This is a genomic window from Kitasatospora sp. NPDC101157 (genome assembly GCF_044768255.1).
In the GTDB taxonomy this organism is placed as follows: domain Bacteria; phylum Actinomycetota; class Actinomycetes; order Streptomycetales; family Streptomycetaceae; genus Kitasatospora.
On the sequence record NZ_JBIWPL010000035.1, the window covers coordinates 1 to 55,478 of the forward strand.

Annotated in this window: 61 protein-coding genes (1 of these 61 running past the window's edge); 39 read left to right on the plus strand and 22 right to left on the minus strand. The window is 70.9% G+C overall.

The features are described from left to right. Positions 1 to 135 precede the first annotated feature (135 nt). From ACIRVF_RS38645 to ACIRVF_RS38700, 12 genes are all read right to left on the minus strand, one after another. Positions 136 to 1,011, minus strand: a complete 876-nt coding sequence (locus tag ACIRVF_RS38645) for an alpha/beta fold hydrolase (RefSeq protein ID WP_402829128.1) — start codon at positions 1,009 to 1,011, stop codon at positions 136 to 138. A gap of 91 nt (positions 1,012 to 1,102) precedes the next feature. Further along, on the minus strand, positions 1,103 to 2,275 hold the full coding sequence (locus ACIRVF_RS38650) for an MFS transporter (protein ID WP_402828988.1): 1,173 nt from the start codon (positions 2,273 to 2,275) through the stop codon (positions 1,103 to 1,105). 84 nt (positions 2,276 to 2,359) lie between these two features. After that, positions 2,360 to 3,691 carry a hypothetical protein gene (locus tag ACIRVF_RS38655; protein WP_402828990.1) on the minus strand — a complete coding sequence of 444 codons (1,332 nt, stop codon included), beginning with the start codon at positions 3,689 to 3,691 and terminating at the stop codon, positions 2,360 to 2,362. A gap of 39 nt (positions 3,692 to 3,730) precedes the next feature. Continuing rightward, positions 3,731 to 4,831 (minus strand): hypothetical protein, encoded by a 1,101-nt coding sequence (locus tag ACIRVF_RS38660; RefSeq protein WP_402828991.1) that lies wholly within the window; start codon positions 4,829 to 4,831, stop codon positions 3,731 to 3,733. After that, positions 4,828 to 6,000: a GNAT family N-acetyltransferase gene (locus ACIRVF_RS38665; RefSeq protein WP_402828992.1), complete on the minus strand. Its 1,173-nt coding sequence runs from the start codon at positions 5,998 to 6,000 to the stop codon at positions 4,828 to 4,830. The genes ACIRVF_RS38660 and ACIRVF_RS38665 overlap by 4 nt, the downstream gene beginning before the upstream one ends. A 74-nt stretch (positions 6,001 to 6,074) precedes the next feature. Next, complete coding sequence (locus tag ACIRVF_RS38670) at positions 6,075 to 7,445, minus strand: DUF6002 family protein (protein ID WP_402828993.1); 1,371 nt, start codon at positions 7,443 to 7,445, stop codon at positions 6,075 to 6,077. Next, positions 7,442 to 7,876, minus strand: coding sequence for an aspartate 1-decarboxylase (panD, locus tag ACIRVF_RS38675; RefSeq protein ID WP_402828994.1), 435 nt, complete (start codon positions 7,874 to 7,876; stop codon positions 7,442 to 7,444). Before panD ends, ACIRVF_RS38670 begins: the two co-directional genes overlap by 4 nt. A gap of 15 nt (positions 7,877 to 7,891) precedes the next feature. Further along, positions 7,892 to 8,638, minus strand: a complete 747-nt coding sequence (locus ACIRVF_RS38680) for a TauD/TfdA family dioxygenase (RefSeq protein WP_402828995.1) — start codon at positions 8,636 to 8,638, stop codon at positions 7,892 to 7,894. Between the two features lie 1,629 nt (positions 8,639 to 10,267). After that, complete coding sequence (locus ACIRVF_RS38685; protein WP_402828996.1) at positions 10,268 to 10,564, minus strand: hypothetical protein; 297 nt, start codon at positions 10,562 to 10,564, stop codon at positions 10,268 to 10,270. Next, on the minus strand, positions 10,561 to 10,971 hold the full coding sequence (locus ACIRVF_RS38690) for a hypothetical protein (RefSeq protein ID WP_402828997.1): 411 nt from the start codon (positions 10,969 to 10,971) through the stop codon (positions 10,561 to 10,563). Before ACIRVF_RS38690 ends, ACIRVF_RS38685 begins: the two co-directional genes overlap by 4 nt. A gap of 554 nt (positions 10,972 to 11,525) precedes the next feature. Beyond that, a complete protein-coding gene (locus ACIRVF_RS38695; RefSeq protein ID WP_402828998.1) occupies positions 11,526 to 13,148 on the minus strand; it encodes a hypothetical protein in 1,623 nt (540 codons plus the stop codon). Positions 13,149 to 13,433: 285 nt separating this feature from the next. After that, entirely contained in the window at positions 13,434 to 14,111 is a 678-nt protein-coding gene (locus ACIRVF_RS38700) for a hypothetical protein (protein WP_402828999.1), read from the minus strand. 243 nt (positions 14,112 to 14,354) lie between these two features. Between ACIRVF_RS38700 and ACIRVF_RS38705 the strand changes: the two genes are divergently transcribed. After that, positions 14,355 to 15,998, plus strand: coding sequence for a hypothetical protein (locus tag ACIRVF_RS38705; RefSeq protein WP_402829129.1), 1,644 nt, complete (start codon positions 14,355 to 14,357; stop codon positions 15,996 to 15,998). Between the two features lie 394 nt (positions 15,999 to 16,392). Here the strand turns inward: ACIRVF_RS38705 and ACIRVF_RS38710 are convergent, their stop codons facing one another. The 7 genes from ACIRVF_RS38710 to ACIRVF_RS38740 all read right to left on the minus strand — a co-directional run bounded on the left by ACIRVF_RS38710 (position 16,393) and on the right by ACIRVF_RS38740 (position 24,871). Beyond that, on the minus strand, positions 16,393 to 16,953 hold the full coding sequence (locus ACIRVF_RS38710) for a Uma2 family endonuclease (protein ID WP_402829001.1): 561 nt from the start codon (positions 16,951 to 16,953) through the stop codon (positions 16,393 to 16,395). Positions 16,954 to 17,205: 252 nt separating this feature from the next. Further along, complete coding sequence (locus tag ACIRVF_RS38715; protein ID WP_402829003.1) at positions 17,206 to 18,639, minus strand: hypothetical protein; 1,434 nt, start codon at positions 18,637 to 18,639, stop codon at positions 17,206 to 17,208. Between the two features lie 384 nt (positions 18,640 to 19,023). After that, entirely contained in the window at positions 19,024 to 19,851 is an 828-nt protein-coding gene (locus ACIRVF_RS38720; protein ID WP_402829005.1) for a DciA family protein, read from the minus strand. Next, positions 19,851 to 21,101, minus strand: coding sequence for a hypothetical protein (locus ACIRVF_RS38725; RefSeq protein WP_402829007.1), 1,251 nt, complete (start codon positions 21,099 to 21,101; stop codon positions 19,851 to 19,853). Before ACIRVF_RS38725 ends, ACIRVF_RS38720 begins: the two co-directional genes overlap by 1 nt. Positions 21,102 to 22,312: 1,211 nt before the next feature. Beyond that, a complete protein-coding gene (locus tag ACIRVF_RS38730) occupies positions 22,313 to 23,113 on the minus strand; it encodes a GIY-YIG nuclease family protein (RefSeq protein WP_402829009.1) in 801 nt (266 codons plus the stop codon). A gap of 217 nt (positions 23,114 to 23,330) precedes the next feature. After that, positions 23,331 to 24,065, minus strand: coding sequence for a glycosyltransferase (locus ACIRVF_RS38735; protein ID WP_402829011.1), 735 nt, complete (start codon positions 24,063 to 24,065; stop codon positions 23,331 to 23,333). Then, complete coding sequence (locus tag ACIRVF_RS38740) at positions 24,062 to 24,871, minus strand: GntR family transcriptional regulator (RefSeq protein ID WP_402829013.1); 810 nt, start codon at positions 24,869 to 24,871, stop codon at positions 24,062 to 24,064. Before ACIRVF_RS38740 ends, ACIRVF_RS38735 begins: the two co-directional genes overlap by 4 nt. Positions 24,872 to 25,272: 401 nt before the next feature. On the opposite strand from ACIRVF_RS38740, the gene ACIRVF_RS38745 reads away from it, so the two are divergent. The 13 genes from ACIRVF_RS38745 to ACIRVF_RS38805 all read left to right on the plus strand — a co-directional run bounded on the left by ACIRVF_RS38745 (position 25,273) and on the right by ACIRVF_RS38805 (position 37,326). Beyond that, positions 25,273 to 26,130 (plus strand): hypothetical protein, encoded by an 858-nt coding sequence (locus ACIRVF_RS38745; protein WP_402829015.1) that lies wholly within the window; start codon positions 25,273 to 25,275, stop codon positions 26,128 to 26,130. 128 nt (positions 26,131 to 26,258) lie between these two features. After that, complete coding sequence (locus ACIRVF_RS38750; protein WP_402829017.1) at positions 26,259 to 26,684, plus strand: hypothetical protein; 426 nt, start codon at positions 26,259 to 26,261, stop codon at positions 26,682 to 26,684. A 339-nt stretch (positions 26,685 to 27,023) separates the two neighbouring features. Further along, positions 27,024 to 27,521, plus strand: coding sequence for an ATP-binding protein (locus ACIRVF_RS38755; RefSeq protein WP_402829019.1), 498 nt, complete (start codon positions 27,024 to 27,026; stop codon positions 27,519 to 27,521). Between the two features lie 89 nt (positions 27,522 to 27,610). Continuing rightward, positions 27,611 to 28,066, plus strand: coding sequence for a hypothetical protein (locus ACIRVF_RS38760; protein ID WP_402829020.1), 456 nt, complete (start codon positions 27,611 to 27,613; stop codon positions 28,064 to 28,066). 30 nt (positions 28,067 to 28,096) lie between these two features. Then, positions 28,097 to 28,369: a WhiB family transcriptional regulator gene (locus tag ACIRVF_RS38765; protein ID WP_402829131.1), complete on the plus strand. Its 273-nt coding sequence runs from the start codon at positions 28,097 to 28,099 to the stop codon at positions 28,367 to 28,369. A 102-nt stretch (positions 28,370 to 28,471) separates the two neighbouring features. After that, complete coding sequence (locus ACIRVF_RS38770; protein ID WP_402829022.1) at positions 28,472 to 29,062, plus strand: hypothetical protein; 591 nt, start codon at positions 28,472 to 28,474, stop codon at positions 29,060 to 29,062. Positions 29,063 to 29,097: 35 nt separating this feature from the next. After that, the gene (locus ACIRVF_RS38775) at positions 29,098 to 31,167 is read left to right on the plus strand and encodes a hypothetical protein (protein WP_402829024.1); all 2,070 of its coding nucleotides are present in this window, start codon (positions 29,098 to 29,100) and stop codon (positions 31,165 to 31,167) included. Positions 31,168 to 31,391: 224 nt separating this feature from the next. Beyond that, positions 31,392 to 31,907, plus strand: coding sequence for a hypothetical protein (locus ACIRVF_RS38780; RefSeq protein WP_402829026.1), 516 nt, complete (start codon positions 31,392 to 31,394; stop codon positions 31,905 to 31,907). Between the two features lies 1 nt (position 31,908). Further along, positions 31,909 to 32,091 (plus strand): hypothetical protein, encoded by a 183-nt coding sequence (locus ACIRVF_RS38785; RefSeq protein ID WP_402829028.1) that lies wholly within the window; start codon positions 31,909 to 31,911, stop codon positions 32,089 to 32,091. A 144-nt stretch (positions 32,092 to 32,235) separates the two neighbouring features. After that, positions 32,236 to 34,401, plus strand: a complete 2,166-nt coding sequence (locus ACIRVF_RS38790) for a hypothetical protein (protein WP_402829030.1) — start codon at positions 32,236 to 32,238, stop codon at positions 34,399 to 34,401. Between the two features lie 14 nt (positions 34,402 to 34,415). Continuing rightward, a complete protein-coding gene (locus tag ACIRVF_RS38795; protein ID WP_402829032.1) occupies positions 34,416 to 34,919 on the plus strand; it encodes a hypothetical protein in 504 nt (167 codons plus the stop codon). Positions 34,920 to 35,029: 110 nt separating this feature from the next. After that, positions 35,030 to 35,866, plus strand: coding sequence for a hypothetical protein (locus tag ACIRVF_RS38800; protein WP_402829034.1), 837 nt, complete (start codon positions 35,030 to 35,032; stop codon positions 35,864 to 35,866). Next, positions 35,863 to 37,326, plus strand: a complete 1,464-nt coding sequence (locus tag ACIRVF_RS38805; protein ID WP_402829036.1) for a transfer protein — start codon at positions 35,863 to 35,865, stop codon at positions 37,324 to 37,326. Before ACIRVF_RS38800 ends, ACIRVF_RS38805 begins: the two co-directional genes overlap by 4 nt. Positions 37,327 to 37,344: 18 nt before the next feature. Here ACIRVF_RS38805 and ACIRVF_RS38810 read toward each other — a convergent pair whose 3' ends face one another. Further along, on the minus strand, positions 37,345 to 37,572 hold the full coding sequence (locus tag ACIRVF_RS38810; protein ID WP_402829038.1) for a hypothetical protein: 228 nt from the start codon (positions 37,570 to 37,572) through the stop codon (positions 37,345 to 37,347). Positions 37,573 to 37,670: 98 nt separating this feature from the next. Here ACIRVF_RS38810 and ACIRVF_RS38815 point away from each other — a divergent pair, with 98 nt between their 5' ends. The 21 genes from ACIRVF_RS38815 (at position 37,671) to ACIRVF_RS38915 (ending at position 48,868) form a co-directional block, all read left to right on the plus strand. Continuing rightward, positions 37,671 to 37,865, plus strand: coding sequence for a hypothetical protein (locus tag ACIRVF_RS38815; RefSeq protein WP_402829040.1), 195 nt, complete (start codon positions 37,671 to 37,673; stop codon positions 37,863 to 37,865). 43 nt (positions 37,866 to 37,908) lie between these two features. Then, a complete protein-coding gene (locus ACIRVF_RS38820; RefSeq protein ID WP_402829041.1) occupies positions 37,909 to 38,277 on the plus strand; it encodes a hypothetical protein in 369 nt (122 codons plus the stop codon). A 117-nt stretch (positions 38,278 to 38,394) separates the two neighbouring features. Next, positions 38,395 to 39,045, plus strand: coding sequence for a hypothetical protein (locus ACIRVF_RS38825; RefSeq protein ID WP_402829043.1), 651 nt, complete (start codon positions 38,395 to 38,397; stop codon positions 39,043 to 39,045). A gap of 129 nt (positions 39,046 to 39,174) precedes the next feature. Then, entirely contained in the window at positions 39,175 to 39,564 is a 390-nt protein-coding gene (locus tag ACIRVF_RS38830; RefSeq protein ID WP_402829044.1) for a hypothetical protein, read from the plus strand. Between the two features lie 158 nt (positions 39,565 to 39,722). Beyond that, positions 39,723 to 40,484, plus strand: a complete 762-nt coding sequence (locus tag ACIRVF_RS38835) for a hypothetical protein (RefSeq protein ID WP_402829046.1) — start codon at positions 39,723 to 39,725, stop codon at positions 40,482 to 40,484. Between the two features lie 101 nt (positions 40,485 to 40,585). Then, the gene (locus ACIRVF_RS38840; protein ID WP_402829048.1) at positions 40,586 to 40,825 is read left to right on the plus strand and encodes a hypothetical protein; all 240 of its coding nucleotides are present in this window, start codon (positions 40,586 to 40,588) and stop codon (positions 40,823 to 40,825) included. A gap of 126 nt (positions 40,826 to 40,951) precedes the next feature. Beyond that, positions 40,952 to 41,308 (plus strand): hypothetical protein, encoded by a 357-nt coding sequence (locus ACIRVF_RS38845; protein ID WP_402829050.1) that lies wholly within the window; start codon positions 40,952 to 40,954, stop codon positions 41,306 to 41,308. A gap of 74 nt (positions 41,309 to 41,382) precedes the next feature. Further along, complete coding sequence (locus ACIRVF_RS38850) at positions 41,383 to 41,550, plus strand: hypothetical protein (RefSeq protein WP_402829052.1); 168 nt, start codon at positions 41,383 to 41,385, stop codon at positions 41,548 to 41,550. 19 nt (positions 41,551 to 41,569) lie between these two features. Beyond that, entirely contained in the window at positions 41,570 to 41,968 is a 399-nt protein-coding gene (locus tag ACIRVF_RS38855) for an RRQRL motif-containing zinc-binding protein (protein WP_402829053.1), read from the plus strand. A gap of 148 nt (positions 41,969 to 42,116) precedes the next feature. After that, a complete protein-coding gene (locus ACIRVF_RS38860; protein ID WP_402829055.1) occupies positions 42,117 to 42,530 on the plus strand; it encodes a hypothetical protein in 414 nt (137 codons plus the stop codon). Between the two features lie 121 nt (positions 42,531 to 42,651). Next, entirely contained in the window at positions 42,652 to 42,963 is a 312-nt protein-coding gene (locus ACIRVF_RS38865; protein ID WP_402829057.1) for a hypothetical protein, read from the plus strand. Positions 42,964 to 43,100: 137 nt separating this feature from the next. Then, on the plus strand, positions 43,101 to 43,817 hold the full coding sequence (locus ACIRVF_RS38870) for a hypothetical protein (RefSeq protein ID WP_402829059.1): 717 nt from the start codon (positions 43,101 to 43,103) through the stop codon (positions 43,815 to 43,817). Further along, positions 43,814 to 44,527 carry a hypothetical protein gene (locus ACIRVF_RS38875; protein ID WP_402829061.1) on the plus strand — a complete coding sequence of 238 codons (714 nt, stop codon included), beginning with the start codon at positions 43,814 to 43,816 and terminating at the stop codon, positions 44,525 to 44,527. Before ACIRVF_RS38870 ends, ACIRVF_RS38875 begins: the two co-directional genes overlap by 4 nt. Before the next feature lie 144 nt (positions 44,528 to 44,671). Continuing rightward, positions 44,672 to 44,953, plus strand: coding sequence for a hypothetical protein (locus ACIRVF_RS38880; protein ID WP_402829063.1), 282 nt, complete (start codon positions 44,672 to 44,674; stop codon positions 44,951 to 44,953). Continuing rightward, a complete protein-coding gene (locus ACIRVF_RS38885; RefSeq protein ID WP_402829064.1) occupies positions 44,950 to 45,180 on the plus strand; it encodes a hypothetical protein in 231 nt (76 codons plus the stop codon). Before ACIRVF_RS38880 ends, ACIRVF_RS38885 begins: the two co-directional genes overlap by 4 nt. Beyond that, positions 45,177 to 45,578, plus strand: a complete 402-nt coding sequence (locus tag ACIRVF_RS38890; RefSeq protein ID WP_402829066.1) for a hypothetical protein — start codon at positions 45,177 to 45,179, stop codon at positions 45,576 to 45,578. Before ACIRVF_RS38885 ends, ACIRVF_RS38890 begins: the two co-directional genes overlap by 4 nt. 3 nt (positions 45,579 to 45,581) lie before the next feature. Next, positions 45,582 to 46,463, plus strand: a complete 882-nt coding sequence (locus ACIRVF_RS38895) for a hypothetical protein (protein WP_402829068.1) — start codon at positions 45,582 to 45,584, stop codon at positions 46,461 to 46,463. Continuing rightward, entirely contained in the window at positions 46,460 to 46,996 is a 537-nt protein-coding gene (locus ACIRVF_RS38900; RefSeq protein ID WP_402829070.1) for a hypothetical protein, read from the plus strand. Before ACIRVF_RS38895 ends, ACIRVF_RS38900 begins: the two co-directional genes overlap by 4 nt. A gap of 144 nt (positions 46,997 to 47,140) precedes the next feature. After that, positions 47,141 to 47,587: a hypothetical protein gene (locus ACIRVF_RS38905; protein ID WP_402829072.1), complete on the plus strand. Its 447-nt coding sequence runs from the start codon at positions 47,141 to 47,143 to the stop codon at positions 47,585 to 47,587. Positions 47,588 to 47,706: 119 nt separating this feature from the next. Beyond that, complete coding sequence (locus tag ACIRVF_RS38910; RefSeq protein ID WP_402829074.1) at positions 47,707 to 48,405, plus strand: hypothetical protein; 699 nt, start codon at positions 47,707 to 47,709, stop codon at positions 48,403 to 48,405. A gap of 22 nt (positions 48,406 to 48,427) precedes the next feature. After that, entirely contained in the window at positions 48,428 to 48,868 is a 441-nt protein-coding gene (locus ACIRVF_RS38915) for a hypothetical protein (protein WP_402829076.1), read from the plus strand. A gap of 151 nt (positions 48,869 to 49,019) precedes the next feature. On the opposite strand, the gene ACIRVF_RS38920 is transcribed toward ACIRVF_RS38915, so the two are convergent. Further along, complete coding sequence (locus tag ACIRVF_RS38920) at positions 49,020 to 50,189, minus strand: ParB/RepB/Spo0J family partition protein (RefSeq protein WP_402829078.1); 1,170 nt, start codon at positions 50,187 to 50,189, stop codon at positions 49,020 to 49,022. Further along, positions 50,186 to 51,433 carry a ParA family protein gene (locus ACIRVF_RS38925; RefSeq protein ID WP_402829080.1) on the minus strand — a complete coding sequence of 416 codons (1,248 nt, stop codon included), beginning with the start codon at positions 51,431 to 51,433 and terminating at the stop codon, positions 50,186 to 50,188. The genes ACIRVF_RS38920 and ACIRVF_RS38925 overlap by 4 nt, the downstream gene beginning before the upstream one ends. Positions 51,434 to 51,980: 547 nt before the next feature. On the opposite strand from ACIRVF_RS38925, the gene ACIRVF_RS38930 reads away from it, so the two are divergent. From ACIRVF_RS38930 to ACIRVF_RS38945, 4 genes are all read left to right on the plus strand, one after another. Continuing rightward, positions 51,981 to 53,210, plus strand: coding sequence for a hypothetical protein (locus ACIRVF_RS38930; protein ID WP_402829082.1), 1,230 nt, complete (start codon positions 51,981 to 51,983; stop codon positions 53,208 to 53,210). A gap of 278 nt (positions 53,211 to 53,488) precedes the next feature. Then, entirely contained in the window at positions 53,489 to 53,647 is a 159-nt protein-coding gene (locus ACIRVF_RS38935; protein ID WP_402829084.1) for a hypothetical protein, read from the plus strand. Positions 53,648 to 54,012: 365 nt separating this feature from the next. Next, a complete protein-coding gene (locus ACIRVF_RS38940; RefSeq protein WP_402829086.1) occupies positions 54,013 to 55,020 on the plus strand; it encodes a restriction endonuclease in 1,008 nt (335 codons plus the stop codon). Continuing rightward, on the plus strand, positions 55,020 to 55,478 hold the start of the coding sequence (locus ACIRVF_RS38945) for a restriction endonuclease (RefSeq protein WP_402829088.1). It continues 525 nt past the right edge of the window; the window shows 459 of its 984 coding nt (coding positions 1–459); its start codon is at positions 55,020 to 55,022; its stop codon lies off the right edge, out of view. The genes ACIRVF_RS38940 and ACIRVF_RS38945 overlap by 1 nt, the downstream gene beginning before the upstream one ends.

The following is a 55,478-nucleotide window of genomic DNA, read 5'->3' on the forward strand; positions in this document are numbered from 1 at the left end:
CCGCACGGCCTCCACGGCCTCGGCGGAGACGATCACGTCTGTCATCAGGTGCTACTTCCTTGATCGGGAGTTACACCGTTCTTTTTACAGACCCCGAAAATCTTGTAAGAGCCGTTCTTTTTACAGACCCTCAAATTACCTTTGGGGAACTGCGGACCAAGCCTGCAGGAGGGTGTGGGCTAGCTCTTCGGGGGCATCCTCGGCGATGTGGTGCCCACTCTTGAGGGGCTCGACCTGGAGTTCGCCCTGTACCCAGGGCCGCCATGCTTCTTCGATGTCTTCGTAGAGGAGCGGAAGGTCGCTCTCGGTGGCCCAGAGGACGTGGACGGGGCAGGTGATCCGGCGGTCTGCGGCACGATCGGCTTCGTCGTGCTGCCGGTCAATGCCTAGGCCCGCACGGTAGTCCTCGCACATGGCGCGGATGGTTCGTGGGTCTTTGAGCGACTCTTGGAAGTCAAGCCATGATTCTGTCCCCATGTGCTCGGGAGGATCCGGGTACCACTGGTCCAGAGCGCCGCTGATGGCTGTTTCGGGGAGCGGAAATGGCTGTGCCCGAAAAAACCAGTGCCACCAGCGGGTTGCGAAGTTGGCGTCGCAGCGCGAGAGCGCCTCCCCGATGGGCACGACGTCGAGTGCGGTGTAGTGGGACACGGCGGCCGGATGGTCCAGTGCCAGGCGCATGGCGGCGTAACCGCCACGGTCGTGGCCCACCAGGTGGTAGCGGTCGTGGCCGAGTGCTTTCATCAGCGCGACCAAGTCATTGGCCATCTCCCTCTTCGAGTAGGGCGTGTGCGTTTCGTCGGTGGGTGGTTTGGTGGATTGCCCATAGCCGCGCAGATCCGGGCAGACCACCGTGTACTCCTGGGCCAGGAGCGGGGCAACGCGATGCCAGGTGGTGTGCGTGCGTGGGTGGCCGTGGACCAGGAGCACGGCAGGCCCGTCACCGCCATGGCGTACACGCAGGGTGACGCCGTTGACGGTGATGTGGGTGAGGTCGAATCCTGTGAAAATTTTGGCCGCCTCTCGAGCTCGCGTCGTGTGCGGCGACGCCGGTTGCTGTTGTGTCGTCCTCTTACCCGCTCTGGGCGAAGCCTGCGCGCCGTCATCCGGTCGGCTGGGGCGCGGTTCGCAAGGCGGGGCCGAGGTACAGGGTGACGGCCACAGACAGGACCGCCATGGTGGCTATGGCCGCCGTAACGGAGACGACCTGGGCCAGGGTTCCGGCCAGAGCCGCACCGACGCCCTGCATGGCCAGGGTGCCGGAGGAGTGCAGTCCCAGGGCCTGGCCGCTCAGGTCTTGGGGGATCAGTCGCAGCAGCTGCTCCTGGAGCAGGAGGCCGGCACAGTAGCCGATCGAGGCGAGTAGGACGAGTACGGCGGCGACGGGCAGCGGCGGGGACAACGCGAAACCGAGGTAGGGAAGGGCCAGCAGGAGTCGGAAGGGCCCGGCGAGGCGGCCGCGCCACAGCGGGGGGAGTAACCGTCCCGCCAGGACGTCTCCCGTGAGCATGCCTGCGGCGCCGAGGGAGAAGAGGAGGGCGGCGTGATGGGGGGCGTAGGGGATGTAGAGCGATTCGCAGCCGACGATGAGGCCGTTAGGAACCCACAGGGCCAGGAAGACGCTTCGGCGGTCCCGTGGGGAGAGCAGGGCCGCGTTGTTCCGCCAGCTATCGCCCATGGAAGGGGTGCCGTGGGCGCGGGCGGGGCGGGGGCTGAGGAAGAGGCGGGCGATTACCGCTGAAGCCGTGTAGAGGCCCGCGCCGAAGAGCAGTGCTCCTTCGGGTGTCAGCAGGGTGACGAGGAGGCCGCCGAGGGCGAAACCGACGATCTGGGTGATGCCGAAGGAGATGTTGAACAGGGATCGTCCGGCGAGGTACTGGTCGGCGGTGAGGATTTCGTTGAGGAGGCCGTAGCGGACGCCGCCGCTGAGGGAGGCCGTGATTCCGAGGATGAACAGCGCGAGGAAAAGGATGGGGATCGGTAGCCGCGGAACGGCCGGGAGCGCGGTTTCCGCGCCGAGTAGGAGGGCGGTGACGGTCGTGGCGGCGCGGGGAGGGAGCCGGTCTGCCGAGGCGAGCACCGTTGTGGCGCCCACGGCCTGGGCGAGGGAGGGGCCGAAGGTCGCCAGCGCGGATGCCAGAGGTGAATGGGTGCGCTCGAAGACCAGTGTGCCGAAGGCCAGCCCGGCCACTGTCTGGGCTGCGACCTGCGTGGTGGCGACCAGGAACAGGGGCAGGAATTCCGGTGCCCGGAACACGTCTTTGTAGCGCGTCATGGATGACGCCATTCTGCTCGTGGCGGTTGAGGGGTGGGCTTCCGGGACGGATCTGCTTTCACTGTCTGCTCTCTACATCTGTTCTCAACAGACGACTACGGCGTTTTCCATGGCGCCGTATCCTTCGCGGCTGACGATGCCTTCGCCGCCGTCGGCACGGTAGCGGGCCCAGACGCCGGAGGCGTGGTTGCCGAAGAGGAACGGGCTGAAGACCGGAACGACGTTGGTGACCTCGGGGGCGGCGCCGGGCGCGGGAGTGGAGAAGACGGGGACCGCCACGCCGGTGACGTGTTCCTGGACGATGCTGCCGCCTGCTTCGGCGGCTTCTTCCACTCGGGCCTGCCACATGGCTGGGTCGGTGTCGCGCCCGATGAGGACCTGGAGTCCCTGCATGCCGATGCCGGCCTTGAGAACCAGGTCCTCGCGATGTTCCACGGTGTGCTTCAGGAGGTCGATTCGTCGGCCGTGGTGGTCCGTTGGACGGTTGCCGAGGACGCGTGTCCATGGCAGGTAGCGGCTCACGACGCTCCGTTCTGCCTCGGACATCCAGGGGCGTCCTTCCGACAGCAGGCCAAGGCATTGCTTGTTGGCCAGGAAGGAGGAGGTTTGCGGGGCCAGGAGCAGGCAACCGTGCCGGAGTGCGTCCTTGACCGGGCCCGAGTCGATACCGAGATCGCGCCATTCGGGCACTGTGAAGTGACGAAGCCCCAGGAGCCTGCGTTCCGCTTCGGGAGCGTCCCAGGCGGTGTGCAGATCCTCGGGTTCGAGGAACCTGGCATCGAAGCCTCGCCGGTTGAGGTAGGCCATTTCGAGGTCGAAGTAACGGGTCGAGTCGGTGTGCTTGAGGTCCCGGGTACTGCCGACCCAGACAAGGCGCGGGGGGAGCGACAGTTCGGTGCAGACATCGGTGAAGAGGTCCGCCCGGCCGGCGAAGGGGTCGTCGAAACCGAAGGGGGGTGAGTCTTCTGTTCGGCGGTAGAGCTCGTGCCAGGCCCGGTAGAGGCAGTGAAGTTCGACGGCGCCCCCCACCGCCCCGCTGACGTTGAACTCCAGGAACCGGGGGCCGTTGGCGCCGATGACGATGTCCGGCCGCGCCATGCAGGCGGCGTACCGCTCCTCCAGTACCGGGTCGTCGCAGAACAGGGGGTAGTCCTCAGGGGAGACACCAAACGCCTCCAGTCGGCCCTCGGTCGTGGCTGCCACCTCAAGGGCGGTGCGCCGCAGCAGGTCGAGGAGGGAGCGAGCAGCGCGAAAGAGTTCGGCGTAGACCTCGCGGGGCAGGGCGATCGGGGCGGCCGGAAGCGCTTCCCTCGGCGGGACGCCGGTACCGCGGATTTCAGAGGCGAGGGTTTGGCGCAGCACATCTACGTCCATGGCAGGCGGTGGCAGCGGCAGCGTGGGGTGGGCAGCGGGCATGGAGGGTTCCTCCGGATGATGTCGGTGCAGTGGTGCGGGCTACGACGCCGGTTCGCGGCGTGAGGAGGATGGTTGGCGGCGGAGCCGGTCGCGGAGCGGTATCAACTCGGCGCGCAGGTCCTCGACGTGGTGCGCGGTGAAGGCGTCGGGGGCGTCTGGCCAGTCCTCGCGCACGCGGCGCAGGACGTCCGGGGTAAAGCGGGCGGTGCCGGTGGGGTCCACGGTGATCCCGTCAAGGGCGCTCCACCGGTTGTTCATGGCGACGGCCTGGCGTTCGGGCATCCCCGGAGGCAGTCGCAGGCATACGCTGCGGCGGGTCACCACTGCGGGGTAGCCGCCGGGGCGGCCTTGGGGGCCGGGTAGGTGGCAGTCCAGGTAGTCGAGGTCGTGGGCGATGGCATCGACTACGGCAGCCGCCGCCACCGCGCCGGTCTCGTTGAGGTCGGAGCGTGGTTGCGCCCGCGCGTGGCTCAGCAGTTCGGCGGCGTCCTGGACGGGGTTGTCATCGAGCCATACCTGCGCTTCCCAGCCGTCGGGCGGGGTGTGGAGGTGGCCGTGGTGGGCGAGGAGTTTCAGACGGGACTCGTCCTCCAGGGGTAAGGCGCCTCGCACCGCGGTGGCGAGCGTTGCCACGTTCCCGAGCCCGCACAGTACCGGTGCTCCGGCGGCGTGGATGAGCGGGTTCACCGCGTCGGGGAAGCAGGCGTTGACGACCGCGGTCCCCGTGTCGGCCTCGGCTGCGGCGCGGGCGCAGCGCAGGGCGACGGTGGTCTGGAATGGCAGGGTCGCGCTGAGCCCGGCCTCGTTTAGGAGGTCCCTCCAGGCGGACGGTGTCCCGTGCAGGTCTGCGGCTGAGATGTCCGAGGAGCAGACGGCGAGCACATCCGGGCGATACCGGGTCAGAAAGGGGCGCAGGTCGGCTGTACTGCGGCTGTCGTGGAGCAGTCCCTCGAACCGTGCCGGGCCGTTTGCGCAGGCTGCGAGGGCATTGCCGAGCGCGGCCAGTTCGCGGGACCGTCCCAGGTCGGCGCTGGCGATGTGGACGAGGACCGGGCCCGAGCTGCGGGCGGCCAGTCCGCGGACCAGGTTCTTTGCGAAAGCACCGGTGCCGATGATCAGCACGGCGCGGGTGCGCGTCATATGGCGCGCACGGGGGCGTGGTCGCCGATCGCCTCGCGGCACGCGGGAAGCCAGGTGTCCAGGTCGAGCAGGACGGGCTCGGCCAGTCCGGGGCAGTGGGCGCTGTAGTCGAGCCGTGGTGGCCGGTGCGCGTCAGTGAAGTACACGGGAGTCATCGTGCTGTCGCTCTCCAGACGGATGAGGGGGTTCGCCACGAGGAAGTCCCGCAGTGCCGGGGTGTCATGTCGTGGGTAGACGCGCAGGCGCTTGGTGGCGAAGTGATTGGGCGGCAGAACGGGACCGGCTCCCAAACGGCGCTTCCACTGGAAGATGCCCTTGCTGATCAGCGCCTCGGTACCGTAGAAGTCGACCCGGGGAATCCCGCGCGAACAGGACCAGGCCATCAGCAGGTGGTACAACGCCTTGAACGCTCCGCTGCGGTAGTGCTCTTCCAAGCCGCCGCGCACTCCGAGGAGGCGGGTGGTGAGGGTCTTCAGACGCTTCGACCAGTGGCACAGAGCCCCTGCTATCGGTTCGCCGGCCTCACGCAGCAGCAGCAGGGTTCCGGAGCCGAGAACTGCGTACCGGGCTATGTCCGGTTTCTCAGTGCGGCTGCGGTCACCGTGGCGGTTGCGCATGGTGGGCAGATGCATGTTCCAGTAGAAGTCCTCGAACGCCTTGGGGCTGCGGTCTTCGGTGAGCGTCCAGTGGTGCTCGCGCTGCGAGCGGCGGAACTGCTGATCTTCGCGCCGGGAGATGAGGTTTCGCAGGTCTTGGGGAGACGGGGGCAGGTCCACCATCAGGTGCAGCCGGAAAGGGGCGGTGAGCGAGCCGGCCGTCGGCAGCGACCGCATGCGCTGCTCCTCGGCGCCTATGACGACGAGGTCGGCGGGAGGAAAGTGGCCGGCCGCCAGTTCCTGCCAGCGAACTGACTGCCGGTGGCGGGGGGGTTGTTCGTCCGTGCGGCGGTCACGTCGTTCTTCGAGGAGTTGCAGGATGTTGCTCTCCCCGATGGGAAGGCCCGCGTAGGCGATGGTCAGGCCGTTCGCTTCCGAGGTGATGACGGTCGTCTTCGCTGCGTGTGCGTCGTGGACGCGGCGGGCGCCGCGGACGATCCGGGTCGGGCTGTTGTTCCAGGTGTAGGCCGCCAGTGCCCGGGCGGCCGCCCATGGCGTCAGAGCCCATCCCATCCCGTTCCTACCATGGGACCGCGCCAGGGGCATGAGCGTCGTGCTCGCTGCCGTCTCGACGGCGTTGGTCGCCTTCACAGGCTGGCCGCTGCCGCGTGAACGGCTTCCGTCAGACGGGCGCAGTCGGTCACGGTGGTCAGGTGGTGGGCTTCCGGCGGGGTGAAGTCCTCTGACTGATAGGACCCCGAGCCGTGAACGAGCACTTCACCGGGGTCCAGCAGGCCCCGGTCGGTCGCATTGAGTACCCCGGTGAACGCCATGACCAGTGACCACTCCCGCAGTTCCCTCGGGTCGGCAGGCAGCAGGACGCCCGCGGTCCGTACGAGCGAGCGGACCAGCGGATAGCGATCCAGGCACTCCGGCAGCGACACCACGATGCCGCCGCCGTCCTGCTGGCGCAGGATCTGGTTCATGCGCTCGGACGTCGCGGGCGAGCGGGTGTAGAAGGTGGAGTCGAGCTGCTCGTCCGGGGTGTAGGCACGGGCCGGGAATCGCGGGTCGTGGTCCTGCACGACCAGGCCGTTCTCCTCGCGCCAAGCCGGGCGGTAGTCGAAGCGACTGTGGTAGTAGCTGGACACCATGTCGGAAGTGCCCAGATGTTGGACAAGGAAGTACCGGGCCTGGGTGTCCGGCCACTCACGGCCGGTGTGGTGCTGCTGGCCGTAGAAGTGTCCCAGCAGTCCGAAGGCGCTGGAGACGGAATGGGCGTGCACCCGGGCCTCGCGCGGCAGGTGGTCGCGTTCGAAGAGAGCGCGCGCGGTGTCGGCCACCGCGTAGTTGGCCAGGTCGAGGGTGTGCCACAGCCGTACGCCGTAGCGGCGGAAGACTTCCTCGGTTTCGGAGCGCGCGACGGCGAGGGCTAATTCCTTGACCGTGTCGGGCCGGTGATGGGTCAGGACCGCCAGCGGGTTGCGCGCCCGCAAGTCCGGATCGTCCGTCAGCGCCGAGCGCCAGAGTTTGGTCCGGGCGCTGTAGGGAACCAGGCAGACGATCCCCAACTGCGCCGGAGCAGCCAGACCACTCTCGTAGGCGCGCAGAACGGCGTCCCGCAGCGCCGTGGCCTTGTTGGCACTCGACGGGGTGATGAGTAGCACTGGCTCGCCCGTGCGCTGAATGTGAGCCACGGCGCGCGCCACGATGAGCAGCGAGGCGAAGGTCTTCGTCGTGCGGGTCCGCTCGTTGTGCATCAAATGGAGGAGCTTGAGGTGCAGGCCCCGATAGTCACCCACATCGTGGGCGCTGATTTCACTGGGCGCGAAGAACTTCGTCAACTGCGGTGTGAGCGACGGGAGTTCCCATCCGGGAGTGAACCCACTGACTGTGGTGTGGGCGCCGGTCTCCCGCAGGAGGGCCGAGATCTCACCGTAGTAGTGGGCCAGCGCGTTGCCGAGCCGCAGAGGCGGAGCGTCCAGGGCCCGGCTTGCCGGAGAATCTAGGGTGGTCATCGCGTGCCCTCCGCAAGTGCGTCCCCGCGAACAAGACCCGCGGCCGCCGGCAGCGCCGGCACCTCCACCGGATCGCTGCCTGTGGCGAGCGGCTTGTTGGTCGCATCGACGAACACCACGGGCGGCTGGACCGTGCGGGCCTCCTCGTCAGTGACCGAGACGTAGCCGATGATGATCACCAGGTCGCCGGGGCAGATGAGCCGGGCGGCCGCGCCGTTGATCCCGACGATCCCGCTCCCGCGCTGGCCTTCGATCACGTACGTGCTCAGCCGGTTGCCGTTGTCGATGTCGACGATGTCCACTTTCTCCCCGGCCAGCAGGTCGGCGGCGTCCATGAGGTCACGGTCGAGCGTGAGCGATCCGACATAGTGGAGATCGGCCTGCGTCACGACTGCCCGGTGAATCTTGCTGTGCAGCATGGTGCGGTGCATGGAAGGTGTCCTTTCTCAGGCGCTGGCGGCGATCTGGATCCGGCGAAGGTGGCGCCTTCTGTCATTGAAGGCGTTCCTGGCGTGAAGAAGCCGCCAGTTGTCCCATACCAGCATGTCTCGCTCCCGGTATTCGATGGCAATGTGCTCGGCATCGAAGGATTCGTGCCAACGGCGCTGGACTTCGGCGGCTAGGTCGTCGTCTTCGCGGATGAGATTGTTACAGCTGAAGCGGACGATGAGCCCTTGGGGGGATTCTTCCAGAATGGGGTGGAGCGTTTTGAGGTCCAACCCGAGGCGCTGTATTCCCTCTGTTGTCTTCCAGCTGTATTCAGTCGACAGCAGGCGGGCGCGTTCGTCTTCAGTAAGGGCCTCCACCCACGGCCGCGTGTCGGCGATCGTCGTCTCACCACCAGGCCCCTCGGCCGGAGCCACGCACCAAAGAGCGATGTAGCGAGGAGGCTCGATCGCGAAGTCGTAGCCTTCCGAATGGGGGGTCAGCGGCCGAGTGTTACCAGCGTGGTAGACATCGTCCATTCCGGGCTCCGGCCGCACATCCCCCACCACAGCCCCCGTGTAATTGGGGACGAAGCTGCCGAGCCGCCGACAGAACCTGACCGGGTCGAACCCCTCGGGAACGTTGCACATGAGCACATACCCGTGCTCCTCAATGAGTTGCTCAAAAGTCTTCATGAGCAGGGCGTCGGGGAGAACGTCTCCATTGAAGTCCCTTTGCGAGAGGATGCTGAGCGCAGAACGCGGCATGATTCACCTCCGAGTGAAATCGCGGCGAGAGGAACTTTTCTTGCGAGGCCGGGCGCCAAGGGCAAGGTGCCGTCTCACGCCGGATGCGTCGACGCCCATCAGACAAACACCCTAGCTGCTCGTCAACGACGGCGGTTCCTGGCCCGGGAAGAACGGGGACGCCCTAGTTCTTATTACAGACGGTCATAAGAGCAGGTCCACCCCGCAGTCGAAATCGCTGCAGCACGAATTTCCTATCTTCTCTTCGATTTGACGGGTGCTGCGCAAGGTGCGGGGTAGACGGAGCCCTTCCAACTTGACTTCGGCCGCGGTCACGTACATGGCGTGGCTGAAAATCGCTGGGGGCAACGACTCCTGAGCAGGCCATTTGGCAGTAAGCGGCCAGGATGGCGAATCTTGACAGCCACTTTCAGCCGAAGACGCGGCGGGGCGCAGATGACCGCTCTGCCCCGGACTTCATCACACTCGGTGATCGAGCTAGCCTCAGAGCCGTTACTCAGGTGCTCGCCTTGTCGTAGTGGGCGCTGATGTCAGCTCCTGGTCCGCCCTCGACGCGCGGCGCGCCAGCCAGTCTCGTAGCCGCTCGCCTGGGCCATGCCGAACCCGCCAGCGTCGGGTCAACACTTCCCGGAGATGACGTTCACCCTCGTCGCCTTCGAGAACCCCGCCGGACGCGCCACCCCAGTCCTGGAGAAAATCGCCCGCCGGAAGCGGTGCGCCCATCGTTCTCCCGCGCCGATCAGCCTGGCGCGGCGTATCGCCACTCGCCCCACCCGATGGGCTGGCTCCACGACGATGGGACCCGCCTGGAAATCAACGGGCCTACACAGCGCGGGGAGTCGCAGGTGATGATGCAGGCCGAGACCGGTACGCAGCAGGAACGCGTCATGAGACGGGCGTTCACGGTGCGCCTGGACCCCTACGACCGCCCCACAGCCGGCACCGTCCGGCTGTCCTGCTCCGCCGCGGCCTGCGCCGACCAGCGCTTAGCTCGGGGCTCTCCCCCGCCGGCTGCGCCTGCTGATCGCCGCCACCGGCACCAACAAGACCGCCCTCGCCCGTACGATCGGCGTGCCCGCCCACCAGATCGGGCACTGGGCCGCCGGCCGCTCCACCCCCAGGCCCGGAGCGGGACCAGCTCGCGGCCGCGCTCGGCATCCACCCCGGCTGGCTCGCCGACAAGCTCGACCACCAGGCGCCCATCGACTGGTACCAGTTCCAGGACGGCTGCCCCTGCGGAGCCTCGGACGGCACGTTCGCCCGGGAACCGCTGGACGGCCCGTGCGCGGACATCGGCGCCCACGCCGAGTGGGGACTGTGGTGCGCCAGCGACACCACCGGCGAGAACGGTTTCGGCCAGGCCTATCTGATCGACGGTGACCTTCTGTATCCCGCGCCGACCATGCAAGGCGGCTACGGGTCACCGCTTCACCGCCGTTCGGGACGGCGTCCGCGGCGCCGGCAATTGCGGCCCCGAACTCACCGCACCGTGGCCCCACTCGCTGTGGAACCACCGAGCCAGCCCCCACCAGCGCGGCCCGCTGCGCCTGCCCGATCTGCTCACCCAGGCCCCTGGCCCGCGGTAGGTCACCGGAGCCGGGCATCTGCGGGGGCGCTGCGGGGGGTGGGTCAGGGTCCGGCGATCACCCAGGTCACGAAGATCGCGGACATGCCGGGGTGGAATCTGTACACGACGCTGATGCGGTCGCCGGAGTCAAAGGCCGGGTCGGTGCGGGCGGTGTAGTCGTCGACCTCCGGGTCGGTGCCGCCAGGCACCGGGATGCCGAGCCGCGGGAAGACCGCCAGGCGCTCGACCAGTTTCTCAACCGCGTCCAGTTCCCCGGGGCGCAGCGCGGCGAGGGCGGCTTCGGCGGCGTCGGAGAGGAAGACGTGCAGCGGCGCCGGCTGTTCGGGCTGGTCGCTCACCGGTCGCCGCCGGCCGCGCGGAGCCGGGCGAAGACGTCGGCGGCCGGGGTCCACTGCTGGCCGCCGATGGGTGCGGCGAGGGAGGTCATGGCCTCCGGACTGGTGCGCAGGAGCAGGCGGTGGCGGTAAGTGGCGATGACCTCGGCAACGGCGGCCAGGTCGCCGATCGGGGAAGAGTCGAGCGCGGCGGCCAGGGCCTGCTCGAACTGCTCCCGGTCGCCGGGCAGTCCGTAACGGGACAGCGCGGTGCGCAGCTCATGCAGGGTGGCCGGCCTCGGCGCGCCCTGGGCCTGGTGGTCGGGCTGGGTGGTCACCTGGTCCTCCTCGGTGGTGGCGGCCGCCGGGACGACGGGCCGCAGGATCGACGGTAGCGGTCGGCGGGCACCCGGTGGAGCGGTCCTGGTCATGCGGCTCCACGCTGGCGCCGCCGGGTATGGCGTCCGGGTCTGACGTGCTTCGACGCGGCGCGGCTGGCCACGCCCAGCTGGCGTTCTACGGTGGGGAGCGTGAGCGAGTCCGACATGTCCCCGGTCCCGGTCGTCTGCCCGCCGTGGTGTCGGGAGCTGTCCACCGCGCGCTGGAGCACTCCGAGGACGGCATCATGCACATCTCGCAGCCCCTCGCCTGGGCTATGCCGAACCCGCCCGCGCCGGGGCAGCACTTCCCGGAGATGACGTTCACCCTCGTCGCCTTCGAGAACCCCGCCGGACGCACCGCCCCGGTCCTGGAGATCAGCGCGGACACCGACTCCTGCCCGCACCAAGCAGGAGCTGGACCAGGTCGTCGACGAGCTGCAGCGCACGATCGCCCAGCTCACGGCCTGGCGGCAGTTCCTCCCCGACAGCAGCTGATCAGGCGCTACGGGAAGGCCCCGCTTCTTCACGCCGCTCAACCGCTGTCGGCTTCCTACCGGGAGGGACGGGCGCGGGCGGGACGGCGTCAGGGACGTGGTGGGAGTCGCTTAACCGCTGCTGGCCCTGTTCTTGCGGGCCATGCGCGCGGGGTGCGGGCCTCCGTTCGTCGTGGCGCACGCTTCGCCAGGGGGCCGACCGCAGACCGGGCAGGTTCCCCGCCGCTGGCGGGCCTTTCGTTCGTCGAGGATCAGCTGAGTCCGCTCTTCGTGGGGCCCCCGGCGCCACGGTTCGGCTGCCTGGCAGTCCTGCCCGGCCTCCGCGCCGCACCGAGGGCACGAACGCGCGATCCAAAAACGGCGGGCGACCTTATCGTGCATGCTCCACGGGTAGCTCACCGGTCGGTTCCGGGAGGCGGCCCATGCGACAGCCCGGTTGCTGCCGGCACGGGCGACCCAGCGCTGGACGAGCGCCTGGTCCTCGGGGCTGAGCGCATCGCCGGCTATGGCCGCTTCCTGGGCAAGTGCGTCCACCAATGCGCGCAACCCAGCCGTCTTCATGGAGCGCTGGCCTTCGAGATCGTCCAGCAGACTGCCCGCCCGGTGACGGGCGATCACGACCGACATGGGCAGCCCTGGCTGCGGGGCTGCCCGGCGGCGTGCGGCAACGGCGGCGACGTGCTCGGCGGCGGCCACCAGGGCCGCCTCCTCGTCGACGGTGCGTTCGTGGGAGGCCTTGACGTTGGCGAGGAGCAGCAGGTGGCGCACCTCGGCGGTGTCCTGGTCCTGGACGGCTTGGTCGATGCGGGTGAACAGGTCCCGGCGGGCCTGCGCCTGCGCGGCGAACCACTGATCGAGGTCCTGGAGGGCTTGGTCGACCTGGGCGCGGGTCGCCGGGTCGAGCGGGCCCAAGGCACGGATCTCCTCGACGACGCCGGTGACGACGATGACCGACTCGAGCTTGCGGCCCTCCGCGAGGCGGCGCAGGAGCGCCTTGGCGTGGGCCGCCGTGTTGGGTGCCCCCACCGCCGGCCGGTATCCGGTGCCACCTGATCGGGGAACGCGGCGGGCGGCGGAGATCTCCTCGACCGCAGGCGTGCTCAGGCCCCGCTCGGTGGTGCTGCATTCCTGGAGGGTGAACCACTGGGTGGGGCGGGCGAACGCCTCGGTTCCGATGCGCACGTCGCGGGCTGTCCCGCGGCTTTCGAGCCGGATGCGGTGGACGTACCAGCGGCGCACCAGCGTCTCGGCATCGACTGGCACCGACATGCCCAGGACCGGCTCCATGGTCTCGTCGTCCCACGCCGGTGCCACCGCGTCGTCCAGGTGCAGGCGCAGCCCGCGTGCTTGCTGGTCGAAGGCGATGTCGACGACGGAGCCGAGCGGTTCGCGCAGGTGGACGGCGCCCTGGTGGCCCTGGTCGCGGAGCCAGGTCGTGGCGGCGGCCTTCGCGTAGAGGTGGTCGGCGCTGGCCACGTCCCGGGCTCGACGCCCGCACACGTGCAGGCCGGTCGGGTCGGGGAAATGGGAGAAGTGGCAGACGCGGTCGGTGTAGAGCTTCGTCGTCAGCTGGTCTCCGCAGCCGCCCAGCAGCAGCCCGCACCAGAAGGTGTCCTCGGTGTGCTCTCGGCGGAAGGCGTCCAATTCGATCGCTTCCAGCGGCAGGATCAGCGGATCCTCCGAGTCCGCCCCGCCCAGTACCGCCGTCTGGATTCGCCGCTTGTCACCCGGCAACGACAACCCCCCAACAGGCGCCTGACCATGGACATCTCATCGTGCCACCGCACCGGGGCCCCGGGCGGGGCAATGCAGAAATCGCCCGCCGGGCGCGGTGCGCCCCACGGCGACGGCCTGGCCCTCGCCGACACGCGGGAGCCGGGCCGCCGCGGTCCCTTCTTCCGTACCGGGTCGGCTGATCATGCGGTATCGCCGAGAGCCGAGAGTGAGTGCCGCCCGGGCGTCATCGCCGACGCGCGGCGCAGCGGAACCGCGCCGGCTCGGCCGCGGTGCGGACGACGGTCAGCCGCGCTGGCGAAGGTGGAAGGCGACGTCCGAGGGCGTCTGGCCGGCCAGGAACACGAGGGGCTCCAGCAGCCCCTCCCAGAGCGCGTCGGTGCCCTCGGCTTGCGCCTCGGTCAGCCGACTGACGGCGGCCTGCTTCCGGGTCAACGGCGAGGGCAACATCGGGTCGGCGAGGGATTCGTAGACGCCCTCCACCCTTGCCAGCAGCTGCTCGCGGCGCTGCTGGGCGGATTCGACGGACTGGGCGTCGCGCGCGGTCAGCAGGGCCGGGACCGGAACGGACAGTGCGGCGTGCAGCTGTCCGAGCGTCGGCTCCTCGGCCAGTTCCGCCACCACCTGGTCGGTCAGCGGAACCTTGCCGTCGACCACTCGTTCCAGGACGGCGATGCCGAGCACGGTGTAGGCGCTGACGCACGGCCACATCACCTTCTCCACCGCATCGGTGTACTGGTAGGCGGCACGGCGCACCTCGTCCAGCGCCCGCGACCGGAAGGTGAACCGGGCACCGTCATCGAGGTGCTCGGCGTGATCGGACAACGCGAACAACCGGTCCAGGGCCGCCCTGGAGGTGCCCCACTCGTGCCGCACCTCGGTCATCGCGAAGTGCAACGAGGCGAACGCCTCGAACTCGGCCTCGCTCAGAACCGCCAGCTGCTCCCTACTGGGAAACCGCACGGCTTACCCCTCCCCGTTGATCAACGCCCCGCGGCCGCCCACGCTACCCCCGCCGGCCGACCCAGCGGGCCGGTCGCGGACGCGGTCGCGGACGCGGTCACGGGCTAGGGTCATGCGGCGCCGGTGAGGAGCGATCCGCTTCGCGCGGCGTGTCGCCACTCACCCCACCCGATGGGCCGGCTCCACGATGATGGAATCCGCCCGGAACAACGGGCCTACACAGCGCGGGAGTCGCAGGTGACGATGCAGGCCGAGACCGGCACACAGCAGGAACGCGTCATGGGACGGGCGTTCACGGTGCGCCTGGACCCCTACGACCGCCCCACAGCCGGCACCGTCCGACTGTCCTGCTCCGCCGCGGCCTGCGCCGACCAGCGCTTCCCGAGCACCGCCGAGGGCCGCCAGGCGGCGGTGGAGCACGTCAAGCTGCACGTCGCCCGCATTCGCACGGGCGGCGGACGGCGCACTCACGCGTACTGCGCCTGCCTGGCCGGCGGCTGCGCGTGGCACGTCCCCGATCCCGACGCGAGCGCCGGACGGCACGGCGCGACGCGGGTGGTAGCGAATGCGGTGAAGTGCGGCGGCCCGGTGGTTCTGGCGGTGTATGCCGATCGGACGGGACGGCTGTGGCGGCTGGCGGAGACGTGCGCGCGCTGCGCGGCCGCCACCCCGGGCTGCCGGGTGCTGGCCAGCGCCGTGCCCGCGGCCCGCACCGCGCCCACCGAGGCGGCCACGGTCAGCGGGAATCCTTCGCCGGCACGGGAGCACGCGGGCGGCACCGTCGGACAGGAGGTGGCGGCGGCGTTCTCCGACCGCACCCCGTTGCCCGCGACCGAGCCGCCCTCCCCCACCGCCGCACCGGCCATGCCCGGTGCCCGCACGGCTGCACCGGCCGCAACGCCGCAGAGCCCGAAGCGGTGGGGGAAGATCGCACAGCGGATCGTGCCGTCCAACCTGCAGCCCGACTCCCTGCGCGCAGAGCTCGTCGAACTCGGCGACGCCTTCCGCGACCACCAAAAGCGCCCCGAACCCGACCACGCGCTGCTCGCCGAGCTCCAGGAGCGCAAGGCCCGCGCGTTCGACCTGTGGGCAGACGTCACCGGCGACGCCAACCTGCGCCTGGAGGCGCAGCGGGCCCGGCAGGCGGCGCAGACCGAGCGCGAGACCCACCGCAATCGCACCGCCTACGTGCCTGACGGTACCGACGGCCAGCGCGAGGTCGTGGTGGAAAGGTTGCTGACCCGTCAGCAGGCCGCCTGCGCCCGCAACGTGCTGGACTACGTCCCCGCCCATGCCCCGCACGACGACCCCCAAGTGCACCTGGCCGTCCTCATGCTCACCCTGCGCACCGCGCGCACCGGCACCGGGAACGTCACTGGCCAGGACCTCACCGGTTGGCTCGCAGACGACACCGAGCGGGTCCTGAATCAGCTGGTCGCCGCCGACTGGCTGCGCCTGCCCGGCACCGTCACCGAGGCCCTGGCCTCCCGGCCCGAGAGCCCCGCCCTGGTCACGGTGCCCTCGCTGCTGCCCCGTGACCCGTATCCGTTCACCTTCGGCAAGTCCACCCGCCCGAAGCTCTCCGGCTGGGCCCAGAAGACCGTCGGCGACCGCAAGCTCCGCAAGAAGAAGACCGGTGCCGCCACCCGGCTCCTCGCCCTGTACACCGCCGCCCACACCCGCCCCGACGGCCGCCTCGGCCACCCCGAGGACGGCGGGATCCCGCTTCAGGCGGCCGCCGCGTTCTGCGCTCTCCCGGTCGACCAGCTCGGCGAGCACATCGACTTGCTGGCCGGCGCCGACTGGCTCACCGAAGCCGACACCGCCGACGACCTGCTGCGCGGCCGGCTCGCCGAGCGCGTCTGGCCCCTGGGTGGCCTGCTGTAGACGCTGCTCCCCCGGCTTTTCACTGAGTCCGGGATTTCTGTGCCCGCCCCAGGACAAACGCGTTACCCGTGCTGGTACGCGTGATGGCCCGCCGGACAGCCGGGCCACCGCGGGTTGAAGGCGCGTCCGGCTGAGGTGGGCGATCCGGTCGGCGTGCCGTGACAGCCGCTGCGGACCCGGGAAGTTCTGCGCAGAGATAACTTTCAGCGGGCTGCGGCCCCGCACTCGGCTTCAGCCGGCAGCGGCCAGCTCGGGACCGGGGTTGCCGGTTCAGGCAGGCATCGGCGAGGCGGGGGCGCCCAACCCACTGTCTTCGAGGTTGCCGTGCCATCCGTCGACATGCCGATGGCCGGACACCTCGGCTGAGGGGTCCGGCCATCACGGTGCGTGCGGACTACCTGCGCAGCCTCGCTGGGTCGAGGTCGAGGGGGAACGGGTCGGTGAGCGCGGTGGTCTCGCCGACCTGGACGAGGCGGTCGACGTAGAGGCCGCGCTCCAGGTGCCCGAGGTAGAGGCGGGGGGCGGGTTCGAGTTCGAGGCGCCAGTAGTGCGGGATCCCGGCTGCGGCGTACAGGCTGGGCTTCATCTTCTTGTCGGCGACGCGGGTAGACGGCGAGGCGATCTCGATGGCCACGACGATGTCGTGCGCGCTCAGGGTGGTGCCGGCCTCGGCGGCCGCGGCGGCATCGGCGACGACCAGGTCGGGGATGAGCAGGCCGTCGGGCACGATGACGTTGACGGCCTCCAGCACCTCGAACGGCGCGCTGGCTGCGGTGATGGCGGCGTCCAGGAGGGCCCAGAGGCGGGAGCTGGCCCGCTGGTGTGGGACGCCGGGGTTCGGGCTCATCAGCAGTGCTCCCCCGACGAGCTCGATCCGGTGGTGGGTGTCTTCGGGCAGGGCCAGGACGTCCTCGACGGTCCACGGCCCGCTGTGCTCGGTGACTGCAACGCTCACGGTCTCCTTCACCTCCTCGGTGCCCCCATTGTCCTCGGCGGGGACCTCGGGCGGTACCGGCTCACGGCTTCATACGGCGGACCGGCCCCGGAGGCCCGCCACGATCAGGTGTTACGCGGCACCGGAGAGGGTGGCCGGCTGCGGCTGGCGGGCGGTGCGCAGGGGGGACGGCGTGGCCGCGGGCGACGGCGAGAGCGGCCCGGTGGAGTGCGATGAGGTCACGCGTGCTTCAGCAGGTGCCGCTCCGTGTTTCTAGTGGTCGGCAGGGATGTGGTCATCGTCGGGACGGCGGGCTGAGGGTAGGTGGAGACAGCGACTTGCAACCTCGCGGCCGTCGACCTCGTCCGAGACGAAGCCGTTGATGTCGCACTGGTTGCACGCCGCAATCCGATCCCGTCGACGGGGACCTTCCACCGCCTCCAGCACCTGACGGGCCGCACCGAGGGCAGCCGGCACGGACAGCCAGCGCGGCGGCTCGTACTCAGGGACGGGCTGACGACGCTCACGGGCATCGTCCAACTTCCTGCGGACCATGGTCACCGTCGCTGACGAGGCCTCTGGCGGCCCCATCCGTGCGTTGCGCTCCTTCCACGCTGCCGCCGAGTCTGCAGCGCGCCAGACGATCGCAATCATCTGCCCCGTGGTGTATCCGCCCGTGATCCCATCGACGATTGTGTCGAAGAGCTCAACTTCGCGGGTTTCCGGTACCGGCGGATAACCGTACTTCTTGGTCAGCAGGGAATTCAGGTAGTCGATGACGTGGGTGGCCTCAAGCGTGGTGACGAGCCGAGCAAGAGAGGCGATCTCGGCCGCTGACTGCTGGCCGATCGCGGTGGCCCGCCGGACGCAGGTTTCTGCGACCAGGTCGATCGTGGCGTCGGGATCAAGCTTGAGAGTCCACAGCACTTCGGCGGGCCCGTACATCAGGCCACCGCCTTCCCCCAACTGGAATGCGGACAGCGGGGACTGCGCGTCGACCACCAGCAGCCCCTGCTCGCGAAGACTCGAAAGGGCCTTCGCATCGCGTTCCACGTCACCGGTCCACCCGCTCTCCAAGGAAGACAGCGCGGGCAGCGGCTTCGACTGGCCGGCCCGAGCGCGCTCTGCTAAGGCCAGCAGCAGGACCAACTCCGCGTTCCCGTCCACGGTCTCGGAAACGCAGGGGGCCTCCCGCTCCCGTGTTGTCCACACGACGACCCTTTGGCGCAGTTCCTCCTCGGCCTCCCGCGCCTTCCTGTTCTCCTGTTCCGCCTGCTGCGCTGCCAGGCGCTGCTGCTGCTCCTTCACAGCCGTGTGCTGCTTTAGGCAGTCCGGGCAGAGACCGGTGGCGCGGGGTTCGGTCAAGGTAGGGCCGGCGAGAACGGTGCCGGCCGACCGGTTGGCAATCTCGATCGGCTCACCGCACAGCGAGCACCCGACAGAGAGCAGGAAGGCGCGGGAGTAGGCGGTGACCGCATTCAGCACGGTCAGGGTCGAGCCCAGCTCGCGGACCTTGTACCGCCAGCCGTAGGCGGTGAGGTCCCAGTAGCGGTGGATCAGCGCTAGATCCTCGGGTGTGGCGTCGGGGGCGACCTCGACCTGGAGAACCGACTCCTCACCGTGGGGGAACCGCAGGATCGTCGGTTCCACGACCGCAGCGGCCTTGGCCACGGCTTCCCGGCGACGTCGACGCGCTCGCTTGCCCATACCGCCCCGCCCCCTAAGCAGGTGGCAACCGATCAGCCCGGCCGGTAGCCACATGTGTCTATATGACGCCGTAGTGTAGCCATGCCGCGAGGTGGTCCGCGCCCGACCGGTTCGAGTCCGCAGTCATCATCACAGGCGGGTGGTTCACAAGGTAGGCGTTCCGGGTTCAGAGGCATCAACCTCCATCAGCTCCGATAGGACGGCGCAGGCGCGACCGACGCTTTCCTGGGTGAGGTGCCGCATCCCCACAGCCACCTGCTCGCCTGGCTACGCACCATCAGCAAGATCCACATGGGCTACGCCCGAGCGTCGCAGGACCTCCACCGGGAGCTGCGCGCTGGCCACCGGTGAGGTCTGCAAGTGGGGAGCCAGGCCTCCTGCGGCTTACGCCGCTCCGGCCTGCGGCACAGCCGGGCGGGCGGTGCGCAGCGGGATCGCCCCGGCCCGGGTGGCACGGGCGACGGCGAGAGCGGCGCGGTGGCGTTCGCGCTGCTGGCAGGCGTGTTGGTCAGCGTCGGTGACCGGGACGGCCTCGACCGCGGGCCGGCGGGCGTCCTCGGGCTCGCGCAGCCAGTTGTAGCTCCGGCGCAGGATGGCCTCCCGCTCGGCAGCGGCCTCGTCGAGTGTGGCCTGGCGGGTGGCAGCGTTCTCGCGCATCCGACGGCGCAGTTCCTGGTAAGCGCGGTGGTCGGCGAGCGGGGGCCGGGCCAGCTGCGCGGCGGGCCGATCGTCACGGCGGGTGAGCCGATCATCGGGGTTCGGGTCGTGCTGCACCACGGGAGCGGGGCCGACGCGGACGTCGATGGCCCGCACGGTGCCGGGGCACAGCTGGTCGAGGGCACCGAGGATGCGGCGGGTCTCGTAGCGCAGCTGGGCAGCCCAGGTCGGGGAGTCGGCGACCACACGCAGGCGGCGGGTGGTCGGGTCGTAGCCGGCGAGGTGCCAGTGGGCGGCCGCCTCGGCGCCGACGATGTCGGGCCAACGGTCGCGCAGGCCTCCGCTGACGGTGCCCAGAGTCCAGCCGTGGGCGGCGACCAGGGCGAGGAAGACGTCCGCGATCGGCTCGGGTTCGCGCGGGCCGCGCCGAGGTACGGCCGTGGTCTGCCGCGTGGTGCGCTGGACGCGGATGTTTCCGCTGGTGCGGGCGGCCTGGCGGGCGGCGCGCAGGGCAGTACGGGCCAGGTCGGCTCCGCTGCTGTCGGGCTGGCTCATCAGGCGCCCACCACCCGGTCAGCGTCCTCGAAGGCGGCGCTCCAGTAGTTCAGGAACGCCCGGTCCTGGTCGGTGAGCTCAGCGGCCGGCCGGGCCGGACGGGCGTGCTCGCGTACCCGGCGGTAGACGTCGTCCGCGGCGATCCGGTCGAACGCGTACAAGCACCACTGCCGGTAGCCGGTCCCGAAAACGCCCAGGTCAACCGCTACATCGTCCCAGCGGTCTACCGGCTTCCAGGCCGGCAGGCGGCTGCCCTGCGGGCGCCCGGCCGGGGCATCCAGGAGGCCATCGGCCAGGTAGTACAGCTCGCCGGTCTTCACAACCAGGCCGTGCTCCATCAGCGGGGTCAGGCGGGCGTGGACGGTGGCGCGGTGCCTCCGCGTACTGGACGCGAGCTCCACCGCACTCTGCCCGTCCCGGTACGCGAGCGCCGCCACCACCTCGGCGGCCGTCTTGCCGAGACCCCGGGCCCGGAAGGCGTCCCGGGTCATCAAGTCAGTCAGCAAACGGAAGTCCAGCTCAACAGGGGCATCAGACGGGACAGCGGGCACCGTGGCTGAGGTCTGTCGCCGGTTGACCCCATCCAGGTACCCGGGGGCCTCGTGCCCCACCTGGCGGTTGGGGTCAACCGGCGACACAGCATCAGCCGATCCCGCACGCGGCTTCCCCAGCACCCACTTCGACGACTTCCCCGACCCGCCCTGCTCCACCCGCCACAGCCACCCAGCAGCCACCAGGCGGGCGTCCGAGCGCTTCACCGTCGACTCCCCCGCCCCGATACCCAGCGCCAGCTGACGCTGCGACACCTCGTGGTCGAACCCGCCGGCCCGCTCGCACAACCCCAGCCGGTACAGCAGGTTCGCCCGGTCGGTCTGCCCGGCCTGGCCACGCCAGGGGAACACCTCGATAGCGATCCGACGCTCCGCCACCGCAGCAAGCGCATCCCGCCGTTCCCGGATTGGCGCGGACTCACCCGTCACACGCACCGCACGCCGCCACACCCGGTCCAGGTACTTCGAGGCATGGTCATGGCCCTTGGCGTGCGCCAGGTCCCGCAGCAGAGCACCACCGGGCGCCGGCGAGGCCAACAGGACGTCGCGCAGTGCGAGCCGGTCAGCTCCGGCCCGAGCGAAGGAGAACGCGATCGCACTGGTGACCCGGTGGGTGTCCCGGCCGGCACCGGAGCCGCCGTCCGAGCCGCCTTCCCGATACCGCTCCATTCCCGAGCCATCGAGCACCAGCGCCCGCATCCGTGGAGACAACCCGGCAGGGATCTTGGACCGCCAACCCACTGACTTCTGGCCAGGCATGGCCGGAACGGCGCGGTTCGGGCCCGACCGTGTGACACTCGAAGCCTCACCCAGATGGGTGATGTGCGTCACATTGTCGACAGCGAGCGCGGCGGATCCGACAACCGGTCCGCCAACCGGTCCCTGGACAGAACCCAAGGCAGCAGCGGGGGAGGAGATCTCTCGCCCCTCTCCTCCCCCATCGTGCGAGCTCAAACCGGGGACACCACCGCGGACGACGGGGGCACCGCAAGACTGGAAAGGCCCGCTGACCTGCTCAATAATGACAAAGCTCCCTGCTGCTAGATGGGTAGGGCGGCAGCACCCCCTCGGGAGTGCTGACAAGAAGCACCCCTCGTGGGTGTGGACACACAGCCCCCTCGCGGGGGCGAAGACCGATCAGCGACCTCCCTTCCTCTGGATCTGGGTGTTGCGGGTTGGGTGCAGCCGAGGCCCTTGCAGGGGCACCGACTGCGGGTACTGCGACCGGTTGGAAAGCCGGTGGTGGTGCATTGCGAAGGCCCTGGGAGGGGCCGAAGCGACGGCCCCTTGCCGGGGGCCGGGTACTACGAGTGGCCCTTGGAAAGGGGCCGGTTGTGGTGCGAAACCAGGTAGTGCAGCTGGTGGTCGGTTGGAAGCCGATCCCCCAGCAACCCGCTCAACGGTGTGGAAGCCCGAGAGCGGGGTGGAGCAGGTAGGCCGATTCGGGGTGGAAATCCCGAAGAGCGGCCGGCGGAGTCCAGACCTGTGGAAAGGTCGGGGCACCGCCACAGACGGCTAGGTCACGGCGCACCCCCACACGGGGGGCAGCAGGCCCAGCCGCACACACGACGACGGCACCCCGCCGGAGCGAGACCGACTCGGTCGCTCCACGGCGGGGTGCCGCGCGTATGCCAGGACCCGGCTGCGGGTACCCTTCATCACGTCACCACCTCCCTTGTGGTCGACCGGGACGGGCCCCTGGCAGGGGGCGCCGAGCCACTTCACCGCCGTCCGGACCCTCACGGTCCGGGCGGCGAAGTCGTTTTTGATCACTGCTGCGCACAGCCTACCCCTGCCGTTAGGACGCGGAGTAGCGGTGAAATCACCGTGTCGGTCCGACGCTTCAACGAGCTGAAAGTCCGACAAGTCCATGCCTCCTACTCTGCTGTCCGGTCGTCGAGGCCCGCCGGTCAGATGTCCCGGGCCCACCACCTGCCTCCCAATGCTTCGCAGTCAGCCCGGGAATAGCGCACCGTGAAAGATGCAAAGTGCACCGATCTCTGGCGGCGACGCTGGTGTCGCTCGGTAGCGGCAGTTCGTTCTGCATCGCTGTACCCGATTAGCGGCTCTCCTGCTGCTAGGAGTTGATCGACAGCTTCTTCCCGGAGAACGTGGAGAAGTTCAACCGATGGCCTTAGCTCCTCCCCTCGAAGCTCCCGAAGCCAATCGCGAACTGCCTTGCTTGTCATGGCGCTCGGGCTGCCGATTGTCTGTGGCTGGACGGTCTCGTCGACGTGACGCACGCTTCCGTCACGAGGGTCGCGGAGCAGGTAGACCGTCACGTGCTGGCCGTGCCCCGGGATCCAGTTCTCAGCCTTGCGGATGGCGGCTGCGAGCCCGGGAGTCTCCGCTGCCAGCTGGGCCAAGTCAGCAGCCTCGAAATTACGTGGGCGCGGTAGGTGCTCTCCAGCCCTGAGCTGCGCGACGACGTCTTGCACTGCTGCGACCGGCTCAGGCCCAAGATCGAACCATTCACCATGAGACCGCTCCGCTTGAAAGCAGGCGTGGAGACGGGCCTCAAGCCCACGATCACCGGGAGTCTGCCAGAGGAGTTCGAGCTTTGTCGGCGCTCCGATCTGAAGCTCGCGGACCCTGCGCTCGGGATTCCGGGCAGTACCAATCTTCACGAGAGGGAGGCCGGCGGACCCGAGAACGTAGACGAAGCCACCCTCTCCCGAGTCCAGGCGGTCCAAGTTCGGTAGGTCATTCATCCTGGTTCCCCCTTGTCTCGATTCGGATTGGCATTGTCATCGTGGATTCCGCAGCTCATGGAGATGAGCGCGAACTCCACCGCCTCGGGAGCATAGACGCAGCTGCAGCCAGCAGTGCCTCCCCCTCCGAGTGCGATTCCCTTCCTCTCAGAAGCTGACTACAGGATGCCTGTAGGGGCTTTCAGAGGGCCGAGGAAAGAGACCCACGGCCCTGGCCCTACCGCCTCAGAGCCTCAGCGTGCTTCCGGATCGCACCCATGCGGGCCTCCCATTCAGGACCCTCCCTGTGATCAGCATGGGCGGTGGTCTGCCCGGGGTGCTTGCGGTAGTGCAGGCCAGTCTGTTCGATGAACCAACCGTCCGCGAGGACGTCCAGCGCCATCAAGAGCGCGGTGTCTTCGGAAGCGGGCAGCGCCATCCATCCGCCGGCCAGGGCCAGCAGTTCCTGCCGGACGCACAGTGTGGCGGGGTGCACCTGCGGCCGGTGCGAGGTGGACCAGTAATCAAACAGGGCTCCACGGGGCATCCGTCCAGCCTCGGGGTCGCCGAGCGTGTAGTGGACCAGGGATCCGTCCGGCATCAGGTCGAGCACTCGCGAGACCGTCCAACCGACATCGGGGTGTTGCCCCAGCACCTCGATGTCACGTGCAAGCGCTCCCGCAGGAAGGACATCATCAGCGTCAAGCACCTTCACCAGGCTGCCGCTGCTGCGGCCCCAGGCCATGGTCCGGCTGACGCCCGGGCCGCCCTTCCGATTGCCGCTGGCCTTCACCCGGAGGTCGGTGAGGATGCTGGCAGGCACCTCGGAGCCGTCGCCTCCATCGACCTGGATCAGCCACTCCCAGTCCCAGCCGTCCGGCAGGATCTGGGCGGCCAGCGATTCGTAGGCGTTCGAGAGGTACGGGATTGCGGCGTCGTGCACGGGGGTGACGATCGAGAGAAGCCCGCTCACGCGGTGGCCCACCTTTCCAGAGGGACGGCGTACTGCAACTCAGTGCGCTCCCCCGGCAGGACGACGTGGGAGTACTCCACGACATCACCGCTGGTGGAGGTGCTGATCTTGTCCAGGAGCAGCACGGCGCTGTTGGGCGGAATGCCGAGTTTCTTGGCCTCGGCCGCCGTTGCGACTCGCGTGCGGATCGCGTCGTCGATGCGGTCGATCTCAATCCCGATGGTGCTCAGCTGATGGTGTGTGCCACCCGGCCAGGGCTCACGCTCGCTGTCCAACAAGTCCGGGTTCCGCGCGGCAACCGCGTGAACCAGGTATGAGTCGATCAGTGACAGGGCCACCGAGTCGCCCGGAGTGCTGTGCCAGTAGTGCCGATGCAGCATCAGCGTGCCGACCTCGACGCCGAAGCGTGTGGCCATCTCAGAACTTGCGGGCTCGGCGTTGAACACCGCATGGCACTCGACCTGGTCGTGGTCGAGGCCGGTGTCCTTCTCCACAACTCCGTTGTTGCTCCGCTCCCCGATGGGTGACTGTGCGAGCTTCTTTTCCCAGTTGTAGCGCTCCTGATGACGCCTGATGTTCTGGGGAGGCCGGCGCCGCACGGTCGTGCCGTGTCCGCGCGAGGTAGTGACCAGCCCCTCCGTCTCCAGTGCGGTGTACGCAGCGCTCACAGTGGTCTTAGACCCGTACCCCTCGGCTACCAGGGTTCGGATGTGTGGCAGCGGGTCTCCAGGCTGATAGACGCCAGATGCGATCTCTGCTGCGAGGCGATCTGCGAGCTCACGCCATTTCGGGGTCTTCGGCGACATGGGATCTACCTCCTTTCGTGCGCCAGTGAATCACAGTCCCGGGACTGCAACAAGATTAGCAGTCCCAGGACTCACTGTCCCGGGACTGTTGACAGTCCCGGGACTCCGGTGTCATCGTTTCATCACGCACCGCAGTCCCGGGACTATGAGCCTGGTGATAGCGAGCTGTGACGCGCTGCGAGGGGCAGTTCACCCTGGCAGCGGCACCAGTACAAAACCGCAGGTAGTCGCCGCCCACAGTCCGGGTGCCGGGTAGCTCCACCAAACCCATGCGACTGCCACGCAGCAGCGCTGATGCGCTGTCCGCTCGCCAGGGCGCCGGGATTTCCCGTGCGGCCTGGCGGGCGGAGAGAGCACCGCGATGCGGCCCTCACCTTCTCCGTACAGACGAGGAGCACCTGATGACCACCTCGACCGCGATCCCCACGGCCCGGGAGCGCAAGCGCCGGACCCGCACGACCAACGTCTCCTCCCAGCCGGCGCTCCGGGTTTCGAAGCTCCCCATCGCCTCGGTCCAGCTCACCCACCGCGCCGAGGTCCTGGCCTGCCCGGCCTGCCAGACCTGGTGCCCCCTGACCCTGAACAAGGGCACCAAGGAGTGGAAGATCGCCCCGCACCACACCGAGCGCGCCGGCACCACCGGTGCCCGCCGCTGCAGCAACTCCAACCGCCTGGTCATCATCGACATCCCCTCACTGGTCCGCTGGCAGGAGAAGCGGGTCGAGGCCAGCGCCGACGCCGCCGCCCGCCGGCCGACCAAGGTCCTGCGCAAGGTGCCGACCCCGAAGCCGCCGGCGCTCCACCAGCTCACCCCGGCCGCGCCCACCGCCGACACCGCCCTCCGCACCTACGAGACGCACCGCACCCGGTGCGCGGCCTGCACCACCAGCAAGAAGGACGGCAAGCTCCGGGTCAAGCACTGCGCTGACGGCGAGCGCCTGGCCGTCACCTACCTCCAGCTGCTGCGCCAGGAACCGGAACGCCGCGCCGCCCAGGCCCGAGCCGAGGAGGAACAGCGGCTCGCCGAGCGCCGCCAGGCGAAGGAGCAGGTCAAGCAGCGCGCCGCCGAGTGGCCGGACGCGCAGGTGGACTTCCTGCTCGCGAAGCGCCGCCGGGCCCAGCACATCACCGGCCGTCTCGTCGAGCCGATCCAGGGCGCAGCGGTGCCGGTCGAAGCCCGCCCGATCGGCGCGGTGCGCAGCGCGGAGGACGTGCTGGCCGAGAACCCCATCCGGAAGCGCCAGCAGCTGCCCACCTGACCAGCACCACGCCGGGCTCAGCCCGGTTCCAGAACTGAACAGCACTCCATCAGCCCGCGGCGGCCCGGAATCTCCGGGTCGCCGCTTCGCATAGCCGTACAACCGACACCCGTACCGAGGAGACCGCGATGCCCGAAACGACCGCCGCCATGCTGCTCACCGACGCCTACACCTGGTACTCGACCGGCCTGCGGGACCTCGTGCGGGAGCTGCTGGACGAGGCCGGCCTGGACATCAACGAGGACACGGTCGACGACTTGTGCGGCGAGCTGTGGCTGCACGCGGCGGAGTTCACCGCGACCCGCTGTCTCTCCTTCACCGAGGTCCTGGATCTCCTGGATTGGAGCGCCGACGTCCTGGTGAACCGCCTGCGCAACCAGCCGGCGCCCATCCTCGCGGGCCGGCTCGGCACCGCCGCGGACCCGGCCGACATCGCCGGGCTCGTCACCAACACGATCGACGACGCCGACTACCGGCCGGCCGCTCGCCCGCAGCGTCCCGCCACCACCAGCTTCGCCTTCGCGCACCTGACCGCGCTGCGCTCTGCCGCCTGACCAGCGGCGTGTCTTCTTCTGCGACGCTGCCCGTCGCCTCCGCCCCGGCCTGCTGGGGCGGGGACGGCGGGGGGACGGCAGGAGCTGCTCCCACCAACAGCGACGGCCCCGGGTTGCGCCCCGGGGCCGTCAACGTCGCGCCTAAGTAGGAGGCAACGACTGTGCTGCACAACATCATTGCACGCCCCGCCCTCAACCTCGCCCCGGGTGACAGCGACCCGGACATGGACGAGGCGCTGCGCCGCGTCCGCGGTGGCCGGTGATGACGGCCCGCAGCTTCGCCGGCGGCACGCCGGTGACCAAGCCCAGTACGCCGGCCAAGCCGAAGGGCGGCAAGCGATGACCACCACCACCTACGGCACCGGCACCGCGCCCGACCTCACCGCGCAGGAGCCGATCCTCCCCGCCCCGCGCCCCGGCCTCTACCTGGTCCACCGCCTCGGCGGGATCACCGCCCACCTGACGGCCAACCAGGACACCGTTCAGACCATGCGGGCCCTGGCGCTGACCGTCCTGGTCGCCCACGGCACCGACCTGGAGACCGCCGAGTCCGCCCAGCTGGTCCTCTCCGAGCTGATCGGCAACGCCGTGCGCGCCTGCGGGGAGCACGTCCCGCTGGTCGTGGAGATCCACCGCTCCCGAGGAGTGGACGCGGTCGTCACCGTCCACGACCCGCTCGCCGGCGCCGGCCCCCGCCGCACCGACACCGCCCCCGACAGCGACGAGGCGGAGTCCGGCCGCGGCCTGCTCCTCCTCGACATCCTCGCCCCCGGCTGGACCGTCAAGCCCTCGCCCATCGGCAAGGCGATCCGCTGCCGCATCCCCGCGGCCGGCTGACCAACCACCCCTCCCCTCGCTCCCGCTGCGCCCCGGACCCCGGCCCGGGGCGCAGCGGGAGCTCCTGAACTTCCCGGCCGGAGGCCACCATGAAGCACCGCGCCCGCATCTCCACTGACGCCCGCCGCGCGTACTACTGCGCGGACAGCACCCGACGCTGGATCGCCCGTTGCATCGGCCCGCGTCGCGTCGGCGGCATCTACCGCGGCCCCTACACCGGCGACACCCCCTATGAGGTCCTGGCGATCGACCCGGGCCCGCGCGAGGGCTGGCCGACCTGGCAGATCACGGTGCGCACCGTCGGTGAGGACCGGATCCGCCGGCACTGCACCGCTTGGGATCACGAGCGCGACGTCGTCATCAAGCAGCCCGAGGACGACACCTTCGCCCAGGCCTGGGCGGCCTGGCAGCTGACCCACGACTCGGACCCGTGGACGCCGCGCGAGGCGGACAGCCCGGACTGGCAGCACGTCCTGGACGAGATCGCCCACCCGGTGAGCACCGCCGCGTTCCAGAAGCTCGCCCACACCGCCCGGATCAGCTGACCGAGAGGAGCCCGCACCATGAGCAAGATCATGCTCACGACCGCCGCCGAGACCGACTGGCGGATGCGCGCTGTCTGCGCCGAGGAGGACCCGGAGCTGTTCTTCCCGATCGGCAACACCGGCCCGGCCCTGCTGCAGATCGAGGAAGCCCGATCCGTCTGCCGTCGATGCCCGGTGCTCGAGGACTGCCTCACCTGGGCGCTGACGACCGGTGAGGACGCCGGCGTCTGGGGCGGGATGTCGGAGGACGAGCGGCGGGCGCTGAAGCGCCGCGCCGCCCGCAACCGCGCCCGCACCGCCTGACCCTCGCAGCGGTTGCTGCCGTTCGCCCCCGCCCCGGACCGCCGGTCGCGGGGGCGTTCGACGGTGCCCGACGCACCGCCCCGATAAGAGAGGACACCTCCGATGGCGCTTCCCACCTGGATGCTCACCCACACCGACACCTCGAAGCCGGTGCCGCTGGCCGCGCTCGGCCAGCTCCTGGTCTGGCTGGACAGCACGGAGAACAGGGTGGACTGGAAGGCCGCCCGCCTGGCCCGCGAGATGGACCTGATCGAGGCCGAGCGCGCGCTGGACGAGGCGCAGTACGGGCGGGAGAAGGCCACCGCCGAGCGCGTCGTCCAGCTGCGCGAGCGCGTGGCCGAGGCGCGCGGCCGCGCCGGCCTGGCCGCGCTGGTCGAAGAGCTCGCCGAGCGGACCCGGCTGCGGATCGCCGCGACCGCCAACCACCCGGGCACCGACGCCGACGACAGCGTGCTGCGGGCGCTGGCCGTCGACCTCAACCTCGGCATCCGCAACCTGATCGACGCCCTGGCCGACACCGAGCACGTCCACCACCCGGCCGAGGCGCACCGCAACGCGGCCGCGGCCCTAACCGAGCTGACCTCCGCGCGCCGGGCGGTCGAGGCCACCGGCGCGGCCCGCGACCTGCGTCGCTGGGCCGAGGCGGTGAAGCTCGCGCTCGACGTGACCAGGCTGACCGCGATCCCGGCCTGACCGATCCCCATCACGCGCAGTTGAGAGGAGCCCCTGTGGCGACCCGACGCACCCCGGCCCGACGCTCGGCGGGGACGAAGACCACCACCCCGAAGACCACCACCGTGCCGGAGGCTGTTCCGGCGCCCCGCGAGCCCGAGCTCGACCAGGCCGCCGCTTCCACAATTGTGGAAGCGGCCCAGGCCGAGGCCGAGCAGCTGCGCGCCACCGCGCAGGCCGAGGCCGAGCAGCTGCTCGAGGCGGCCTGCCGGCAGGTGGCCGACGCCGAGCAGCATGCCGAGCAGATCCAGGCGCAGGCCGGCGCCGTCCTGGCCGGCGCCGAGCAGCAGGCCGCCGCGCGGAGCGCTGAGCTGGAGGAGCGGCTGCAGGCGGCGCGTGACGAGCTCGCCGACGCGGTCAAGCAGCGCACCGCCACCGAGCAGTCGGTCGCCCGGTTGCAGCGGCTGACGGAGCAGCAGCTCCAGGGCGCCGAGCAGACGGTGGCCCGGGCCCGGGCGATCGCCGAGGCCGACCTGGCCGCCGCCGAGCAGACGGTGGCCCACCGTCGCGAGGTCGCCGCCAAGCTCCACGGCGAGGCGCAGGCGGAGGCCGGCCGGATCGTGGCCGCCGGCCGCGAGCGGGCCCAGCAGCTCATCGCCGAGGCCGAGCAGTTCAAGAAGCAGGCCGAAGCGGAGGCCGCGGCCAGCACCGCGCACGCCGAGCAGCTGGTCGCCGACGCCAAGCGGCGCGCCGAGGACCTGGTCGCCGCCGCCGAGCAGGACGCCACCGCCCGGCGCGAGTCGGCGGCGAAGGCCCGCGAGGAGGGCCGGGCCGACGCGGAGGCGCTGCGCGAGCAGGCCCGCGCGCAGGTCGAGGCCGCCGCAGAGGAGGCGGCGCAGCTGCTGGACGAGGCGCGGGAGCGGGCGGACGGCATCGCGGCGCAGGCCGAGGTGGAGGCCGACCAGCGCCGCCAGGAGGCGGCCGAGCTGCTGGCCGGCGCCGAGGCGCAGGCCACGGAGGCGGTCGCCGAGGTGCGGGCGATGGCGGAGGCGAAGGCCTCCGGCGAGATCGCCAAGGCGGAAGCCGAGGCGGCCGACCTGCTGTCCGACGCCAAGGCGCAGGCCGACCTGATGGTCACCGACGCCGAGGGCCGGGTCCGCGAGGTACTGACCGCCGGCGCCCGGCAGCAGGCCGAGGTGCAGCAGCGCCTTGCGGCGATCCGTCTGGAGGCCGAGCGGGCCGAGGAACTGGTCGCCAAGACCCGGGTCCGGCAGAAGTTCGTCGACCTCTGGGGGCCGCGGGTCGCGCTGGGCGCGACGATCGTGCTGACCGCGTCCGGCGAGTTCGCTCTCGCTCGGCTGTCCGGCTGGCCCGCGCAGATCGCGTGGGCGCTGCCGCTGTCGATCGACGTCTACGTCGTCCAGTCGTTCCGCCGGCACCGGGACGTGCTCGGGGCGATCGTGCTGATGGTCGCCGCCAACGCCGTCTACCACCTGGCCAACGCCGGATTGTTCGGCGTCGACGTCCACGGGCATCCGAAGTGGTGGCTCATTGTGACCGTCGCGGCGATCGCGCCGTGGGTGATGTGGCGCCTGCACCACATCACCCAGGAGGACGAGGACGGCTCCCACGAGACCGGGCCGGACGCCGGTGAGAGTGAGACCGACGAGGGCGAGGGTGAGATCGACGGGCCGCTGTACGTCGGTCTCACCGATGGCCTCGCCGCCCTCCCCTCCGGTCTCACGGCTGACGTGAACGGAGCGCGAGACCGGGTTGAGACCTGGCCCGGCCTTCGTGAGACCGAGGCCGGTGAGACCGGGCCCGTGATGAGACTGGTTGAGACCGGCGACGGCGAGCGTGAGACCAGCAGGTCAGAGCGTGAGACCGAGGGTGAGACCGGGCCGGGCGCGGCGCTGGTGAAGCGCACCGGTGAGACCCGGCGCCGCTCCGCGACCCAGGAGCTGGAGATCGAGGGCGAGGTCACCGCGCTGCTCAGTCTCATGTACCGCCGGGGCGACAAGGACGCGGTCTCACTGGACGACGCGATGAAGGTCATCGGCAAGTCCCGGGCGACCGCCGGACGGCGGCTTGAGACCGCCCGGGGCCGCTTCAAGCAGACCGGCTGAGACCGGGCCCCTCTCGCGCACCTGACGGTGCGGCGGACGAGCGGCCCGGTCCCCGCCGGATCGTCACTGAGAGCAACACATGTGGTCGGCCGCTCCGGTGGCCACCAGGGCGCGGCAATCGCCCTGGTGGCCGCCGAAGGCGCCGAGCGCCGAGCACCACCGTAGCGACCCGTGCATCCGGCCGGAGCCCGGGTCGGTCAACTTCCCCTTCCTGGAGGACCCGCATGTCCCAGCACCACAAGAACGGGTGGACGTCCGAGCACCTGCTCCGTCCGCAGGGCACCAACCTCTACGCCGCCCAGCAGCGCGAGCGGCTGCGGCAGATGGCCAACGAGGTCCAGGCGCTGCTGCACGAGTACAAGTCGGCCCTGGAGAACATCCGATTCGAGGGCGACAAGCCCATGGAGGCGAAGGTCCGCGCATTCCGCGCGACCCGGCCGATGGCCGCCCTGGAAAAGCACCTGCGCGACGCGGTGAACGCGGCCGGAAAGATCGACGCCTCCTACAACCGCTTCTACGTGGAACTCCCGGTCAAGCGTGAGGCCCGCGCGAAGGCGAAGGCCCTCCAGAAGGCCAACAAGGCCGGGACCCAGAACACGCAGGGAATCCAGGCGGTGAACACGGCGGCGAGCCTGCACGGAATTTCCGCCGGGTTCGCCGAGAACCCGAACGGAAACGGCGCGGGAACGCCCCAGGACCAGCCCCCGGCGACGTTCCTGGATTTCCTGAAGGAGGCATGAAATGCCGCTCACTCCGGGGCAGCTCGCCCACTGGAATGCGCGGGTCCTGGCGGCCGGAACGAATGCGGAGCGGGCGCCGGTCCTGTGGGACCTGGCCCGCGTGGTGGCCGGCCGGGACGAGGCGGCCTGGGCGGACCTGGTGCGCCTGCTCACCCAGTGGACGCAGGCCCGCGCCGGCTCCTGACGGCCCGGGCGGCGGGGTGACTCTTCGCGCTCACCGAAACCGCCGCGATGCCGCGATCCGGGGTCTCCACGTGCGCGCACTGTGCGCGCACGCGAGGGACCCCGGATCGGTGACGGACAGTGACGACTGATTGGAGGCGGCCGGATGGCCGACGACACCACCGGGGGGACCGTGCTCGGCTTCCCCGGCCTGAGCCTGCCGGGGGTCGTGGGCGAGGACGGCCCGGGCGACGGGCTGCCCACCCTGGCCCCGCTGACCACCGAATTCGCGCCGCCGGCCTCCCTTTCCGTGGAGGAAGGCCCGGACCTTTCCGGCCGGGAGGAATCCACCGCCAACGGAATGGAGGCCGCCCCGGCCGCCGGGTCCGGCTCCTTCGCCGGGACCGCCGCCATGTCCACCGTGATGATGGCGGGAATCACGGTCGCCGCCCTGCGCGGCGCCTATCACGCCGTCGGCTACCTGAAAGCCCGCGCGGAGCACTTCAAAGCCGTCCGGGACCAGCAGAGCGCCGCCGCCGGAAAGGCGAATACGGAACTCGAAAAGGCCCGCGCGTCCGCCCTGGCGGCGCAGCAGCGGGGCCGTTTCCAGTCCGGCCCGGAATTCGGCCGGAACACCCGCAGTGGCGGCCCGAATTCCCTCCAGAATTCGGGCCGGACTAACGGTCCGGTGCCTTCCACGTTCCGCTCCACCGGGCCCACCGGGCCGACCGGCCCGCAGCCGAAGAGGCCCGAGACGGGCCGTGGAGGCGGGCAGGGCGGCGGCCCGGGGCCGGGGGGCAGCACCGGGCCCGGGCGGGTCCAGGAGGCCCGCAGGGGCGCCCTGGAGGCCTCCGGCCGAAATAGCCGTCTGGAGCGCAATTCCGGGCCCCAAAGCGGCCCCCGGAACGGTCCCTTGAACTCCCGTCAGGACCGCCCGGGCCGCCAGCTCGCCGGGCCGGACACGATCCGCGGAGCGACCCGCCAGCGAGCCGCCGACCGGATCCTGAACGGCCCGAAGGACCGCCTGCCCGGCCCCGACCGGAACAGGCCGGACCGGCAGACCAAGGCCGACCGGCAGACGCGGACCGAGCGGCAACCGGCCGGCCCGGACACCGTGCGCGGCGCCGCGCGGCGCCGGGTCGCCGACCGGATCACCACCGGCAGCTGGAAGCCCACCGGCGCCCATGGCGGCGGCGGTGCCACCCCGGACACCATCCGCGGCGCGCTGCGCAAGCGAGCGGTCGACCGGATCCTGGGCGGCAAGAAGCCCAAGGACGCGATGGACGCGAAGGACGGAACGACGGCCCCGGCGCAGCCGACCGCGCCGAGCACCGAGCTGGCCGTGCGGCCCGGGACGCCCGGCACCGGAAGCGCCCCGGCGGGCGCGGCCGGGACGGCGTCGGCTGCCGCCGGCGCTCGCAAGGGGCGCCGGTTTCGGCGGCTGTTCACTCCGGGCGGGGCTCCGGGATCGCGGCCCTGGCGGCTGCGCAGGCCCGGCACCACCGCCCCCGGCAGCCCGGAAGACCTTCGGGCCCGAAAGCGTCAGGCGAGCCAGGAGCGCAAGGCCCGCAAGAGTCAGGAACGCCAGGAACGCCGGGCGCGGCAGACCCGCGAGCGGGCGGAGCGCACCAACACCCGCCGCTCGCAGAAAGCCCGCCGCACCGGCCGCGCCACCGGCACGGCGACGGGCCAGGCCGCCGGGGCCGACACCGGGTTCGGCCCGCCGCCCGGCTGGGTCACCGGCGCCAGGACCACCGTCCACCGCGCCGACCGGCCCGGCCCGCACACCGCCGGCTCCATCGGCCGAGGACAGGCCGCCCTGCCCCGCGCCCCCCACAGCAGTCCACATACCCGGCCGGGCACGACCCGCCCCAACCCGATGCCCCCGGCATCACCGACTGGAGGACGACCCGTGACCATCCCCGCGCCCAGGCTGGCGGCCGGAGCCCAGTACGCCGGCGACTCGGACCTGACGATCTACGACGTCATCGAGGCGGATGCCGACATGGCGGAGGAGATCCTCGCGGGCGCCGACGAGGCGCGCGAGGCGGCGGAGGGCTGCGAGAAGCTGCTCGGCCGCCTGGAGGCCCTGCACGCCAAGGTGCTGGACCTGAAGGTGCCCGGCGTCCTGGAGGGCCTGGTCGCCGGACTGATCGAGAAGGCCGAGGAGGTCAAGGCGAAGGCCGACGCGGTCGCCGAGACGATCCCGGCCGCCGCCGAGGCCATCGCGGTGGCCGGGACCAACGCGGCCCGCCGCGACCAGCAGGTCGCCGACACCACCCGCGACATGGGCCACGCCGCGCCCGCCGAGCGCGACTACCACGACAAGTAAGGAGGGCCTGCCCGATGTCCGACACCGACCTCGCACCGGTCACCAGCAGTGCGCCGGCCGCCGTCCACGACGCCCCCACCGACCGACCCGACCCCGGCGCCGGCGCCTCCACCGGCGGGGCGCTCGCCGCCGCCGGCGAGGTGATCCACGACGCCGTCAGCTACGGCGTCGTCATCACCCAGCTCGCCATCGCCGCGGTGCGCCTGGCCTCCCTGTCCGAGAAGGTCACCGGCACCTACCAGTACGTCGAGGGCTGCGCGAAGTCGGTGCAGCGCCTCGCCGACCAGGCCGCCGGGATGAACGTCGACCGGGACACCGTCGGCGAACACCGCGACGCCGCCGCCGTGATGCTCTCCGTCCTGGAGGAGGCCGAGGCCATGGCCACCGCCACCGCCGAGCTCTCCACCCTCTTCCAGCAGACGGCGGATGCGCACGAGGCCGACTACGGGCCGGTCGACGATGTGATCGCCAACAAGGAAGGCGACCTGGCCGACCGCGAGTTCTACGCCAACCGCTGACCCCCCGGGGCGGCCGGTGCCGCCCCCACAGGGCCGCGCTGGCCGCCCCTTTCGCACCCCGAGATCCCCGCCGCATCCCCGGCGGCACCCGCGAAGGAGCACCCCCGTTGATGTCCCTCGGCCCGCTGCGCGGGCGCATCGCCGTCGCCCGCGGCTACGTCGGCCGCACCGCCGCCCTCGCCGGCACGGCGGGCCTTACGACCTGCGCCCTCACCACCGACACCCTCCCCTTCGCCGTCACCCTCGCCGGCGCCGGAGCCGCCACCGCCTGGGGCCTGGCATGGTCCGCGACCCTGCCCGCAGGCCGCGTCCGCGACGCCGCCACCGCCCTCTACCTCGCCTCCCCCGTCAGCGCCGCCGGCCTGCTCATCACCGAACACCTGGTCCACGGCCTGCACTGGTGGGAGTTCGCGCTCGACGCGCTCTGGGCGGCCGCCACCTGGAAAGTCCGCCCGGCCCGCATGGCCCGCGTCCTGGCCGGCCGCGAACGCTCCCTCACCCCGCAGGCCGTCCAGCAGGTCCAGGAGCAGCAGGCCGCCGACCTCGCACCGGCCGGCTCCAACCACCCGATGTCGACCTGGTGGGCGCAGCGCGTCGCCGTCGAGGGCGGCGTCGCCCCCGGCACCGTCCTGACCGACGTCGAGCGCACCGGCGAGAAGTCCATGACCGCGCTGATCCGCGCCGCCGCCCCCGGCACGCCGGTGCCCACGATCTCCATCACCGCCCTGTCCGCGCTCCTGGACTGGGACGAGGAGGAGATCACCGTCACCAAGGTCAAGGGCCACGGCGCCGGCGTGCGGCGCCTGTACGTCGGCATCGCGCCGCAGCAGGTCATCGACCCCTACACCAACTGGGTCCAGAACATCGCCCCCAAGGGCATGCCCGGCACCCAGATCACCGAGATCCGCAAGGTCCCCGTCACCAACCTCACCAAGGAACTCCCGTGAGCGGCACCATCTACGAACTGACCGTCCAGGCCCCGCCCGGCGACATCATCACCTGCGACCCAGCCCGCCTGGCCGACGCCATGAACATCGACGACCCCTCCCGGCTGTCGATCGAGATCATGGGCAGCCGGGCCCTGGTCACCATCTACCCCTACGACCCGCTCGCCGACGTCCTCATGCCCGACCCCGACTGCCTGGTCATGGACTTCACCGGCCGGATCTGGATCGGCAGCTACCACAACGGCCGCCCCACCAAGCTGCGCCTGTACGACCCGAAGTCCGGCTCGGCGCAGCGCATGCTGCTCTTCGGCACCACCGGCGCCGGCAAGTCCACCGGCGGGCAGATCATCCTCGCCGCCATGAAGCGCTCCGGCGTCGCCGTGTTCTACGCCGACCTCAAGGGCGGCCAGTCCGCCCCCGAGGCCCGCGGCAACGTCGACTGGTGCGTCTACACGCAGGAAGGCGCCATCGCCCAGCTGCGCACCTTCTGGAACATCATGAAGGAGCGCGAGCGCCGCTACGCCGAGGCCGGGCGCTCCAAGTTCCTGATGAACCGGCCCGACCCGCTGATGTACATGGTGGTGGACGAGGCGAACCGGCTGCTGGAGAAGGGCGCCCCGTACCGGGACGAGGCCACGTTCTACATCAAGGACATCGGTCGCACCGGTCGCTCGCTGGGCATGGGTATCGCGCTGTTCGCCCAGGCCGGCCACCTCGAGGAGCTCGGTGGCTCCGACACCCTGCGCTCCATGCTCAAGGAGGGCGAGGTCATCCTGCTGCGCTGGACCAGCAACCTGATGCGCCAGCTGGTCTCCGACGGCCTGCTGCCCGCCGGGCAGAAGCTGGCCTCCATCCCGAAGTACGCGGGTGCCGCCAAGCTGGTCTCCCAGTTCGACACCACGGTGGAGGACGAGGACCGGCCCGGCACCCAGGGCAGCGGCTACCTGCTGTCCGGCCCGTCGCCGACGGCGCGGATGCGGTTCTTCCGCGTCGGCTCGCCGGTGCCGACCGAGGGCCTGGACCCCGAGATGCTCGCCCTGTACGGCGACGGCCCGCACCAGGTACTCGAAGAGGAGTCCTGGGAGGCCGCGGGCGAGGCCTACGTCAAGAAGCTGGACGGCCTGGAGGCCTACCAGCTGGCCTGCCCGGAGAAGTTCGACGACTCCGAAGGCGGCGGCGCAGGCGGCCGGGGACGGGGCGGCAACGGCGGGGGCGGGAACCGGGGAGGCAACGGCGGTGGTCGGGCGCGCAGCGCGCCGGTCCCGGTCATCCCCGCCCCGGAGCGTGAGCCGCGGTCGGCCTCCCGGCTCACCCTCGCCGACCGCGTCCAGGCCGTCCTGGAGAACACCGACGGCGAGGACCTGGACATCCACGAGATCCTCGCGGCCGTCAACGCCGACGGTGGCCGTCAGGTCGGCCTCGGCAGCGTCCGCAACGCCCTGCGGGGCCTGCGCGAGTAAGGGCGGGACGGCGAGGACTCAGCAGTAGTCCTCGTCGTCCACCAGGTACACCCGGCCCCACTCGTCGGTGCGGGCCTCGTAGATGAATCCGCCGATCACGACCCCGGCCACGCGGATCTCCAGGCCCGGCTCGTAGTCGTCCGACAGGTGCACCACCCCGTCGTCGTCCGTGTACGCGCCGTAGATCACGTTGTCGTCCGAGACCACCTGCTCGAAGACAAACCCCTCACGCCGGATGAACCCCACCCTCGCACCCTCTCTCCCACTCCACCGTCTGCCGGCCACCAGCCTGACGCACCGTCGGCCCGCCCGGCAGCCCTTCACCCGCACCCCAGGAGCCAACCGTGATCGTCACCGCCTCCCTCACCGCCGTGCTCGGCATCATCGTCGTCGTCCTCTACCGGTTCGGCCGACTGCGGATCCTGCCCAGCCTGACCGTCGGCGCCTTCGGCTTCAGCCTCGCCACCACCGGCGCCGCCCCGACGATCCAGGCCTTCCTCGGCGGCGCGGTCCACCTCCTCGCCAGCATCCGCTTCTGACTACCCGCCAACCGCCCCGCACCGCCCGGGAAGGACCCCGCCCATGGACACCCGCCGCACACCCACCGCCCCGCTCGGGCCCGTCGACCTGCTCCTCGCCGAAGCCGCCCACGACCCGCGCATGCGCCGCCGCCCCCTCGACAACACCGCCGAGGAGACCGTCCAGGCGCTCACCGCCCTGTGGGAGGCGATGCAGCTGCGTCACCGCAGGGCGCTGCCCGCCGCGCCCCGCCGGCCGCAGCTGCAGCCCGGCCCGCCCTGCACCATCGTCATGGTCGACGAGGCCGAGCTCCTGATCGGCCAGTCGCGCAGCGGCAAGCAGTCCCCGGAAGCGGCCCGCCTGATCCGCGAGATCCTCGCCGCCGGCCGCACCAGCCGCATCAACACCGGCCGCCGCCTCCCCAAGCAGTAACCGCTCCCGGCCTCTCCCAGGGCCGCCGGACTCGCCGCCACCCGGCGGGGGCACATCCGGCGGCCCGAGAAGGCGCCGCGGCGCCCCGCCCACCCGCTTCCCCGAAGGAGACCACCCGTGCCCGGCACCGACCACACCCCGAACCACGACTCGCAGGTCATCCTCCTGGAGCGCGGCTACGCGCCCACCACCATGGACGGACAGCTCGTCGCCGTGCCGCTGAACGCGGACTGCGGGGACGCCACATGCGTGCCCGCGATCGTCGACGGCCAGGCCACCGCCGTGCCCGTCTTCGACGTGAGCGCCCACCTGGACGCCATGGCCGCCCGCCTGGCCGACCACCGCCAGGCCATCACCGCCATGGGCCCCGCCCCCGTTCCCGCGGCCGCACCGGCCGTCGACCCGGGCCTGTCGCTGGCGGTGCGCCAGTACGTCCTGTACGGCTCGATCGCCGCCCTCGCGGCCGGTGGCGCGGTGTGGATGCTCGGCGCCGCCGTCGCCGAGGTCGCCCCGCACGCCAGCCAGATCGGCGACCTCCTCAAGTGGGCCGCGCTCCTGGTCGCCCTGGTCGTGCTCGGCGTCTCCGGACTGCTCGGCAAGCTGCGCTCCGTCGCCGCCGGCAGCGACACCGGGTCGAGCGCGAACGCCACCGGCGAGGGCGCCAGCGCGACCGGCACGGTGCTGGCTCTGGTCCACCGCACCCACACCACGACCATCGGCAAGCAGTCCGCCGGCTGGCGCGGCTCCATCAGCAACCACAACGGCTGACCAGCCGGTCCACCGGTCTCGCCCCCGGCCCGCCTGCGCCCGCCCCGCCGAACCGGCCGGGCGGGCGCGGCGCGTCCGGGGACGTCGCCGGCCGACCGGCCGACCCCGCCGTGTGAAGGGAAAACCGCTGTGAACCAGCCCTCCGTCCAGGCCGCCCGCACCAAGACCTCCACCCCCGCCAGGGGCGACTACGTGCTCTACCGGGACATCGACCGCTACCTCAAGGGCGAGAGCGACCACACCCTGATCTGCCGTGTCCTCGGCGACTGGGGCCCGTACGCCCCGGGGAACGTCAAGCTCCTCGTCCTGGCCAGCGGCGAGGTCATCGACAAGGCCCCCGTCCTCTACATCCGGCCCTTCGACCCGGCCGAGTTCATGCACGACATCGACACCGCCCCGCTCGGCGCGCTCGACGACGGCCGGATCATGACCGCCGCCGGTGCGTGGATCGCCGCCCAGCGCACCACCACGGTGACCGCCACCGACACCCCCGCCCTGCCCGGCGGCACGCAGGACTGACCGGCCGCCCGGTCTCGTCCCCGGCCCGCCTGCGCCCGCCCCGCCACTCGGCGAAGCGGGCGCGGCGCGTCCGGGGGCGTCGCTGGCCGACCAGCCACACCCCGATCCGTGCGCCCATCCCGGCGTCCGCGCCACCAACCCGAGAACAGGACCACGCCATGAACCAGCCCAGCCGGCCCAACCCGTTCGCCCCCTTCGGCCAGGAGCAGCCCGACCCGAAGGCCGGCGCCGCCCCCGGCACGCTGCGTGCCGCCGCCGCCCAGCGCGCCCGCAAGCTCACCGCCCCCGGCAGCGTCCTGGACCGGCGCCGCCGTGAAGTCCTCGCCGCGCTGAACGGCGACTGGGACGACGCCGAACCGTGGATCAAGGCCGTCGTCTACCTGCTCGCCCTCACCGCCGGCGTGCTGCTGCTCGCCGCCGTCGGCGGCATCCTCCTGACCGCGCTCACCGACCTGGTGAACGCGGTTCACCTGCCGACCACCCTGCCCGCCCACAGCACCGGCCTCGTACGGACCGTCACCGAGCCCGTTCACCGCTACCTGGACTCCCACACCGCCAGCGTCCTGCCCGTCACGGGCACCGCGGCCTACACGCTGTGGAAGGCCATCGGCCTGGCCGCAGCCCTGATCGCGTTCGTCACCAGGGGCGCCACCGCGCGCCTGGCGTGGACCGCCTGGTCGTGCGCCACCCTCGCGATGGTCTGGGCCGGCACCGACCCCGCCGGGCGGCCCGTCGCCGTCGGCATCACCGCCGCCGCCATCGCCTTCGTCTCCCTGTTCGCCCTGCGCGGGCTGTCCTTCTCGCTGCGGCCGGTCATCTACAACATGCCCCGCAACGAGGTCGCCGCCCCGACCATCAACGTCACCATCCCCGCGCAGCCCGGTCCCGCTCAGGACACCGACCCGGCCCGGGAGCAGTAGCACCACCACCAAAGTCCCGGTCGGCCCGGCGAACGCAGAGCGTGCCGGGCCGACCGTCACCGCACCCACCCATCCGCTAATCCGAAAGGGGCTCCCGCCCGATGGCCTGGTCCATATCCCGTGACGCACGCCTTGCCGAACTGCGCCAGCTGCACCACGCCCGCTCCGCGACCCTCGCCAACTCGGTGCCCGGCACCTTCGCCCACGACGGCCTGACCAAGGAGTGCGACGCGATCTACGCCGAGATCAAGCGCCTGGAAGCCTCCAGGGGCATCTCACCGAAGGCCGTCCTCCTGGCCCTGGCGGTGCTCGCCCTGCTCGTCTACAGCCTCGCCCACTGATCCCGTCCGGGTCATCACGCTGACCACCGGCCCCGCCCCGCCGCCCGGCACCCAGCCGGGCCGCAGGGGCGGGGCCGGTGTGCGGCGCGGCCGCCCGGCCGAGACCAATTCACCAGGGAGCCAGCCATGCCCAAGACCACCACCGCCGCCCCGACCTTCGCCAGCCTGGCCCAGCGCCACGGCCGCCACCTCGCCTACATCGCCCGCCAGGACACCAACCCCACCGTCCCCGCCGACCCGACCAGCATCGACGCCACCACGCTGATCGAGCTCGTGAACGACGCCGCCTCCTTCCTCGACCAGGCCCGCCACGACCAGGACGCCGAGACCCTCGAAGCCGCCGCCCAGCTGCTCACCGAGGCCCACAACGCCGACGACGCCGACCAGCCCGCGCTGCTGCGCCGTGCCGCGCATCACCTGCGCGACAGCTACGACATGGCCTGCGAGCTCGCCAACGACCTCGGCGACGACCACGACTTCTGACAGCAGCCCCGGCCGGGACCGCACGCGCGGTCCCGGCCGCTCCCCTGCCCCGACCAGCCCACCGAGAGGCAACCGTGCCCGACTTCGACGTCAAGGTGATCAACACCGACGACTACCCGCTGATCATCACCGTCGACAAGAACAGCGTCGCCAACGTCCACGGCAAGATCCCCGCCGCCACCGTGGTCGGCATCCTTCGCCACCTCGCCGACCACTTCGAGCAGCAGGCCGCCGCCGACTGAGCCCAGGAAGGAGAGCGCAGTGCGCGCGATCGACCTCGACCCGACCGGCGAGCACCACGGCGGCACCCCGACCTTCCCCTGGAAGCTCGGCCCCGAGAAAGGACGGATGGCCACCCGCCGCCAGCTGCGCGAGATGGGCCTGCGCCCTGGCGGCCAGGCCGTGGCCGCCCAGGTCGTCTGCCGAGGCGGCAAACGCGTCGGCCATCTCTACCCGGTCGCCGGCGCCAAGCCGGTGCGGCCGATGACCCCGGCCCGCGCCCTCGCCCTCGCCGCCGCGATGAAGGCCCGGATGACATGCCCGCTCTGCCGCGTCACCTACGACTTCTGCCTGCCCCTGAAGTCGCTCGGTTCCTGCCTGCCGTGCAGCGAACTGTCCGACGAAGAACGCGAGCAACTCGCCGCACTCGCCGCGGCCTGACGATCCCCCTGGTCCACCGGGCCGTGACGCTGCCCACCACCGTGCTCCGCCCTGCGGCCAGCCAGGCCGCGACGGCGGGGCGCGGTGGTGCGCGGCGCGGCCGCCCGGCCGACACCCGCCACCGTCTCGCCGCCTCCTGGAGGCCACCGTGAACCGCCTGCTCCGCTTCCTGCCCGCCCGCCTGGTACGCCGCCTCGGCCGCGAACTCGCCCTGCACGACCCGGCCGCCCTGGCCGCGGCTCTGGAGGCCAACCCCACCGCCGCCCGCGCCAGCCACGATGCCGAGCTCCGCTCCGCCCTGCGGAAGCTGACCGGCCCGCTGGAGTTCCAGCCCGGCCTGGTCGGCCTGCACCAGGAGAGCGCCGACGTCGTGATCTACCTGCGCAGCCTCGCGGCCGCAGCCGAGACCAACCTCGACCTCAACGACCCCGGCCAGTACGCGCTCTACCGGGAACTGCTCGACTCCCTCCGGGCCGCCGAGGAGCTGCGCCAGCGCGTGGCCGCCGCCGCCTCCCGCGCCCTGCCCGCCGCCCAGAGCACCGCCGAGCTCCAGTACCTCTGACCTTCATCCGGACCCGGAAGCTGCCCACCACGGCGTCCCGTCCCCGAGCCGGCCAGGCCCGGGGACGGGACGCGGCGCGGCGCGGCCGGTCCGACAGCCCGATGACCGGAAGGAAATTCCGATGAGCACCAGCACCACCTGGGCCACCGCCTGGCCCGAGGGCGTCCTCGCCCGCTACCTGACCGTCGGCGGCGCCCACGTCGACCTGATGGCCCGCCGGTTCCGCACCAACTACACCGCGCAGGGCCGCCCCTACGTCAGCGACCGCTGGTACGAGGTCGACGGCTTCACCTGGACCTGCCGGGGCTGCGATACCCGAGGCTCGGTGAACGCCTTCGGCGACCCGTACCTGCCGACCGAGCGGAACAAGGCCCACGAGGACGCGAACGGCCACGCCGCGGCCTGCCGCTCGATGGCCCGCCCCGGCCACTGACGCACCGGAGTTCTCCGGGCCGTGACGCTGCCCGCCACCGCGCCCCGCCCCGCCGGCCTTCCAGGCCCGGCAGGCGGGGCGCAGTGGCGAGCGGCGCGGCCGCCCGGCCGGACCCCACTCCTTGTGATCGGAGAACCGTGGCACCCGAAGCCAGCGCCACCACCCCCGAGTCCTGCGACCGCCGGCTGCTGCGGCTGGAGCGGATCGAGTCCCCGCTGATCGCCCAGCTCGCCGCCGCGATCGGCCACCTGCGCACCGCCGGTGAGCACACCGACCCGGCTGCGAGCCTTGCCCACTACCCCGGCCGCACCGCGGCGGACCTGACGGGCTGGATCGGCGGCAACGTCCAGATGGTCGCCGAGCTGCTCGTGCCGCTGATCGCCCCGCACACCCTGGTGGAGATCACCAGCTATGGCGTCCTGCACCAGGACCCGCCCCTCGGCGACGCCCTGACGCTTGATCTGACGACCGCGCTGCGCAATCCCCCGGAGGACCCCGAGGTCCGCGAGGTGATGCTCCACTCCAGCGGCCTGGACCAGGTCGTTTACGACTACGTGCTGGCCACTCCCGGCGCGGTCGAGATCGCCGAGCGCACCGTGCTGCGCGTCCTCGCCCAGGCAGCCGCACTGCCCGGCCAGCCGGTCGCCCTGCACGTCTACTGCAGGGGCGGAAAGCACCGCAGCGTAGTCCTGGCCCGCAAGGTCGCCGAGTTGCTCCGGGACCTCGGCGCGGCCGTGGCCGTGACACACCGCCACGTCCACCTGCCGGTCGTCGAGAACGGCCTGGCCGTCGGCACCGGCTCGTCGGCGGAGATCAGCGACGACCCGACCGGCGCCTGGACCGGTGAAGCGTGAAGCGCACCGCACTCCTGACCGCCGCGGCCGGCACCGCGCTGGCCGCCGCCGGGATCACGCTGCACCTTCGACGCCAGGCCACCACCGGCCCGGTCCCGGACCAGAGCGCGGACCGGTGGGGCGAGCTGCCCTGCCCGCCGCTGCGCGAGGGCGTCGGGCACCTGCACGACTGGCTCGCCTCCGGTGACTGGACAGACCCCGCCGACGTCCTCCAGGCCCTCCAGGAGCAGGCCCCGGCCCACCTGCTCGGCGACCTGGTCCGCGACCTGGCCACCGACCTGCGCGCCGCCGGCCACCCCGGTCTCGCCCTCCAGATGGACGAGGCCGAGCAACTGCTGCGCCGGGCCGCCGACGTCCTCGGCGAGGTCGACTACGCCGACGACGGCTCCCCGTGCCCGGACGAGCCCCACGACGCGAACTGCGTCGGCGGGTGCGGCGGCACCGGGATGGTGCTGGAGACCATGACCTGGGACGACCAGGGCGACGGGATCTTCGTGCCGGTCCACCAGGAGCCCGTCGACTGCCCCGTCGGCCGCTATCACCACGTCCACGGCGAGGCCTGCGAGTGCGGCGGCACCGGCTACACCTTCGAGGGCGGCTACCGGCACCGCTGCCTCGCCACCGCGCCGCCGACGCCCCGCCCGCTGCCGGACGACGACCCCTGGGCCAGCGCCGCGCCGTACGCCAGCGCCGACGACTACCCAGGCTGACACCCCCCGCTCACAGCACCGCGGCCCGCCTGATCCGTCAGGCGGGCCGCGGCCTTCCCCGGGTCCGGCCGAACCAATGCCTCTCACAGCCGACCGACCGAACCCGGGCCATCCCTCCGACACGAGACCGAAGGACAACTCAGTATGGCGACCGCGCTCCTGCCCCGTCCCGCTCTTCCCCGCACCCCGTCCCCGGACCAGCGCCGCCAAGCCGCGCTGACGATCCGCTCGATCGGCCGCCTGGCCCCGCGCCCGCACCGCTCCCGCTACGCCTGCTCCTCCTGCTCCACGGCCTGGTCGGGCCCCGAGCAGGACTGCTGGAACTGCGGCCTGCCCGCCACCCACTCCAGCAACGACGCCTCCCTGCTCCACCTGCTGCTTATGAGCCCCGTCATCGTCGGCGCGCCGAAGGCCAGCCCCCGGTGACCGGCCAGCAGCTCCCGGACGAGCTGGACCGGCGCCTGGCTGCCGAGCTCGTCCCCCAGTGCCCCGCCCTGCGGCCGGCTCGCCGCCGAACCACTCCGGCCCGGGCCCTCGGCACCGCCATGGCGCCCGACCCGCGCGCGGCCGAGCACCGCGCCGAACTCCTTGCCGCCCTCCGCCGCCCCACCACCCGCACCGCCACGCCGAGCCCGAAGGAGACCGCAGCATGAGCACCGACGACCACGGCCAGGCCGTGCCGCTGGACCTGATCCTCGGCCCGCACCTCGCTGGCACCGTCATCCGCCGCATCGCCAACCGGCTGCAGCACGACGACCTGCTGCCCGAGAACATCGCGCTGCGCCTGGCGTGCGAGCGCGCCACCGACGGCGACCCGCTGGTCCTCGCCGCCCCCGGCCAGATCTGGGAACTGCGCGACGGTGTCGACGACGCGCCCGCGCGCCGCCTCGCGGTCCACCTGCGCGTGACAGCCCCGCCGTGCGTCTACGTCTCCGACGCGGACGCGGGTGATGACGGCGAGATCGACGAAATGCTCCTCGAGGTCCTGGACCTCTACACCCTGGCGTCCTGGGACACGCGCTTCCTCGTGGCGCCGACCGCGATCGGCTGACCGATGCCCAGCGACACCGCCAACCCGGCGACCGTCCTGATCGCCGCCGAGAGCATCGACCTTTCCCCCACCGAGCCCCGGCAGGACGCCGACGCCGCCGTGCGCACCGCCCGCGGCGCCCGCGACGAGGAGGACCTGGTCCTGCTCCTGACCGCGCTCGGCCTGCCCAGCGGCGAGGACGACCTCGCCCGGCTCGCACCGCACCTCGCCACCCAGGCCGGGATCGCCGGCCGTCCCGACCAGCCCCACGGAGGTACCCCCGTGTCCGACACCCTCACCACCACCGACGAGCAGGCCGACGTCCTGGCGGCCGTGGACCCCGTCACCCGCGAGGTCGCCCTGGCCATGCGCGCCAAGGGCGACAGCCCGCTCAAGATCCTCGCCGCCACCGGCCTGACCGAGGACGAGCTGCAGGCCCTCGCCGCCCAGCACCCGCACACCGACTCCGACTCCGACTCGGCGTTCGGCTCCGCCGTGGACGAGCTCCTCGCCTGGGGCGCCCAGCACCCGCAGGCCAAGGTCCAGCGAGCGGCCGAACAGGCCCGCCAGGCGCTGGAGAAGCTCGCCGCGCAGCGCACCGCCGACCAGGCAGTTGCCGCCTACGAGCAGAAGGTCGCCACCCTCAAGGCGCAGCTGCTGCGCGCCGAGCAGGCCCTGCGCGACGCCAAGGCGGGCAAGCCCACCACCTCGGCGCCCAGCAGCCGGGCCGGCGCGGTCGGCACGCCCGGCGGATCCGAGCTGGCGCAGCCCGCCGACAAGACGGTTCGCAACACGATCCGCGCCTGGGCCAACGGGAACGGCCGCCCGGTCGCGGACCGCGGCGTCATCCCCCAGCAGGTTCTGCGTGACTGGTACGCCGCGCACCCCGACGCGCTCGCCGGTTGACCATGGCCGCCCGCCCGACCGCTGCGCCGGGCCACGTTACCGGTGCGGGGCAGGTCACTCTGTCCCGCACCGGCGGCGGCGCGGGCCCCGACTGGGGCGCCTACGCCCTGCTCTACACCTCCCGGCCCCTGCCCGGCGGCCGCAGCGAAGCCGTGATCGGCTACTGCCCGCCCGACGCCGACCTCCTCGACCCCGCCTGGGGCCTGCACCGGCAGCGGCCCTACGGACCGGCCGGCACCGCGACCCGGCCGCTCGGCGACTACGCCAGCGCCTCCAACCCGGCCCGCACGAAGAGCGAGCCCCCCACCGCCTACAGCCAGCGGATGGCGCTGTTCCTGCTGCGCATCGCCACCGCCAGCCGCGTCAACGCCTCCAGCCCGCACGTGATCGACCTGCCCTGGGCCGCCTGGACGCTCGCCACCGAGCAGCACGTCGTGCTCGCCGCAGACCCGGACCACCCACACCGCGGCTGGGCCGGCCACCACCAGGTCCGCGTCGGCCGCCTGACCGCCCTGCAGCCCAAGCAGCCCTGACCACCCGCCACCGAGGGGAGCGTCCCCTCGCCCGGCAGCAGCCGGACCTCGGCGGAGCGAGCTGAACGAACATCACCAAACGCCCCCCGGCCCAGTCTCGGGGATCGTACGGTGCGAACCAAGACCACCACGGAGGGGAACTCATTGAGCACGGACCGTACTGACCTGGATCACCTGCTCGACCTGCTCTCGCTGCTGCCCGGCCCGGACGCCAAGGACTGGTGGATTGACCTCGACGTCGCCGGGACCGCCGGGGAGAACGAGTCGCCGAAACAGAAGCGCGAGCGCATCACCTACGTCCTGGGCAACACCGGCCCCTACATCCAGCGCTGCCTGGGCAACCCCAGCGACTGCGAGCAGGCCGCCGGATGGCTCGCCCAGTACGTGCTGATGTTCTTCGGCGGCCAGGAGCAGGCCGTCGCCGACGTCGTCAACCGTGGCCTCGGCTACGACACGGAGAGCGCGGCCGGCCTGGAGTGCCTGCGCGACATCCGCACCACCGCCTGGCGCCTGCACCTGGCCCACAACACGCGGCGCCCCTCCCACGAACGCCTCGCCGAGATGTGGGGCACCGAGACCTTCCAGAACTGACCCGCCGCCAGCACCGGTGGCCCGCCCGATCCGGGCGGGCCACCGGCTCGCCGTGCCCAGCAAGCCGGCGCTCCGGCGTACACCGCCAGTCCCATCCCTCGAGTCGGAAGGACCCCACGATGACGCTCCCCTCCATGGCCGTGCACCCCGACATCAAGGCCAAGCTCGGCGACCAGGTCCTCGCCGACGTCGCCCGCAACCTCTGGCCCCAGGACTGCCAGAGCTGCAACAAGCCGCTCGGCACCCAACCGCCCTCGCTGTGTATCGACGTCGACCCCAGCGTCACCATGGCCACCCTCCACCACACCACCTGCCAGACCTCCAGCTGGAACGACCTCTACTTCCGGGCTTCCAGCAACCTCTCCTGGCGCTCGCGCATGATCGACTGGGCGCTCGGGGGCACGGATGACAAGCCCGACATCTGGCCGACCTTCCTGGTCAACCCGCACCTGGAAGCGGTCCGCCTGCGCCAGGACGACGCCGGGGCCTGGCAGGTCGCCACCATGGACTACGGCCGCGAACTCGGGCTGGCCACAGCCGGCCCGGACTTCATCATCGACCGCCCGGTCCGCGCCCACGACGGCCACACCCCTACCGCCCGCCTGCGCGGCTCGACCGTCGAAGTCCACCTGAGCCCCTTCGAGCACTGGGCCGGCACGTTCGAGAAGCTCTACACCACCCGCGTCCGCGAACGCGGCGGCGTCATGCTCGCCTACACCACCGCCATCCACCCCCAGCAGCTGACCAGCTACCAGGAATTCATTCAGCCCGTGGCCCGCCGCGAGGTCGCCTTCGGCCTCATTCCCCTGGCCCGCTGAACCACCACCGACAAGGACTCCCATGCACGACGCCTTCACCACCGACCCCGACCTGCGCCACCTCGCCCGGCTGCTCGCCATGCTCCCCGGCCGGGACGACACCGCCTTCTGGTCCACCGTCGACACCGGCGCCAAGCGCATCGTCGGCCCCGACGACACCAGCCAGAGCGCCAGCGGCCCGGAGTACATCCTCAGCAAGATGCAGACCGGCATCACCAAGCTGAACCAGGCCAAGGACCCCGCCACCATCGCCTACTTCGGCCACTACCTGCTGATGTTCTTCGACGGCGACCAGCCCGCCCTGTGGAAGTACCTCAACGACCTCTTCCCCGCCCACGGTGGCCACTCCACCGCCGGCGAGCGCTACGCCCGCGACCTGTGCGACACCGCCTGGCGGATCATCGCCCGCTACGACACCAAGGGCGACAACGACCTCGCCGAACGCTGGCCCGGCCACCCCTAACCTCCCGCCGTCCCCGGCGTAGTCGGCCGCGGTCGAGCCTGACCCCGGGTCGGCTCTCCGACGAGCCCGACCACCGCCCAGCCAGCAGCACCAACACGAGGCCCCGTACCGCGCGTCTGCGCTGGTACGGGGCCTCTTTGCGTTCCTGGGCCTATGCCGTCGCGTCCTCGGCGGGGCACACGTCGGGAAGCTGGTCCACAACGCGCAGCACGTGGGCGCGGAGCTGCGCCGCGAGTTCGGCTGTACGGTCCTGGTCAGTCTCCCTGGCCTTGGCGTACGCCTGGGCCAGACCCTGGACCGAGTCGGCGAACGCGCCGGCCTTGCTCACGTAGACGGCGAAGTCAGCGAGTGGGTCGGCTGCTGCGGCGTCCTCCGCCGAGGCCTGATGCGGCACGGAGGCGTCACGTTGGGCCGGGGAGAGCTCTGCTTCGCCGGTGGGCTTTACCGCGGTAAAGCCCACCGCCTCGGAGGCTTCGTCAGCGTCGTCGGTCGCGCTCTTCTTTACCGCGGTAAAGGCCGGCTTCGCGGCGGCGCCGGGTGCCTCTCCGTCGCTCGACTGCTTCTGTCGGTTCCTCGGTTGCCGCGGCTGAGTCTTCTCCTTCTCCCGCTCAGCAGATCGGGCCTGCCAGGCCTCCACCTGTTCGTGCACTGGGAGCTTCGCCAACGCGCGGGTCTCGCGCAGGGGAAGCTCTCCGGAGCTCACCAGCTCCTGAAGCTCCGGTGCCAGGTCCAGCAGATACATCTGCTGAGTGACCCAGCCAGGCGACTTCCCGTAGTGCTCCGCGACCTTGGCCTTGCCATCGAGCTCTTCGACCATCGTCCTGATGCCGAGGGCACGCTCGATCGGGTCGAGGTCCTCGCGGTCGTTGTTCTCCGAGAGCACCGCGTCCAGGAAGTCGGCGCGGGACTTCGCGATCTCGTCGTCGACCACTACATCGAGGGTGAGGACGCCAGCGGCCTGCGAGCCCCGCCAGCGCCGCTCACCGTTGGCGATGACGTAGACCGCGCCGCCGATCTTCTCCGCCTCGCCCGGCCACAGCTGGAGGTAGGCGTCGCGAGTGACCGCGACGGCGGGCTGCAGTTGCTTCTTCTTGAGCTTCAGCCCGAACTCTCGCAGCTCCTCCTCCGTGCCGAAGTTCCGGCGCGGGTTGAACCGGGTCGGTACGAGCTGTGTGAGCGGCAAAGCCCGCAGACGGCTGTCCGGAGCCCCGGTGGTGGGTGCCCCAGTGCTGGCAGCGACGGCCTGGCGGCGCGCGCTGACGCCGCCCTGCGCCCGGGCGAAAGACGCCCCGGTGCCAAGTTGGTCGGCTACTCGGGTCATGACACCTCCCGGGCCAGAGCGCGCATGGTGGCCGCCTGCTCGCCGCGCGGCGCGAAGGACAGCAGTGGCTGCCTGACGCGGACGGCCTTGCGCTGGTCGGTCAGGTCGCCGATGACCGCGATCACCCTCGGGTCCTTTATGTCGATCCAGGCCTGGAGTGATGAGGTGGCGATGAAGCCGCGGCGCGGGTCGTAGAGGTTGACCACGATGCCGAGGTAGTCGATCTCCACGCCCATGTCGTTGCGGAGATCCTCAATCTGGCTGATGAGCAGGTCGTAGGCGTCGGCGCTGCTGTCCTCGGCCTGGACGACGATGAGAGCGCCGGAGGTGCCGGGATCCTCGTCTTCCCGTCGGCGTCCGTAATAGATGGCCGCGTCCATACTGAGCCCAAGGCTGGGCGGGCAGTCCACGATGATCTCGTCGTAGAACGGCTCAAGCGGCGCCAGCGCGCGTTCGAGGGCGGCCTCCCGGAAGCGCACCTTCGACAAGGCGACGTCCAGGAGGAAGCCGTCCTGGCACCCCGGCAACAAGTCGAGCCGCCCGCCGTACCGGTCATCCTGGATCGACACCACCAGATCGCGGATGTCGCGCTTGGATTCCCCCGTCATGTGCTTGCTGAGGCTGTCGATCTCCGACGCCATGGGGATCTCTTCCTGCCCCAGCTGCTTGGTGAGGTGGCGCTGCGGGTCGAAGTCGACCAGCAGCGTGCGGCGGCCAAGGCCGGGCAGCTCCTCAAGCTCCAGCGGGTCAGGGCCCTGAACGTCTTCCAGGCGCGCAGCGAAGTGCTTGGAGATGCGTACCGGGTGAAGGGCCTCGGAGTCTTCCGCGAGCGCCTCGCCAAGGCCGGCCGCGACAGCTGTCTTGCCGACGCCGCCCTTCTGGTTGCAGACGATGCGGCGGCGCGGGTGCTTGGCGCGTTTCACGGTGGGAGCCGGGTTCGTCTCCAGCCACAGCTGCACGGATTGGGCGAGCCCTTGCGTCAGGGAGACGCCCCGGTCGGCCGCCGTCTGCCGGAATGCTTCCCACTGCCCATTGGGCAGGAAGGTGGAGAACGACTCGGCGCCGGAGGTGTCGATGGTGCCCGGGGCAGAAGCCAGGGCCATCCAGGCCGTGATGCCTCGTTCAACGGCGATCTGGATCTCGACGCGGTGCTGTGCCGCTCGGACCTTGAGCGTTTGCCAGAGCCATCCTGGCAGCTTGGATACGACCTTCTCGCGGTCGTTGGAGGTGGCTGGGGAACTCATAGCCGGTACCTTACTAACGCCGATGCTCGGGAGCGAAGCTCAACACGTTAGGAATGCCAGCATGCTGGCCTTTACCGCGGTAAAGAGGCCACCAGTCCATGCACCGCTGACGAACCGTGCCACCCACCCGTCCAGCCCTGCTCCACGTCCGCATGGCTCTGCCCAAGCCGCGCAGCTAAGGCGATAACTCGGCAAGCCGGGGCCGCGAGGACCCACTCCACCCCGCGCCTGCCGACCGCACCCAAACAACGGTGCATCGTCGTTGAACCCAGCGAGAGCGCCCCCACCAGGGCGCGCCCAGCGCCGCTGCTTCGTCCGGCACGAAATTCCACGGGCTGGCCTGGAGCAGCAGCCAGCAAACGGGGCGGCCGGCACACAGCCGACCGCCCCCGGGGGTCCGCCTAACTGCCGCTCAGGCCGCCCACTCCAGTCCCAGCTCAGCGAGAGTGGCATGGTGAGGGCGGTGACGCAGCGGCGGGCCAGTGTCCGAAGCCCCCGCGCCCTAAATCGCTCGCTTCTGGTCTCGGCGGAGATGGAGAATGCTCGGGTGAGCGCTGATGACGAGGTGCCCGACCCGCAGCCGGACGAGTGTGTCTCTGAGCCAGAACCGCAGATTGCCGAGGAGGCCCCGCAGCCTCCACCTGGCGCGGGACTGAGGTTGCCAGAGGTTGGTGAGGCGCTGCGGTCGTGGCAGAGCGGTCTCCCGAAGAGCTACGTTCCGCAGATCGCGGCACTGACCTGGGTGAACAGCTCCTCTTGTGCCGCCATCCGGGGCGCTCAGGAGATTGTGCGCCAGTTCGCGGAGGCGCAGACCCGCTTGCTTACTGGCGGGATCATGAAGGTGCTAGAGCAAAACCAGCGAGACTTGTCGCGGATGGTGCTGCCCCCCATCGATGTGCCCCGGATACTGCTGCCCACCCTCGACTCGCTCCGGATGGCGCTGCCAGCAGTCGATGTGTCCTGGGCGATAGGGCCGAAGCTGCTGGAGCAGCGGCTGTCGGCCCTGACATCGCTGCTGCCGGACGTCAGTCGCCAGATCCAGGAGATCGGGCGCGATCTGACCCGACTCGCAGAAATGCTGTTGCCATCCAACCTGCGTAGCTTCGGGGACGATGACTGGGCAGCGATTCTGGACATCAGCGCGGCAGACGGCATAGTGCTTGCGTGGGCTCCCCGGGCGAACATCGTCCAGGAGCTGGTGCAGGCTCGGCACGACCAGGAGAAGCGCCACCAGATTCTTGGCGACCGGCGCGACGAGATCCTCGCAGACATCGAGGTGAGCCTGCAGGCCATCAGCCAGGATGAGGTCAAGCCGCTGGCTCAGCTGGTCCGTAAAGCACTGTCGGCAGCACAAGACGGCCACAACGAGGCAGCCCTGACGTTGGTTGCCGCCGTACTCGATCAAATCGTTCGCACCTATGCAGAACGCCTCGAGAACAACTACGCGAGCTCCATGCCGCCGAACAAGGGAAAGCGCGGTCCTGGACTGGTCCTCCTGTCGACATGGCAGGCCGCAAAGCCCACGCCCAAGACCTTCCGCAGTTGGCTGCTTATCGAGTGGCTGATCATCGCGGGCATGCAGTACCTGTTCGCCCCGAGCATCGAGGCTCCCAACCACTACAACCGTCACCGGGTCGCTCATCTACTTGACGGGGCTCTGAACGAGACGTACGTCGTGCCGGCCCTGCTTGTGGCCCAGGGCATCCTCCGGCATTGGGAGGATGTCCTTTTCGTGGAGGAGACTGAAGACGAGGAAACCGACCAGGCCGACTCGTAACTGGATCCCCATGGTCGCGCCTGGTTGAACCACTAAACGACGGCCTTCTCCTGGGCCCGCTCGCCGCCCCGGGCCGGGGCGACGCCGCCCGGCGCGGTCGGCACCTACGCATCGGCCGCCCGGCGACCTCGTGCTCAGCGACGAGGGCGCCCGGCCAAATGTGGTGGCCGGGCGCCCTCTTGCGTACGAAACGGCACCTTACCCGAGGACTCCGACAGCCGCGCCCCGGTCCTCTCGACCGTGCCCCGTTCTCGCAGAACTCCGGCATCATCGGTGCCGTGACTCCTTCTCCTGACGAGATCGAAGCCGCCCGCACTCCCGCCGGCGGCTGGACCCGGGCGCAGCTCGCCGCGTGGGGCGTGCCATGGCCGCCGCCCAAGGGCTGGAAGCAGGAACTCGCCGAGCGGTGGCAGGCCGAGCAGGAATCCGCCGACTGATCCCCGGTGCCGCCGCTCCGCGGGGAGGTGTCGGATGCCGGTGCTGCGCGGCGGGCTGAACCTCTTCGGTGACGGGGTGACGATTCCGTGACCCCATCTGCCCTTCCACAACGGTGACAACGCTGCCCTGCGTGAGGACGTTTCCGCCGTCCTGGAGACCCCGCTACGGGAGTGGCTTCGTTCCGCCGTGCAGTGCTGCGGCGGGGACGTGTGGCAGAGGGTTGCGCCACCCGTCACGCTCTCTCGCGTTCGCCCTTCCATCGAGCCGGACTTGATGAGGCGTTACTCCATAGCGCACCTGACCTGCGTCGATGACGCAATGCGCTCGAATTTGGCTTGTCGGTGGCGCTGTGTAGTCTCGCGCGGTGATTATTGACCGGGCCGCTCGCGTTGTTCCTCCGCCCCACGCGAACAAGGCGATCTCGCGCACCATGGGGGACCTCATCGGCAAGGCCGACCGGGACGACATGCTCGCCGCCCTCCTATGGACAGGCGAGTGCCGAATCGCCCAGCGGGTTGCAACTGGGTGGCACCAACATGCCGACCGGCTGGGGCGCGAGAAGGAGGAGTCAGCGCGACGAAAGGGCCCTGTTTACACGTACTACTTCACGCTGGCCGACCAGTGGCGCGCCCGAATCCCGAAGGCGTGCCAGGATGCCGCTGGCGCCCTCCACGAGCAGATTGCCTCCGAGCTGGAGGAGGCCGACGAGGCCGTGGCAGAGTGCGAACAGGCGCTGTTCGAGTTGACTCGATGGCTGGGACTGTCCCTCGACGACCGGCAGGCGGCTCAGCGCAGCCGCGGATTCGTGCTCGACGAACTCGCGCCACTGGACGATCAGCTGCAGCAGGCCCGGGAACGTCTCGCACAGCTCCTCGCCGATGACCGCGAGAAACTGCACGAACTGGCACTTCAGGACCGATACCAGCGGCAGCACGCGGCGACTAACGCCAAGAATTCCCTCGCCGACATCGACCGCATGGCACCCGAAGTCTTTGCCCAGCTCGTACAGGACCTTCTGGAAGCCGAAGGTTGCACCGCCCTCGACACATGGACCGAAGAGACCAGCACCATCGTGATGCGCACCGCCGGGGGCCACACGGTCGCCTTCAGTGCCCACCACCTCGCCGAACCCGCATTTGGTAGCAAGCGCAACCTGCCCCTGGCGGCTTTGCGGCGAGCAAGGCACGCGGCGGCCCAAGGGGGTGCAGAAGCTGTCGTCATCGCGGTCAACGGTCACCTCACCCTGCCGGCCTACCGCTACGCGGAAGCCAATCCCGTCATCCTCCTGGAACGCGGCGACCTTGAAGCCTGGGCTGTCTGGGGCCGCCCTCTGGACCTCGACCGCCTTCTCACTGGCGCCGGGGAGAACTGATGCACATCAACTGGAACACCCGAGTCGCGGTCCCTGCCCTCGACGAGCCCCGCTACAGCCAGAGCCTGCGCGAACATATCCGCGAGGCGACCGACGACGATCTCCTGGCCGCCTTCCTGTATCACGCCGAGGGCAGGACGCTCATGACCCTGTACGCCCGCGTGCACAACTACCGTCAAGCCGTCCAGCGCGAAGCCACGCACGCCCAGCGCCTTGCAGTCAGCGACCAGCAGATACCAACCAGACGGGCGTTCCAGGATGCGTATCGGCACCTGCGTGAACTGCTCGCCGATGAGCTCTCGCAGGCCCAGCGACGGCAGAATGCCGTCGCGGAGATCTGGCATGGTTTGCGTGACAAGGCATGGACGGACTTGTCCGCGCGTTACCGCACGGACACTCCTGTGGTGGCGGAACTTGAGGAAGCAGGGCACTTGGAGAGCGAAGTGTCCGCCGCTCAG

Bases quoted from the DNA above. Each gene is read 5' to 3' on its own strand.
- ACIRVF_RS38715 (WP_402829003.1), bottom strand. From the start codon at position 18,639: ATGGGCAAGCGAGCGCGTCGACGTCGCCGGGAAGCCGTGGCCAAGGCC.
- ACIRVF_RS38910 (WP_402829074.1), top strand. From the start codon at position 47,707: ATGACGCTCCCCTCCATGGCCGTGCACCCCGACATCAAGGCCAAGCTC.
- ACIRVF_RS38725 (WP_402829007.1), bottom strand. From the start codon at position 21,101: ATGCGGGCGCTGGTGCTCGATGGCTCGGGAATGGAGCGGTATCGGGAA.
- ACIRVF_RS38795 (WP_402829032.1), top strand. From the start codon at position 34,416: ATGTCCGACACCGACCTCGCACCGGTCACCAGCAGTGCGCCGGCCGCC.
- ACIRVF_RS38745 (WP_402829015.1), top strand. From the start codon at position 25,273: ATGACCACCTCGACCGCGATCCCCACGGCCCGGGAGCGCAAGCGCCGG.
- ACIRVF_RS38750 (WP_402829017.1), top strand. From the start codon at position 26,259: ATGCCCGAAACGACCGCCGCCATGCTGCTCACCGACGCCTACACCTGG.
- ACIRVF_RS38660 (WP_402828991.1), bottom strand. From the start codon at position 4,831: ATGACGCGCACCCGCGCCGTGCTGATCATCGGCACCGGTGCTTTCGCA.
- ACIRVF_RS38890 (WP_402829066.1), top strand. From the start codon at position 45,177: ATGAGCACCGACGACCACGGCCAGGCCGTGCCGCTGGACCTGATCCTC.
- ACIRVF_RS38920 (WP_402829078.1), bottom strand. From the start codon at position 50,189: ATGACCCGAGTAGCCGACCAACTTGGCACCGGGGCGTCTTTCGCCCGG.
- ACIRVF_RS38705 (WP_402829129.1), top strand. From the start codon at position 14,355: ATGCAGGCCGAGACCGGCACACAGCAGGAACGCGTCATGGGACGGGCG.
- ACIRVF_RS38770 (WP_402829022.1), top strand. From the start codon at position 28,472: ATGGCGCTTCCCACCTGGATGCTCACCCACACCGACACCTCGAAGCCG.
- ACIRVF_RS38790 (WP_402829030.1), top strand. From the start codon at position 32,236: ATGGCCGACGACACCACCGGGGGGACCGTGCTCGGCTTCCCCGGCCTG.
- ACIRVF_RS38820 (WP_402829041.1), top strand. From the start codon at position 37,909: ATGGACACCCGCCGCACACCCACCGCCCCGCTCGGGCCCGTCGACCTG.
- ACIRVF_RS38740 (WP_402829013.1), bottom strand. From the start codon at position 24,871: ATGTCGCCGAAGACCCCGAAATGGCGTGAGCTCGCAGATCGCCTCGCA.
- ACIRVF_RS38925 (WP_402829080.1), bottom strand. From the start codon at position 51,433: ATGAGTTCCCCAGCCACCTCCAACGACCGCGAGAAGGTCGTATCCAAG.
- ACIRVF_RS38680 (WP_402828995.1), bottom strand. From the start codon at position 8,638: ATGCCGCGTTCTGCGCTCAGCATCCTCTCGCAAAGGGACTTCAATGGA.
- ACIRVF_RS38880 (WP_402829063.1), top strand. From the start codon at position 44,672: ATGGCGACCGCGCTCCTGCCCCGTCCCGCTCTTCCCCGCACCCCGTCC.
- ACIRVF_RS38915 (WP_402829076.1), top strand. From the start codon at position 48,428: ATGCACGACGCCTTCACCACCGACCCCGACCTGCGCCACCTCGCCCGG.
- ACIRVF_RS38720 (WP_402829005.1), bottom strand. From the start codon at position 19,851: ATGAGCCAGCCCGACAGCAGCGGAGCCGACCTGGCCCGTACTGCCCTG.
- ACIRVF_RS38655 (WP_402828990.1), bottom strand. From the start codon at position 3,691: ATGCCCGCTGCCCACCCCACGCTGCCGCTGCCACCGCCTGCCATGGAC.
- ACIRVF_RS38840 (WP_402829048.1), top strand. From the start codon at position 40,586: ATGGCCTGGTCCATATCCCGTGACGCACGCCTTGCCGAACTGCGCCAG.
- ACIRVF_RS38665 (WP_402828992.1), bottom strand. From the start codon at position 6,000: ATGGGATGGGCTCTGACGCCATGGGCGGCCGCCCGGGCACTGGCGGCC.
- ACIRVF_RS38780 (WP_402829026.1), top strand. From the start codon at position 31,392: ATGTCCCAGCACCACAAGAACGGGTGGACGTCCGAGCACCTGCTCCGT.
- ACIRVF_RS38785 (WP_402829028.1), top strand. From the start codon at position 31,909: ATGCCGCTCACTCCGGGGCAGCTCGCCCACTGGAATGCGCGGGTCCTG.
- ACIRVF_RS38865 (WP_402829057.1), top strand. From the start codon at position 42,652: ATGAGCACCAGCACCACCTGGGCCACCGCCTGGCCCGAGGGCGTCCTC.
- ACIRVF_RS38800 (WP_402829034.1), top strand. From the start codon at position 35,030: ATGTCCCTCGGCCCGCTGCGCGGGCGCATCGCCGTCGCCCGCGGCTAC.
- ACIRVF_RS38845 (WP_402829050.1), top strand. From the start codon at position 40,952: ATGCCCAAGACCACCACCGCCGCCCCGACCTTCGCCAGCCTGGCCCAG.
- ACIRVF_RS38650 (WP_402828988.1), bottom strand. From the start codon at position 2,275: ATGACGCGCTACAAAGACGTGTTCCGGGCACCGGAATTCCTGCCCCTG.
- ACIRVF_RS38760 (WP_402829020.1), top strand. From the start codon at position 27,611: ATGAAGCACCGCGCCCGCATCTCCACTGACGCCCGCCGCGCGTACTAC.
- panD (WP_402828994.1), bottom strand. From the start codon at position 7,876: ATGCACCGCACCATGCTGCACAGCAAGATTCACCGGGCAGTCGTGACG.
- ACIRVF_RS38670 (WP_402828993.1), bottom strand. From the start codon at position 7,445: ATGACCACCCTAGATTCTCCGGCAAGCCGGGCCCTGGACGCTCCGCCT.
- ACIRVF_RS38730 (WP_402829009.1), bottom strand. From the start codon at position 23,113: ATGAATGACCTACCGAACTTGGACCGCCTGGACTCGGGAGAGGGTGGC.
- ACIRVF_RS38895 (WP_402829068.1), top strand. From the start codon at position 45,582: ATGCCCAGCGACACCGCCAACCCGGCGACCGTCCTGATCGCCGCCGAG.
- ACIRVF_RS38835 (WP_402829046.1), top strand. From the start codon at position 39,723: ATGAACCAGCCCAGCCGGCCCAACCCGTTCGCCCCCTTCGGCCAGGAG.
- ACIRVF_RS38690 (WP_402828997.1), bottom strand. From the start codon at position 10,971: ATGACCAGGACCGCTCCACCGGGTGCCCGCCGACCGCTACCGTCGATC.
- ACIRVF_RS38755 (WP_402829019.1), top strand. From the start codon at position 27,024: ATGACCACCACCACCTACGGCACCGGCACCGCGCCCGACCTCACCGCG.
- ACIRVF_RS38765 (WP_402829131.1), top strand. From the start codon at position 28,097: ATGCTCACGACCGCCGCCGAGACCGACTGGCGGATGCGCGCTGTCTGC.